Consider the following 41,267-nt stretch of genomic DNA (forward strand, 5'->3'; position numbering starts at 1 on the left):
ACGGGCGGCCCGTCGGGATCGTCACCGAGAACGATCTGACCGGCGTCGACCGCTTCACCCAGCTCTCGGAGGTCATGTCGACCGAGCTGATGGTGCTCGACGCCGACATCGACCCGCGTGACGCCTTCAACAGGCTCGACGCGGCCCACCGCAAGCTCGCGCCGGCCGTCGACGCCGACGGGAAGCTCGTCGGAATCCTCACGCGTAAGGGCGCGTTGCGCGCCACGCTCTACACTCCCGCCGTCGACGCCGACGGCGCCCTGCGGGTCGCCGCCGCCGTCGGTATCAACGGCGATGTGGCGTCCCGCGCCAAGGCGCTGCTGGCGGCGGGGGTCGACACTCTCGTCGTGGACACGGCGCACGGGCACCAGGAGCGCATGATCGAGGCGCTCAAGGCCGTACGCGCGATCGACCCGGGTGTGCCGCTCGTGGCGGGCAACATCGTTGCCGCCGAGGGCGTGCGCGACCTGATCGAGGCGGGAGCCGACATCATCAAGGTCGGCGTTGGCCCTGGTGCCATGTGCACCACGCGCATGATGACCGGCGTCGGCCGCCCCCAGTTCTCCGCCGTGCTCGAGTGCGCGACCGAGGCGCGAAAGTTCGGCAAGCACGTGTGGGCCGACGGCGGTGTGCGGCACCCGCGCGACGTCGCCATGGCGCTCGCTGCCGGTGCCTCCAACGTCATGATCGGCTCCTGGTTCGCCGGAACGTACGAGTCCCCCGGCGACCTCCAGCAGAGCGCCGACGGGCGGCTCTACAAGGAGTCCTTCGGTATGGCCTCGGCCCGCGCCGTGCGCAACCGCACCAGTGAGGAGTCCGCCTACGACCGCGCCCGCAAGGGCCTGTTCGAGGAGGGCATCTCCACCTCCCGGATGTTCCTGGACCCGGTCAGGCCCGGCGTCGAGGACCTGATCGACGCGATCATCGCGGGCGTCCGCTCCTCCTGCACCTACGCGGGTGCGGCAACCCTGGAGGAGTTCGCCGACAAGTCCGTCGTCGGTGTGCAGAGCGCTGCCGGATACGCCGAGGGCAAGCCGCTGCACGCCAGCTGGTGACCTCACGCGCTCCGGGCGCGGCTCCCCTCTGGGGGTGCCGCGCCCGGCCGCGTATGCGCTCCTTCCCGGCGCCCCCACGCCGCCCCTCCTTCAGGCATCCCCCTCCTTCAGGCGCCTCTTCCTCCAGGTGTCCGTTCCTCCAGGCGCCCCTTCCGGCGCCGTCCCCTCCACGCGCCCCCGGCCGCCCTCGTTCCCTTCCCTCTTCTGTGTCCCGTGTGCTGCGATGTCCGCATGGGCACTTACGCGCACGGCGCGAACACGGGTACGGGCTCGGGGGAGATCACGCCTGACGGCTGCGCCGTCGAGGTGTACGCGCGGCTTCCCGAGATGGGGGAGTCCGGGATCATCGCCTCCGCCGTCGCTGATCCTCAGGGGAGGACGCTGCTCGAACTCGGCTCAGGGGCAGGGCGGATGACCCGGCCCCTCACCCGGCGCGGCTTCCGCGTCACGGCCGTCGACGAGTCACAGGGCATGCTCGACCTGGTCGAGGGCGCCGAGACCGTGCGTTCCACCATCGAGGGGCTCGACCTCGGCCGGCGCTTCGACGTGGTCACGCTCACCTCGTTCCTCGTCAACACGGCGGACCCCGCGCAGCGCGAAGGACTTCTGGCCACCTGTGCACGGCATGTGGCCGACGACGGCTGCGTCGTCATCCAGCGCCAGCAGGACAGCAGGCACGAGGACGTGCGGCCGGGGCACGGCTGGTCGGGACAGGGGATGACCATCACGACGACGGAGGTCGAGGACGTCGGTGACGGTGTCACGCGCGCCCACGTCGAGTACACGTACCAGGACCCGGAGGCCGGCGGGGGCGGCGGGCACGCTCCCAAGTCCGCCTGGAGCCAGACGTATTACACCCGCCTGCTGAAGGAGCCCGCGTTCGCGCAGGCCCTCCTCGACGCGGGCCTCGTCCTCGACCGCTGGCTCACCGACACCCACGACTGGGTACGCGCAGCCCCCGCACCGCACTAGGTCCCCGCTCCCCGCCAGCCCCCGTTCCCCGCCAGTCCCCGCACTCCGCTAAGCCCCCGCGCTCGGCTGGGTCTCCTTCTGTTCGGGTCCTCGTACGAGTTGACTCCCGGACGGTTGCCCTCTCGTCATGAGCCGGTAACCGGGGTGCCTCCTGGGCCCCGTTCGTGGTCGTGATCATGCCATTGGGTGGCTGTGGCGAGGCGTGGTGCCGCCGTTGCCGCCCAACTCCCTTTGACCAGAAGGAGATGGATCGTGCGCACGTTCAGAAGGAGACGCTCAGGTGTGGTCGCGGTGGCTGCTTCCGTGGCCGTACTCGCGGGGATAGCGGCTGTGCCCATGGCGGGAGCGGCCGGGGCAACGGGAGCTGTCGGATCGGTCGGAGCTGCCGGACCGGTTGGATCGGTCGGAGCTGCCGGACCGGGCGACGGTGCCGGACTGCCCGTGGTCACGCCTCGTGCCGAGACCGCCGCGATGTTCGACGACGACGAGGGCGGTCACGCCAACGCCGACGATCCGGCGATCTGGCGCAACGCCGCTGACCCGGACGCCAGCCTCGTTGTCGCCACGGCCAAGCAAGGCGGCCTGCGGGTCTACGACTTGGACGCCAAGGAGGTGCAGTCGATCGCCGCACCCGAGGCACCCGGCCCCGACGACGCGCCGGGCCGCTTCAACAACGTCGATCTCGTACACGGGATGAAGGTGGGCAGGGCCTCCGCCGATCTGGCCGTCACCAGCGACCGTGGCAGCGACAAGCTCCGTGTCTACCGCGTCGACGGCGACAGGCCCGAGGCCCCGCTCACCGATGTCACGGCCCCTTCAGCGCCGTGGATCTTCTCCGGTTCGCAGGACGAGGTCAACGAGGAGAGCACCGCTTACGGCCTGGCCACCTTCACCGACGCCTCGACCGGTACGGCGTACGCGCTGGTCAGCCAGAACGCGACCACCAGCGTGGCGCTGCTGGAGCTGACCCCGACCCGCGACGGCAAGGTCTCGTACAAGAAGGTCCGCACCGTGGACCTGCCTGACACCTTCACGATGCCCGACGGCACCGGCTGGTCCCCCTGCGGAGATCCCGGTGAGGGACCGCAGGTCGAGGGCATGGCGGTCGATCCGGAGACGGGCACGCTCTTCGCGGGCCAGGAGGATGTCGGCGTCTGGCGCATGCCGGCGGACCTTAAGGGCAAGCCGGTGCTCCAGGACAAGGTCCGCGAGTACGGCGTTCCCGCCACGTACGACGAACCGTCCGACGAGTGTGTGCCGGGCGAGGACCCCGGTTTCGGCGGTGACCATGTGTCCGCCGACGTGGAGGGCCTGACGCTGCTGCGGCAGGACGGAGGGGACGGCTATCTGCTCGCCTCCAGCCAGGGCGACAACGGTTTCGTCGCGTTCGACCGCGAGGCATCCGACGACTACGAGCACGAGGGCGGCTTCCGGGTGGGCGCCGCCTCCGGGACGCTGGACGGTTCCGAGGAGTGCGACGGCGCCGATGTGCTCGCCGAGCCGCTGGGCGCCAAGTACCCGAACGGCCTGCTGGTCGTCCAGGACGGCCACATGACTCCGGAGGACGGCGAACGTGAGGCCACCGGCTTCAAGTTCGTCGACCTCACCAACGTCCTGGACGCCCTGGACGACTGACCCCTCCGACCGAGAGGACCGCCCCGCCGGCCGCCTACGCCGCAGCCGTCCCCACGAGTGCGCCCAGCGCGCGGGCCACCGCCGTCGCCATCAGCGCGTGGCCCGTGTCGTCCGGGTGCAGGCCGTCCGGGAGGTGCTCAGGGCCGAGCAGCGGGGCGCCGGGCAGCAGCGCGAGATGCGTGTCGCCCGCCGCGATCCGGTCGCCGACCGCGCTCTCCACGGCGGTACGCAGATCGCCGAGCGTGGCACCCAGAGCGTTCGGGGTCTCCTCGGCCCCGGGCCGCGGCACGGGGGAGACGACGAGCAGCGGCGTCCGCGGATGTCCGCACCGTACGAGGGCCAGGAAGGCGCGCGTCACCTCGTACAGCAGCGGGGCCGAATGGGCCACGCCCGTCCAGCAGTTGGTGCCGAAAGCCAACGTGACCGCGACGCACTCAAGGCGGGCGAGCTGTTCCGCCATCGCCAGCTCACCGCGTCCCGCGCCCGCGTAGCCGAGGTTGACCGGATCGAGGCCGAGCGCACGCCCCGCGACGGCGGGCCAGGCCAGCGCGGGGCGCGAGGCGGTCCAGCCCTCCGTGATGGAATCCCCGTACACCAGCCAGCGGGGCAGCGATGGTGCGGGCCTGGCACCCCGCACGCCCAGCAGGACGGGACCGTACCCCTCCGGCGGGTACAGCTCGCCCGCACCGCCGGGCCACTCCACCCGTATCGTGCGCTCGCCCTCCTCCGGCACCTCGGGTACCTCGCACACGGGGTCGCCGTCAGGACGCAGCGCCTGCCACCCGCGGGTGCCCGTGAGCAGTGCGTCCACCGTGCCGTGCGCCTCCGCGCGGTACCGCACCTCGAACGGTCCTTCCGCCTCGAACCCCAGCCGCACCCCGACAGGCATCCGCGCGCGCTCCCATGTGTCCAGCGGTAGCCGCGTGCCGTCCGCCGGATCGGCGCGCACACAGCGGTCTCCGTCGCGCCAGCCCACGCCGCGCAGAAACGGTCCCGCGCCCTGCCACCCGCCCCGCACATCCACCCTGCTCACCCTTCCTCATGGCCGTGTTCTACTGCTGCCGTGCCACTGAACGCTCTCGACGAACGCATCGTCCACGCCCTCGCAGCAGACGCCCGCCGTACCTACGCCGACATCGGAGCGGAGGTCGGCCTCTCCGCACCCGCCGTCAAACGGCGCGTCGACCGGCTGCGGGCCGACGGTGCGATCACGGGGTTCACCGTGCGCGTCGATCCGGCGGCGCTCGGCTGGCGGACCGAGGGGTTCATCGAGATGTACTGCAGGTCCAGGACCTCGCCGGAGGACATCCACAAGGCGCTCTCCCACTACGCGGAGGTGGCCGCGGCCTCGACGGTCACAGGGGAGGCCGACGCGCTGGTCCAGATCTTCGCCTCGGACATGCGGCACTTCGAGCGGGTGCTGGAACGGATCGCCGGTGAGCCCTTCGTCGAACGGACGAAGTCCGTCCTCGTCCTCTCCCCGCTGCTCCGCCGCTATACGGCGGGACCACCGCTGTGAGGAAGCGACGGTGAGGAAGCGACCGTGAGGAAGCGCCGGGGTCCCGCAGAGGCACGACGGCACGACGGCGTTCCGGCAGAGGCACGACGACGTTCCGTGGGGCGGCGCTCCGGGGGACGACGCTCCGGGGGACACCGACGCCGCTGCGTGCACAGGCGCAACAGATCGCCGCGCGCGTCGGCATCCGCGCAACAGACAGGGCACCGGTGCGCAAGAGGCACGGCTTGTGAGCGGTGCGAGGGGGACCGTAGCGTCGAACGTGTGCGTATCGCTCTTCTCCAGGAATCGACACCGGGCCCAGAGGCCCTGAACAGCGCGGCTCGCAGCGCGGCGGAACAAGGTGCGAAGCTGCTCGTGACGCCTGAGCTGTCGCTGACGGGATACGCCCTCGGTGACGAGACCGGGGAACGGGCCGAGCCCGCCGACGGTCCTGGCGCTGCGGCGGTGGCGGGGATCGCCGCGGCGCACGGGATCGCCGTTGTCTACGGCTACCCGGAGCGCGGCGAGGACGGCGCTGTGTACAACGCGGCCCAGCTCGTCGCGGCCGACGGCTCCCGCGCGGCCAACTACCGCAAGACGCACCTGTACGGCCCGTACGAGGCGAAGTACTTCACTCCGGGGGACCGGCTCACGGTGCAGGCGGACCTCGACGGGCTCCGGATCGGGCTGCTGATCTGCTACGACGTGGAGTTCCCCGAGGTAGTGCGCGCGCACGCGCTCGCCGGAACGGAGCTGCTGGCGGTGCCGACGGCCCTGATGCGCCCGTACGAGACGGTCGCCCACACCCTCGTCCCGGCACGCGCCTTCGAGAGCCAGCTGTACGTGGCGTACGCGAACCGCACGGGCCGTGAGGGCGATTTCGACTTCGCGGGGCTGAGCTGTCTGGCCTCGCCCGACGGCGCCGTGGCCGCGCGCGCGGGTACAGGCCCCGAGCTGCTGTTCGCCGAGGTCGACCCGGCGCTGCCGCACGCCTCGCGCGTGCTGAACCCGTATCTCGCCGACCGGCGCCCGGAGCTGTACGGGGCCTGAGCGCGCCGCATCCTGAGAGGGGCGGCCTGAGAGCCCGCGAGCCCTCTCCCCGGGGCTCACCCCCTCCTGACGCCCTTGCCTGACGCCTGATGCCTGACGCCGACGCCCTTCACCGCCCGATTCCGCGAGGAGCAGTGCCCGTATGACGTCCACCGTGCCCACCGCCGTTCACGACGAGCGCCCCGACCCGCGCCCGCTGACCATGTTCGGTCCCGACTTCCCCTTCGCGTACGACGACTACCTCGCGCACCCGGCCGGGCTCGGCGCCGTTCCGGCGACGGAGCACGGAACGGAGGTCGCCGTGATCGGCGGCGGTCTGTCCGGGCTGGTGACGGCGTACGAGCTGATGAGGATGGGGCTCAGGCCCGTTCTCTACGAGGCCGACCAGCTCGGCGGCAGGCTGCGCACCGAGACCTTCGACGGCGGCGACCCCTCGCTGCGCGCCGAGATGGGCGCGATGCGCTTCCCGCCGTCCTCAACGGCGCTCCGGCACTACATCGACCTGGCGGAACTGGAGACCCATCCGTTCCCCAACCCCCTTTCCCCCGACACCCCTTCGACCGTCGTTGACCTCAAGGGCGAGACGCACTACGCCCGTACGCTGGAGGACCTGCCGCCCGTCTACCACCGGGTGATGGAGGCGTGGAACGCCTGCCTTGAGGAGGGCGCCGACTTCTCCGCGATGCAGGACGCGATACGCGAGCGTGATGTGCCGCGCATCAGGGAGATCTGGTCGCGGCTGGTGGAGAAGCTCGACAACCAGACCTTCTACGGGTTCCTGTGCGACTCCCCGGCCTTCGCCTCCTTCCGGCACCGCGAGATCTTCGGGCAGGTCGGCTTCGGCACGGGCGGCTGGGACACGGACTTCCCCAACTCGATCCTGGAGATACTGCGCGTCGTCTACACGGGCGCCGACGACGAACACCGCGGCATCACGGGCGGCAGCCAGCAGCTGCCGCTGCGGCTGTGGGAGCACGAGCCCGGCAAGCTGGTGCACTGGCCGCAGGGCACCAGCCTCAAGTCGCTGCACGGGGGCGGCAGGCACCGTCCCGCGGTGACCCGGCTGCACCGTACGGCGGGCAACCGCGTGACCGTCACGGACGCGGACGGCGACATCCGTACGTACCGCGCGGCCGTGTTCACCGCGCAGTCGTGGATGCTGCTGTCCCGTATCGACTGCGACGACGCGCTGCTGCCCATCGACCACTGGACGGCCGTCGAGCGCACGCACTACATGGAGTCCTCGAAGCTGTTCGTGCCGGTGGACCGGCCGTTCTGGCTGGACACCGACCCGCGTACGGGGCGGGACACGATGAGCATGACGCTCACCGACCGGATGACGCGCGGCACCTATCTGCTGGACAACGGGCCCGATGAGCCGGCTGTCATCTGCCTCTCGTACACGTGGTGCGACGACAGTTCGAAGTGGCTGCCGCTGGACGCGCGGGAGCGGATGGAGGTGATGCTCAAGTCGCTCGGCGAGATCTACCCCGGTGTCGACATCCGGGGGCACATCACCGGCAATCCGCTCACCGTCTCGTGGGAGGACGAGCCGTACTTCATGGGCGCCTTCAAGGCGAACCTGCCGGGCCACTACCGCTACCAGCGGCGGCTGTTCACGCACTTCATGCAGGACACGCTGCCCGCGGACCGGCGCGGGCTCTTCCTCGCCGGTGACGACATCTCCTGGACGGCCGGCTGGGCCGAGGGCGCGGTCCAGACCGCGCTGAACGCCGTATGGGGCGTCATGCACCATCTCGGCGGCGCCACCGACCCCGTCAATCCGGGGCCGGGTGACGCCTTCGGCGAGATCGCCCCCGTACCGCTGCCCGAGGACTGACCGCCCCCGTACGGCTACGTCACACGCCTGCCTCCGTGGCGGTCTCGCGCAGGGCCCTGGCCCTCTCGATCAGTTCCTGGACGTCGCGGCACAGGAGCTGGGTGTCCAGGAGCACCTCGTCCGCGCCCGCCTTCGCGGTGTCGGCCAGGTCCTCCACGATCTGTTCCACGCTGCCCTGGAACGGCCTGCGGTTGTCGAGTGACTTGTCCGTGATGTCCAGGAAAGCCCGCAGGGTGGTGGACAGTTCGGCCGGGTCCCGGCCCTCCTCGGCGGCCAGTTCGGCGATCCGCGCCCGACCCGCGGCCACCTGCTCGGCGCCGCCGCCCCCCGAAGGCACCCAGCCGTCGGCGCGGCGCACCAGGCGGCGCAGTGCCTTGTCGTTGGACCCCGCGAGCAGGACGGGGATACGGCCGGCTACGGGCTTGGGGCCGATGTCCGAGGGGGTGAAGCGGGTGCGCTTGCCCTCGTACGCCGCGGGATTCTCGCCCCACACGGCCGCGCACACGTCGAGGAGTTCGTCCAGCGCGGCGCCGCGCGACTTGTAGTCCACGTTCGCCGCGGCGAATTCGTCACGGGACCAGCCGGTCCCGAACCCGGCGACGACCCGGCCGCCGCTCGCGGCATCCAGCGAACCCAGCGCACGGGCCAGCAGGAACGGCTGGTGCAGCGGGCCGATCAGCACGGCCGAGCCCAGCGTGACCCGCTCGGTGACGGCCGCCGCCAGGGAGAGCGTCACCAGCGGGTCAGCGACCGAGCTGAAGTACTGGGCCCATGGCTGGCCGGGTATCAAGTACATGTCGTCGAGAGGCTGTTCGGGCCGCATGACCCGTTCCAGCACCCACACGCTGTCGTATCCCAGCTCCTCAGCGGCGCGGGCCGCCGCCGTCACATCGGTGCTGAGGTCGTAGGTTCCGGTCTGTGGCAGCCCCAGACCCAGTCGCAGTGCCATCTTGCCTCCGTAGAGTGCTCTCCACGCGTCATCCCGCGCTGTTCCGACGTGCGTTGACGGAACGGAACATCCCTACGCGATGGAGCGCACTCCAGGCAATGACGCCTCCGTCAGCCCCCATCAGTCCCGGTCAGCCCCCGTAAGCCTGGTCGTTCCGTCGTCCCGCCGGCCCTCGTCGGCCCCGGAGCGGGGTGAGCAGGCAGCGGCCCGCGAGACCGACGGTCGCGTCCAGGCCCTCCGCCATCTCCTCCAGCAGGTCGCCGAAGGCGCGCAGCCCCCACAGCGCCCGGAACGCGGCCCAGGCGCCGCCGCGTGCCCGGTCGAGGCTCCACGAACCCACCAGGTGCGTCAGCGGATCGGCGATGTCCAGCAGATCGGGCCCCGGCAACAGGTCCTCCCTGATCCGCTCCTCCAGGCCGGTCAGCAGTTCGCCGATACGCTCGAAGTCGGCCTCCAGCTCCTCGGGTTCGGCGCCGCGCGCCCGGCATGTGTCGAGGAGCGCGAGCGGCAGGTCGTGTCCGATGTGCGCGTTGATACCGGCCAGCGCGAACTGGAGCGGGTGCACGGAGGGATGGCGGCGGAAGCGGAAGAGGGGCCGCCAGCACGCGGGCAGCTCGCCGCCGTGGCGCTCGGCCTCCACGGCGTCCGTGTAGCGCGCGGCGAAGCGTGCGCCCAGCTCGCCCGTCGCGCCACGGTCCTCGAAGTGACCGCGGCGCAGCCGCCGTTCCAGCTCCTCGGTCACCGAGAGGTACGCACCGTTGAACACCGCCACTCCGTCGTGCGGCGGAAGCGCGGCGCCGATCTCGCGCATCCGGGCCGTCACCCGGCCGATCCGTCCCCCCGGCACCGCACGCGGCGCGGGCATCTGCTCCACTGATGTCATGCACGCAGCGTGGCAGTTCTGGTCACCGAGAGTGGCGAGCCGGGCCGTTCAGCCCTCGGACGGAGGACGCGCGCGCCCCGTAAATCCAGTGCGGTCGCGCCGCGGCGCGTGATACGCCACTGGTCATGACGGATGTGAGGACCGCGCGGCTCGTACTGCACCCGATGACGCCCGCCGAGGCCGAGCGGGTCGTCGCGGCTGAACCCGCGGAGGGCGACCTGTGGGCGCCCGGGTACCCGGACCCCATGGATGCCGAGGGCGCCCGTGACTTCCTCAAGGCGTGCGCGACGACGGGTGATCCGCGCCCGTTCGGGAACTTCGAGATACGCCGCCGCGAGGATGGCTCCGCCATCGGTGGCCTGGGATTCAACAGGACGCCCGACACCGAGGGCACCGTCACCGTCGGTTACGCGCTCATTCCCGGGGCGCGGGGGAGGGGTTACGCGTCCGAGGCGCTGCGCGGCCTGCTCGACTTCGCCTGGTCGCACGGTGTCACCCTCGTCAAGGCCGATGCCGACCTGGACAACGTGGCCTCGCAGCGGGTGATGCTGGCCGCTGGTATGCGGGAGGTCGGTGAGGATCACCGAGTCAGGTACTTCGAGCTGGCCGCGCCTGTGCCCTCCCGGGCGGCCGTACTCTCCCGGACGCCTGTGCGCTAGACGGGGCCTCCGCCTCAGTCCTGCCCCCAGTTCCGCGCCCCCCTTCCGGGGCGCGGGCCCGCCCCTGGGCGCTCAGGTCTTGTCGTAGCCGCTCGTGCCCTCGTCCAACAGCGGGGGCTGTTCCTTGAGGTGGGGCGGGGCGAGGGCCTTGAGCACGTGGTAGCCGCTGAGGACGACGATCGTGCCGAGGGCGATGCCGCTCAGCTCGAAGGTGTCCGTGAACTTCAGGCTGACACCGCCGATGCCGATGATGATGCCCGCCGCGACGGGCACGAGGTTGAGCGGATTGCGCATGTCCACGCGGTTGTTGATCCAGATCTGCGCGCCGAGCAGCCCGATCATGCCGTAGAGGATGACGGTGATACCGCCCAGCACCCCGCCGGGGATCGCGGCGACGACGGCGCCGAACTTCGGGCACAGGCCGAAGAGGAGGGCGAAGCAGGCGGCTGCCCAGTAGGCGGCCGTCGAGTAGACGCGGGTGGCGGCCATGACGCCGATGTTCTCCGAGTACGTGGTCGTCGCCGGCCCTCCTACGGCCGTGGAGAGCACGCTTCCCGCGCCGTCGGCCGCGATCGCGGTGCCGAGCTTGTCGTCCAGCGGATCGCCCGTCATCTCGCCCACGGCCTTGACGTGCCCGGCGTTCTCGGCGACCAGGGCGATCACGACGGGCAGCGCGACCAGGATCGCGGACCACGAGAAGTCAGGACCGTGCACGGACGGCAGCCCGAACCAGTCGGCGTGCCCGACCCCCGACAGGTCGAGCCGCCAGTGGTCCACGGTCTTGCCTGTGCTGTCGGCCGAATGGATCCGGCCGAAGAGCCGGTCGAAGCCCCAGGACATCAGGTAGCCGGCGACGAGCCCGAGGAAGATCGCGATACGGGACCAGAAGCCGCGCAGACAGACCACGGCGAGGCCGGTCAGCAGCATGGTCAGCAGGGCCGTCCACTGGTCCTGCGGCCAGTACGTCTTGGCCGTGACGGGCGCGAGGTTGAAGCCGATCAGCATCACGACGGCACCGGTGACGACCGGCGGCATCGCCGCATGGATGATCCGCGCCCCGAACTTCCGCACGGCGAGGCCGACGAGGAAGAGCGCGACGCCCACCACGAGGATCGCGCCGGTCACCGTGGCACTGCTGCCGCCCTGACCACGGATGATCGCGGCGACTCCGACGAACGAGAGGCTGCACCCGAGGTAGCTCGGTACCCTGCCGCGCGTCGCGAGCAGGAAGAGCACCGTCGCGACGCCGGACATCATGATCGCGAGGTTCGGGTCAAGGCCCATGAGGACGGGCGCGACAAAGCTCGCGCCGAACATCGCCACCACGTGCTGGGCGCCGAGGCCCGCCGTACGGGGCCACGAGAGCCGTTCGTCCGGCCGTACGACGGCGCCGGGTTCCGGAACGCGTCCGTCGCCGTGCAGTTTCCAGCGCACGCCGAGGCCGCCGCCGCTCATGTTTGCTCCCGTGTTTTTATTTCTGGCTGATTCTGATCGCCCCACATGATAGTTCGCTGCACAACCGCTTCCGCCCGCGTCGTCGTGGGCCGGAACCGTGCTGCCTCGGGTCCCCGTCCCAGCGGCCGAACCGGCCTCGCTCAGGCGCCTGTTGGGTCCGTCGCCCTATGGATGCGCGGCCCTATGGGCGTCCGCCGCCCCAGGGGCGTTCGCGGCCCTATGGATGTTCACGGCTCCATGGGCGTCCGCCTCCCCATGGGCGTTCGCGGCCCTATGGACGTCCGCCGCCCCAGGGGCGTTCGCGGCCCTATGGGCGCCTGCCGCCCCATGGACGTCCGCCGTTTCCTCACTTGCGGAGCACACCGGCCCCGGCGATCAACCCGAGGAGCAGCACGGCGACCACACCGAAGGAAACCGACAGGCTCGTCGTCTCCGCGATCCACCCCACGATCGCGGGCGCTCCCAGCCCCGAGGCGTAGGCGAGGGTCGCGACGCCCGCGATGGCCTGCCCCGGAGCGGCCGACGCCGTACGTCCCGCCGCGGCGAAGCACAGCGGGACGACCACCGCGATCCCGACGCCGATGAGCGCGAACCCGCCCACCGCCGCGGGCGGCGTGCGCGCCGCGACGACGAGTGCGGCGCCCGCCGTGGCGAGCACACCGCAGGCCCGCACCGTGGTCACCGCTCCGACACGGCGCACCACCGCGTCGCCCGACAGCCGGGCGAGGGCCATGGTGCAGGCGAAAGCCGTGTAGGCGGAGGCGGCGAGCCCTGGCTCCGCGTCCGTCACATCGTGGAGGTAGATGCCGGACCAGTCCATCGAGGCGCCCTCGGCGAACACGGCGCAGAACCCCAGCAGCCCGATCGCCAGCACACCCCGCGAGGGCAGCGCGAACCGTGGCGGAGCCGCTACCGGCTCAGCCGCACCGCCGGGGGCCGAGGCCCCGTGCGTGCCGGAGCCCGCCTCCGCACCCGGCGTCCAGCGCGCCGCTGGCACGGCGATCACGGCCAACAGCGGTGCGGCGAGCGCCAGATGGACCCGCCCGTCGAGTCCCGAGTGCGCCGCGAGCGCGCCCCCGGCGCCACCGATCAGGGTGCCGACGCTCCACATGCCGTGCAGCCCTGACATCACCGAGCGCCCGTAGCGCTCCTCGACGCGTACGCCCTGCGCGTTCATCGCGACGTCCATCAGGCCGAGGCCGCAGCCGTACAGGAAGAGCGCAAGGCACAGCCACCCCAGCGCGGGTGCGAGCGGCGGCAGTACGAGGCCCGCGCAGCACACCACCGTCACCCCGGCGAGCGCCCCGCGCGCTCCGTACCGGTGCGCGAGCCGTGCCGAGAGCGGCATCGCGGCCGAGGCGCCCACGGTCATGAAGACCAGCGCCAGCCCCAGCCATCCGGGGCTCAGCCCGAGGTGCTCGCGCAGCCACGGGATACGGGTGGCGAACGTGCCGCTCGCCATCCCGTGCACAGCGAACACCACACCGACGGCTGCACGCCCCGCCCGCACCTCCGGCCCTGGCGGTCCAGCGGACAAGGTTCCCCCGCCGGTCACCGGCGCTTCCGCGTGCGCGCCCGCCGCCGAGGTGCCCGCTTCCGCGTGCGCGCCCGCCGCAGCCGAGGCACCCGCTTCCGCCCCTGTCGCCGCGGCGTCAGGTCGCGGTTCGCCGTCGCCCGTGCGCATCGCCGTCTCTCCGTACGGTCCTGTGGGTCCGCGGCGCCGCGAAGAACGCGGCGCCGCGTCAGCCCGCTCTGCCGGACGGACCGTGCGGTGATCGTGCCCAGGTCGGGGGCCGCTCGAACACGGGGACGCATGCGGGAAACGGGTCGCCTGCCGGGGCCCCTGTGAGCCAGCCCACAGAACCCGTCGGCATGGTCGTACGGCAGCCGTGGCAGACTGGAACCTGTACCAGTGACGTCAGCGCACTCCGGGGTCGGTGAAAGTCCGAACCGGCGGTTATAGTCCGCGACCCGTCCGCAGCCAGCGGCCGGTTGACCAGGTGAGATTCCTGGACCGACGGTTAAAGTCCGGATGGGAGGCAGTGCGCGGCGGGCCGAAAACGGTGCACCGCCCCTTTCGGCGGGCCGCCTCCGGTTTTCCGGAGTTGAGCCCCCCGTTTCCCGGTCGGTGAGCCGCCATTCCGTGCCCGTCACACATCCCGTACAGCCCCGGAGTCCGTGCCCGAAGAGGCAGGAGGACCCGGTGGCCACCCACCCCGAGACGCCGGAAGCGCCCCACGCCGAGCGCGCCGCCATGCGCCGCGCCATCGATCTCGCCGCACGCGGCCTCGGTTCCACCAGCCCCAACCCCATCGTCGGCTGCGTCGTCCTCGACAGCGCGGGACGTACGGTCGGCGAGGGCTGGCACCAGCGCGCTGGAGGGCCGCACGCCGAGGTCCACGCGCTCGCCGAGGCCGGTGACGACGCACGCGGCGGCACCGCCGTCGTCACCCTCGAACCCTGCGACCACACGGGCCGCACAGGTCCCTGCTCCCAGGCCCTCATCGACGCGGGTGTCGTCCGCGTCGTCTACGCCGTCGCCGATCCCAACCCCGGAGCCTCCGGCGGCGCCGGCACCCTGGCCGCCGCCGGGGTCGAGGTCGAGGGCGGGCTCCTCGCACCCGAGGCCGCCGCCGGCAACGCCGCATGGCTCACCTCCGTGCTCCACCACCGGCCCTACGTGACCTGGAAGTACGCCGCCACCCTCGACGGGCGCACGGCGGCGGCCGACGGCTCCAGCCGCTGGATCACCTCGCAGGAGTCACGCGCCGACGTGCACCGGCTGCGCGCCGAGTCCGACGCCGTACTCGTCGGCTCCGGCACGGCGCGCACCGACGACCCGCACCTCGCCGTGCGCGGGGTTCCGGGGGCCATACAGCCCCTGCGCGTGGTCCTCGACACCGAGGCCGCCACCGTCAAGCCCGGCGCCCGCGTACTGGACAGCGCCGCCCCCACCCTGATCGCCGTCGCCGAGGACGCCGACACCGGTGCGCTGGACGGCGTGGCCGACACGGTACGGGTGCCCCGGGCGGCCACCGGAAGCGCCGGGCTCGACCTGACGGCGCTGCTCGCCGCGCTGCACGAGCGCGACGTACGTTCCGTGCTCCTGGAAGGCGGCTCCACCCTCGCGGGGGCCTTCGTCGCGGCCGGTCTCGTCGACCGGGTGATCGGCTATCTCGCGCCCGTACTGCTCGGCGCCGGTCCCCCCGTGCTGGGCGAGGCCGGAATCAGCACGATCGCTCAGGCGTTGCGGCTGACCGTGAACGACACCGAGCGTCTCGGCCCCGACCTGCGCGTCACCGCCGTCGGCACCCCCGCGCACGAGGCCACCGTCACGCACACCGCGACCGAGGAGTCCTGAAGAGTGTTCACCGGAATCGTTGAAGAGCTGGGCGAGGTCGTCGCCGTCGAGGACCTGGGCAAAGCGGCGCGGCTGCGGCTGCGCGGACCGCTCGTCACGAAGGACGTACGGCACGGTGACTCCATCGCGGTCAACGGCGTGTGCCTCACCGTGGTCGAATCCGGCGACGGCGAGTTCACCGCCGATGTCATCGCCGAGACGCTCCACCGCTCCAGCCTCGGGGCGCTGGCTCCCGGAGCCCCCGTCAACCTCGAACGCCCCATGGCGCTCGGCGGACGCCTCGACGGACACCTCGTACAGGGCCATGTCGACGGCACCGGCACCATCGCTGCCCGTACGGAGACCGAGGGCGGAACCGACATCACGGTGACGCTCCCCGACGGCCTCGGCAGGTACCTCGTCGACAAGGGCTCCATCACGGTCGACGGCATCAGCCTCACCGTGGTCGAGGCCGCCGACGACCACTTCACCGTCTCTCTCATCCCGACCACACTCGCGCTGACCACCCTCGGCACCAAGCAGCCGGGCGACCCGGTCAACCTGGAGGTCGACGTCCTCGCGAAGTACGTCGAACGCCTCATGGGCCACAGGGGCGCGACACGGGAAGCACAGGAAGAAGCGACCCAGTGAACGTCTTCGCGTGGCTCAACAGCCAGGCTTTCACCGCGTTCGGACAGCATGTGATCTGGTCCGACATGCTCGGCAACACCATCGGTCTGATCGCGCTCGCGCTCGGCTGGCGGCGCTCCATGGTCACCTGGCCCGCACAGCTCGTCTCGGGCCTGGTACTCATCTCCGCCTTCGCCTGGGCCGGGCTGGCCGGCGGCGTGGGCAAGCAGTTGCTGGTGATCACCGTCGCCGTGTGGGGCTGGCTCCAGTGGCAGCGCGGCAGGCGCAAGGCGCAGGACGGTTCGATAGCCGTACGGTTCGCCACCTGGCGCGAGCGGGGCGCGCTCGTCGCCGGCACCCTCGCGGGTACGGCGCTCGTCGGCACGCTCTTCACCCTCGTGCCCACGCTCTCCTGGAGCCCGTGGGCCGACGCCTACATATTCGTCGGCACCCTCGCGGCGATGGTCGCGCAGGCGCGCGGGCTCGTGGAGTTCTGGTTCGCCTGGCTGCTGGTCGACATCGTCGGCGTACCGCTGGCCTTCAGCAGCGGACTGGCCTTCTCCGGGTTCGTCTACGTCGTCTATCTGGGCCTCGTCCTGTGGGGCATGCGCGCCTGGTGGCAGCGCTCCCGCGTGGACGCGGCACCCGCACGGGCCGCACAGCCCGACCCCGCACTGCACGGAGCCGCGCTGTGAGCCACGTAGCGAACGGAACGCCAAGCCGGCGGACACGGAGCGAACGGACACGTAGCGAACGGAATGGCGCCGTGGGCGGCGCCGAGAGGAAGGAGGGAGCACGCACATGACCGCACTTCCGAACTGGTACGAAGCACCCGCCAAGCCCGCCGTGCCCGCGCCGGACGTACCCGACGGGTCCCAGGCACTGTCACGCCCCGTGCCCGGTGCGGCTCCCGGCCCCGCGTCGGGCGACACCCCCGTCCTGGGCGACAGCCCCGCGCTGGGCGACGGCCTCGCGCTCGACCCCGTCGCCGACGCGATCCGCGACATCGCGGCGGGCCGCCCCGTCGTGGTCGTGGACGACGAGAGCCGGGAGAACGAGGGCGACCTCGTCGTCGCCGCCGAGCTGATCACGTCCGAGACCGTCGCCTTCATGATGAGCGAGTGCCGCGGACTCATCTGCACCCCCATGGAGCCCGCCGACCTGGACAGGCTGGCGCTGCCCCAGATGGTCGCCGAGAACACCGAGTCCATGGGCACGGCCTTCACCGTCTCCGTCGACGCGAACGCCGCGCACGGCGTCACCACCGGTATCTCAGCCGCCGACCGCGCCGCCACCATCCGGCTGCTCGCCGACCCCACCACCACGGCGGACGACTTCGTACGCCCCGGCCACGCCTTCCCCCTGCGCGCCAAGCCGGGCGGTGTCCTCGTCCGTGCGGGGCACACCGAGGCCGGTGTGGACCTGGCCCGGCTCGCAGGGCTGCGCCCGGCCGCCGCCATCGTGGAGATCGCGGGGGAGGACGGCGCCATGCTGCGGCTGCCCGAACTGGTCCCGTTCGCGCGCAAGCACGGCCTGTCCGTCATCTCCATCGAGGACCTGATCGCCTACCGCCGCTCGGCCGAGCCGACGGTGCGCCGCGAGGCGGAGACCCGGCTGCCCACCCGGCACGGTGACTTCCGCGCCTACGGCTACCGCTCCACCGTCGACGGTGTCGAACACATCGCGCTCGTCGCCGGCGACGTCGGCGGCCCCGGCGACATCGACGCCGGTGAGGACGTCCTCGTACGGGTGCACTCGGAGTGCCTCACGGGGGACATCTTCGGCTCGCTGCGCTGCGACTGCGGACCCCAGCTCGAAGCCTCCCTGGAGCGTGTCCAGGAGGAGGGCCGGGGCGTCGTGCTCTACCTGCGCGGACACGAGGGGCGGGGCATCGGGCTGCTGTCCAAACTGCGCGCCTACGAGCTTCAGGAGCGCGGCAGGGACACCCTCGACGCCAACCTCGAACTCGGCCTCCCCGCCGACGCGCGTGACTACGCCGCCGCTGCCCAGATCCTCTCCGACCTGGGCGTACGCTCCCTGCGACTGATGACGAACAACCCCGACAAGACGGCCGCCATGGTCCGCAACGGACTGCGCGTCACGGGACGCGAGCCGATGCCCGTACAGGCCGGCGAGCACAACCTGCGGTACCTGCGTACCAAGCGGGACCGCATGGGACACGACCTGCCCTGGCTGGACGCGGACCGCACGTCACCCTGCAGCACGCAGTGATCCCCCGCACCACACCGGGCAGCACTGTCACACCGAGCAGCATGGCAACGCCGACCAGCACCGCAACACCGAGCACCGCAGCACCGAGCACCGCAGCCATCCCATCCAGCACAGCCATCCCATCCAGAAGAGCGCGAGGAGCAACGTGAGCGGCAAGGGCGCACCCGAACTGACCGTCAAGAACTGCGGCGACCTGCGCGTGGCCGTCATCGCCGCGCAGTGGCACGAGCGGGTCATGGACGGCCTCGTCGACGGCTCCCTGCGCGCGCTGCGCGAGCTGGGCATCGACGAGCCGACCCTGCTGCGGGTGCCGGGCAGCTTCGAACTGCCCGTCGTCGCCAAGGTGCTCGCCGACCGCGGATACGACGCGATCGTGGCGCTCGGCGTCGTCGTACGCGGCGGAACCCCGCACTTCGACTACGTGTGCCAGGGCGTCACCCAGGGCCTCACGGATGTCTGCGTCACCACCGGGGTGCCCATCGGCTTCGGCGTGCTGACCTGCGACACCGAGGAGCAGGCACTCGACAGGGCCGGGCTCGCCGGGTCGACGGAAGACAAGGGGCACGAGGCGGTCACCGCCGCTGTGGCGACGGCGGCGACCCTGCGTACCGTGGCGGAACCCTGGCGCTAGCCGCCCCGGGCGAACACGTAGGCTGGCAGCACCATGGCGAACAAGACATTCGAGCAGCTCTTCGCCGAGTTGCAGCAGAAGGCCGCCACCGGCGACCCCCTCACCTCCCGTACCGCCGACCTCGTCTCGCAGGGCGTGCATTCCATCGGCAAGAAGGTCGTGGAGGAGGCCGCCGAGGTATGGATGGCCGCCGAGTACGAGGGCGAGGACGCCACGGCAGAGGAGATCTCGCAGCTTCTCTACCATCTGCAGGTGCTCATGGTCGCCCGGGGCATCTCCCTCGACGACGTATACGCTCACCTCTGAGCCCGCCGTGCGTCCCTGAGCGACCCGGGCGCCGCCGGGCGCCGAGCCGATCGGCCGCCCCGGCACCCCGCTCACCAGCACCGTCTTCACCAGCACTTTCACAGGCACACACCACACCCCGAGAAAGGCCGCCCCATGCTGCGCATCGCCGTTCCCAACAAGGGTTCCCTGTCCGGACCTGCGGGGGAGATGCTGCATGAGGCCGGCTATCAGCAGCGCAAGGCATCCAAGGAACTCGTCCTTGTCGACCCCGAGAACGAGGTCGAGTTCTTCTACCTCCGCCCCCGCGACATCGCGATCTACGTCAGCTCCGGCAAGCTCGACATCGGCATCACGGGCCGCGACCTCCTGCTCGACTCGGGCGCCAGCGCGGAGGAGCTGATGCCGCTCGGCTTCGCCCGCTCCACCTTCCGCTACGCCGCGAAGCCGGGCCAGGCCGGCGCCGTCGAGGACTTCGCCGGGCTCACCATCGCCACCTCCTACGAGGGCATCGTCGGCAAGCACCTGGCCGAAAAGGGCGTCGACGCGTCCGTCGTCCACCTCGACGGCGCCGTCGAGACCGCCATCGAACTGGGTGTCGCGCAGATCATCGCCGATGTCGTGGAGACCGGAACCTCCCTGCGCAACGCGGGACTTGAGATCACGGGCGAGCCGATCCTGGAGTCCGAGGCCGTCGTCATCCGCCGTACGGGGGCCGATTCGGACAGCCCCAAGGTCCAGCAGTTCCTGCGCCGCCTCCAGGGAGTACTGGTCGCACGCAGCTACGTGATGATGGACTACGACATCCGCGCCGAGCACCTGGAGCGCGCCGTCGCCCTCACCCCGGGGCTGGAGTCGCCCACCATCTCGCCGCTGCACGACCAGGGCTGGGTCGCCGTCCGCTCCATGGTCCTCACCAAGGAGGCCCAGCGCATCATGGACGACCTCTACGAACTCGGTGCCCGCGCCATCCTCACCACCGGCATCCACGCCTGCCGCCTGTAGGACGACGGCCAGGTCCTTACGGCCGGAAAGAGACTGTGATGTCCCAGCACTCCGCTTCGCCCCAACTCCCCGTCACGTTCCGGCCCACGCGTACGCGTGTGGTGCTGCTGACCGTCGGCGTACTCGTCTTCGTCGTCATCACCGGCGTCTCCTTCATGCTGGAGATCGGCGGAGGTGAGCGGGCGACCTTCGTGTTCACCGCCGTGCTCTTCCTCGGCGTGCTGATCCTGCTCAGCCGCCCCCGTGTCTCCGCCGACGAGCGTGGCCTGACCGTCGTCAACCTTACGACCAAACGCCGTCTCGATTGGGCGGAAGTCCTCGGCGTGCACCTGCGTCCCGGCGACCCGTGGGTCTCCCTCGACCTCGCCGACGGCACCAGCCTGAACGCCATGGGCATCCAGCCGGGAATCGCGAAGAAGCAGGCGCTCGCCGACGCGAAGGCACTCCGCGCCCTCGCCGAGCGGCACAGCACGGGAGAGCGCGCCGGGCACCGCCCGGAAGCAACGGAAGGCTGACCGCGCAGGCCCCGGGTGCGGCGCGCAGCGTCTTCGCGCCGCACCGCGTGGTGATTACTCTGGTCGACACCTCCCGCAACCCTCGCGGGTTCCTGCGACCCGAGGAGTGACCACTCCCAGCGATGGACGGAACGTCCTGTAGTACGTGCGCCGCGGCGCCCCGCATCCAGGGGGCCGTGGCATGAACCTCCCGCTGATCCTGCTGGCCGCCGCCTTTCTGCTGATCCTCGCCAACGGCTTCTTCGTCGCGGCGGAGTTCGGCCTCGTCACGGTGGAGCGACCGGAGGCCGAGCGCGTCGCCGCGCAGGGCGACCGGCGTGCCCGCGCCGTCGTACGCGCCCTGCGCGAGCTGTCCTTCCAGCTCTCCGGCACCCAACTGGGCATCACCCTCACCTCCCTGGTGACCGGCATGCTCGCCGAACCCGCGCTCGCCCAGCTCCTCCACGGGCCCCTCACGGCCGTGGGACTCCCGCCCGGCGGCGTCAGCGGAGCGGCCGTCGGCTGCGGCATGCTCGCCGCCTCGGCCGTCCAGATGGTCATCGGCGAACTCGTTCCCAAGAACTGGGCCGTCTCCAGGCCGCTGGCCGTCGCCCGCTTCGCCGCACGGCCGCAGCGGCTCTTCTCGTGCCTCTTCCGGCCCGTCATCGCGCTGCTCAACGCCGCGGCCAACCGTGTCGTGCGGCTCTTCGGCGTCCAGCCGGCGGAGGAACTGGCCTCGGCACGCACCCCCGGCGAACTCGTCTCGCTCGCGCGTCACTCGGCGCGCGCCGGAGCACTGGAACAGGACACGGCCGACCTGTTCGTCCGCACCCTGGGGCTGGGAGGGCTGACAGCGCAGCACGTGATGACGCCCCGTGTCCGGGTCAGCGCCCTCCAGGCGCTCGCCACGGCGGCCGACGTCCTCAACCTCACCCGCGCGACCGGCCTCTCGCGCTTCCCCGTGTACGACGGCAGCCTCGACGAGGTCACCGGCATCGTGCACCTCAAGCACGCGCTCGCCGTACCGGCACACCGCCGCCTGCACACCCCCGCTTCCCGCGTCGCCGTCCCGCCGCTCCTCGTACCCCAGACGCTCCCCGTCCAGCCCCTGCTGGAGCGGCTGCGCAGCGAGCAGCCGATGGCGGTCGTCGTGGACGAGTACGGGGGCACGGCCGGCGTCGTCACCCTGGAGGACATCGTGGAGGAGATCGTCGGCGAGGTGCGCGACGAGCACGACGGACAGCTGTACGACGAGCCGCCCACGCTCGCCCCCGCACCGCCGGAACCAGGAGGCGCCGCGGCTTGGGAGGCCGACGGCGGCTGCCGCGTCAGCGCACTGCGGCACATCGGCCTTGAGGTACCCGAGGGGCCCTACGAGACCCTGGCAGGGCTGGTCGCCGATCTGCTCGGGCGCATCCCCGCACCCGGCGACACCGCACAACTCCGACTGCCGGGCGGGCACCAACACCCCACGCGCGAATGGCAGTTGAAGGTGCGCCGCGTCGCACACCACCGCGCCGAGCGGGTTCGTATCGTCGCGGGAGGCCGTTCGCAGGGAGAGCCGGTACCGCTCGCCTGCGGTCGAAAACGGGCGGGGGCCGGCCTCCGATGAGTGTGCTCCAACTCCTGTTCGCCGGGCTGCTGGTGCTCGGCAACGGGTTCTTCGTCGGCGCCGAGTTCGCCCTCGTCTCCGTACGGCGCAGCCAGATCGAGCCCCTCGCCGCCGGCGGCTCCGCACGGGCGCGGCAGGTGCTGCGGGGGCTGGAGAGCCTGCCGCAGATGATGGCGGCGGCCCAGTTCGGGATCACCGTCTGCTCGCTCACCCTCGGCGCCGTCGCCGAGCCCACGCTCGCGCACCTGCTGGAGCCCCTCTTCCACGCGGTGCACCTGCCGGGGGCCCTCGTCCACCCGGCGGGCTACGTCTTCGCGCTGGCCGTCGTCGTCTTCTTCCACCTCGTCATCGGCGAGATGGTCCCCAAGAACCTCGCCATGGCGGCGCCCGAGCGCACCGCGCTGTGGCTCAGCCCCGGGCTGGTCGCCTTCGCGCGGGTCACACGGCCCGTCACGGCGGCGCTCGGCTCCTGCGCCAACCTCGTGCTGCGGGCCTTCAGGGTCGAGCCGAAGGACGAGGTCGAGGCCGTCTTCACCAGCGAACAGCTCAACCGTCTCGTCGACGACTCCCGGCAGGCGGGCCTCCTCGGCCACGCCGAACACGAGCGCCTCGCCGACGCGCTGGGCCTGGGCTCGCGGCCCGTCACCGATGTCCTCCTCGACCGCGGGGGCCTGGTGACCGTCCCGGCGGACGTCACCCCGCGCCAGGTCGAGGAACTGACCGTCGCGACCGGCTACTCCCGCTTCCCCGTCGTCGCAGCCGACGGCGGCCTCCTGGGCTACCTGCACGTCAAGGACGTCCTCGACCTGGAGGAACACGAGCGCGCCGTGCCCCAGCACCTGTGGCGCCCGATGCCCGTACTGCGGGCCGAACTGCCCCTGGACGACGCACTCGGCGTGCTGCGCGCGGGTGCCTCCCACCTCGCGGCCGTCGCCGACGCCTCGGGGAAGGTGCTGGGTCTCGCGGCGCTGGAGGACGTACTGGAGATGCTCGTCGGCGAGGTGCACGACCCCGCGCACGCGCAGCCACGGCCCCCGGCCGCTTCCCCGGGAACGCCCCGGCCCCGGCGCCCAGGCGCGGGGTACGGCGGGCACGGCTCCCCGGCACGCGCCGGGGCAGGACTCAGCCCAGCGGGGGAGGCTGGTCGGGACGAGGACCCTCCGGGCCGCGGCCGGACAGCACCTCGCCGTACGCCTGCATGAGGTCGGGCAGCCGCAGCGTCGCCAGGTCGTCCCGCGTCGGCGTGCCCGCGTAGCCGGACAGCCGCAGATCGCGGTAGGCGCAGCTCTTCTCGTACAGCGTGCGCAGGAACCTGCCGTTGCCCAGTTCGTCGATCCACCCCTGGTCGACGACATGGCCGCTGATGCTGCGCAGCTCCTCCAGGGACTCCTCGTCCCACACGTCGCCGTTGTCGGCGGCCAGCACCTCGCCTATGGAGGTCAGCTCCAGCGGGCGGTAGCTGGGGAAGTCGACGCGGGTGGTGAAGCGCGAGGAGAGACCGGGGTTCGCGGCCAGCAGCCTGTCCATGCCCTCCGGATAGCCGGCGAGGATCACCACGAGCTGGCCGCGGTTGTCCTCAGCGCGCTTCAGCAGCACCTGAAGTGCCTCGTCGCCGTACGCGTCGCCCTTGGTGTACCCGGTGTTGGACAGCGCGTACGCCTCGTCGACGAAGAGCACGCCGCCCAGCGCCGAGTCGATCAGCTCGTTCGCCTTCACCGCCGTCTGGCCCAGGAACTCGCCCACCAGGTCGGCCCGTTGGGCCTCGACCAGATGGTCACCGCCCAGCAGCCCGAGCGCGTAGAAGGCGCGGCCCAGGATGCGCGCCACCGTGGTCTTGCCCGTTCCCGACGGCCCCGAGAAGACGAAGTGCCGCTTCGGCGGCTGCACCGGCAGGCCCTGCCCGGCGCGCAGCCGCGCCATGTGCAACTGAGCGGAGAGCGCCCGCACCTGACGCTTCACCGGCTCCAGACCGACCATCCGCTCCAACTCGTCCAGGGCCTGCGCCAGCAGCACCGGGTCCGAAGGCCCGGCGGGCAGCCTGTTGTCCATGCCGGGCCTGCCCTTGCCGGTCATGGCACGCTCGCGCACCACGCCCCCGTCCACGCGTATGGGCTCGGCGGGATCGCCCGAGTCCTCCAGCCGCAGCGTCTCGGCCGCCGGGTCCAGATCGGGGTCGGCCGTCTCAGCGGCGTCCGGCAGACCGCCGGGCAGATCCTGGGTGTCCTCCGCGTCCCCCGCGTCCCCCGCGGTGTTCCCCGGACCGCCCGCACGCCCGGCGCCCCCGGGCTGCCCCGTGCCCCCGGCGCTCCCCTGGCCGCCCCCGGAACGGCCGAACGGGCCCGCGGGACCCGGGCCTTCGAAGTCCTCGCCCTGCTCGGCGGGATCGGCTGTGTCGGCCGCGTCGGCCTGCGGGTCCTGGCCGCGGTCGAACAGCTCCTGTGCGCCGCCGAGGCCACCGGAGAGCACCGCAGTCGTCAGGTCGTCCGAGGAGCCGCCCATGCTGTCGCCCTCGGCGATGGTCGTCAGGCGTGCCGCCGTGTCCATGAAGGCCGGGTCTATCCGGTGCACCGCGCGGTAGAGGGGAAGCGCGGCAGCGCTGCGGCCCGTGCCCTCACGGGCCCGGGCCAGCCAGTACCGCAGCTCCTTGCGCTGCGGCTGCTCGCTGCGGCACCGCATCAGCGCCGCGGCCAGCAGCGGCTCGGCCTGCCCGTACATCTCCAGCCGCACCCGTGCCATCCCGGCGAACAGCCCCGCCTCTATGCCCAGCAACTGGTCCTCCACCAGAGGCTCGGTGTGCGCGACCAGCCGCTCCCAGTCCTTGGCCAGGTAGGCACGGCAGGCGTGCAGGAACCGCACCTGCGGATCGGTCTCCACCGGCGGGCAGCTCGCCAACGCGCGGTCCAGCTCGGCCACATGGCGGCCGTCCAGCCAGTGCGAGGCGTGTGCGAGCAGCAGATCGCGTTCGTGCTCCAGCACGGGCTGCACCCACCAGCCCAGCCAATACCAGGAGTTGAGGGTGCGTCCATGGCGGGCGCGCTGCTCACCGAAGCGGTCCCTGTGGTGGTACATCCGCAGCAACGAGGTGGCGGTGTCGGCCCGCAGCGCGTGCAGGCCGAGCCAGCCGTCCGCCATGCCGGGGTCGAGCCGCACAGCGGTGCGGAACTCCTCCTCGGCCTGGGCGTATCCGCCGACGGTGTATGCGTCCACCCCGCGCAGCCAGGCGAGTTCGGCCGGGGCGTGCAGGCCCTGGGGGTCCTGCGTGCCGAAGTTCATCACGTCCCCCACGAAACGTCCCCCGTCATCTGCCGGTTATCACCCGGGGTTCCCACGCTGTTTCGCATCGTACCCGCGAGCCGCGCGCGGCCGAAGAGCGGAGTACGGGGCGGACTTCGAGCTTCGCGGACACCGGGAGGCCGCCGTGGCAGGGGAACTGGTGATCCCTGGGGGAGAGGTGACCACGAAGGGTGAGTAAAACGCGGCTGAGCGCTTCCACTTTCCCCTTCTGAGCGCAGAACGAAGCCCCCGGTCACGGGGGAACAACCGGGGGCTTCGTGTCTGCAGGCGGCCTGCGTAGACCGCTTGTTGGAAACGTAATCTGTCTCAGGCGCGCGGGTCAAGCCGGTCGGGGACCCCGAGCTCGGACGATCGCGCTCAACTGGCCCCAGATATACGGAGGGTGACATTCAGGGGTGTTCATGCCTGCCCCGCAGGGCCCTCCAGCACGGCGTACTCCTCCTGACCCGCGTACCTCACATGCGCCGCGTGGTACCCAGGCCCCCCGGCCGCCTTCCGCACCAGCCAGTGCGCGTATGGGCGCGAGGGGTCCCGCGCGAAGTGTGCGCGCTCCGCCGGAATCCAGCCCTCCCAGAACGCGCGCTGTGCCGGCCCGTCCCGCTCCTGCCCCCGCCGCCACGCTTCCCCGCACGGCACATCCATCCACAGCAGGCAGGCCAGATACGGGCGCAGCGCGGCACGCCCCGCGCCCACGCCCTCCACCAGCACCACCGGCGCCGGCGGCAGCACGGCCTCCGAGGTGCGGGCGCGCTCCACCCAGTCGTAGACCTCGTACCGCGCGCTCTCCCCGCGCCCCAGAGGCGCGAGCACCTGATCCGCGAGCCGGTCGGTCCAGTCGAAGAGCACGTCATGGGCGGCGAGGTCGTCCAGATGCAGCACCGGCACTCCGCCCAGCTCGGCCGAGAGCAGCGCGGCCAGCGTCGTCTTGCCCGAACCCGCGTGCCCGTCCACACCGACCAGCCGCACCGGCCCGCACGAGGGCGGGAGCGCTGTCAGGCGCGACGAGAGGGCTTCGGCGGAGAGGAGAGCGGGCATCCCCTCAGCGTACGTGCGGGGCTTGGCCAATGATCGACACCAGTGGCCCAGGCCAATGACGGCGGCGTGCCGTAGGGCCGAAGCCCTGGCACGCGCCTTCCGGAGCCGCGATAGTTGGCTTCCGCCACACCGCCCGGCGCCGCCCGGCACCGCACGGCTGATCCACGTACGGCTTCCGACGCACGCCGATCCACACAGAGCTTCCGACGCACGGCTGAGATCCAGTACGGCTTCCGATCCACGTACGGCCTCCGATCCCACGTAGGCACACACCGTTTCCGGGGTACGGCTTCCCGAGCGGCATGCCGCACGCACACGTCCCACGCACTACGTCCCACGGGCGGCGTCCCGCGCACCACACCGCACGCACCGCCTCGCACGTTCCGCTTCACGCACCGACCCACCGACTGGGGGCACACCGTATGACCAGCAGACCCGCCAACCGCCGCACCGTTCTGGCAGCCGCCGTCGCCGTTGCCGCATCGGCCGCCGCGGCACCCGTAGCCCTGGCAGCCGACAGCCGGTCGGGCGGTGCCACGGGCGCCGCGGGAACCGGCCGCCCGGGGAGCCCCGGCCGCCCTGGCAAGGCGGAGACACATGTGGACCTGCACACCTGGAGCTCGCGCAAGGACTGGTCGGCGGGCGAGGCCAAGGGCACGCGCGCCGAGGGAGGCGCACGCCCCGGCATCGTGCTGGCGACCCCCGCAGGCACCGTCGAGTACGCGGACCCGCATACCGGCAGGACCGCGACCTGGGAGTACGCCACCTGGACCTCACCGCGCCACAAGTCCGCCGTACCGGCAGGCGAGATCATCGCCTCCTGGAACGCGCACACACCCGGCGGCACCTGGATCAGGACGGAGGTGCAGGGTACGTACACGGACGGCAAGGACACCCCGTGGTACACGCTCGGCATCTGGACGGCGGGCGACGGCGACGACGTGCCGCGCCGCACCTCCATCGACGATCAGACCGACGGCAAGAGCACCGTCTACACCGACACCCTCTCCATCGACGACCTCGACACCGGGCTCCGGATCGCCTCCTACCGCCTGCGCCTCACCCTCTACCGGGCCCCCGGCGGCACGACCCCCAAGGTATGGCTGGCCGGAGCGATGGCCTCGGCCGTGCCCGACCGCTTCGAGGTCCCCGCGTCCGAGCCGGGGCTCGGCAAGGCCGTCGAGCTGAAGGTGCCGCGCTACTCGCAGGAGATCCACAAGGGCCAGTACCCCGAGTACGACAACGGGGGAGAGGCGTGGTGCAGCCCCACCTCCTCGCAGATGATCATCGAGTTCTGGGGCCGTAAGCCCACCCCCGAAGACCTCGCCTGGGTGAACCCCGACTACGCGGACCCCCAGGTGTGCCACGCGGCGCGCTACACGTTCGACTACCAGTACGAAGGCTGCGGCAACTGGCCCTTCAACGCGGCCTACGCCAGCACGTACAAGGACATGCGTGCCGTCGTCACCCGCCTCGACACCCTCACCCAGGCGGAGGAGTTCATCGCGGCCGGCATCCCCCTCATCACCTCCCAGTCCTTCATCAAGTCCGAACTCGACGGCGCCGGCTACGGCACGGCCGGCCACCTCATGACCGTCATCGGCTTCACCAAGTCCGGCGACGTCATCGCCAACGACCCCGCGTCCCCCGACAACCCCTCGGTCCGCCACGTCTACAAACGCCGCCAGTTCGAGAACATCTGGCTGCGGACGAAGCGGAAGGACGCCGACGGCAAGGTCAAGTCCGGTACGGGCGGTGTGTGTTACGTCTACTTTCCGGCTAAAATCTCCGCAGTTCAGAGGCGGGTTCTCAGGAAACACGGGGTCTGCTGACGAGGCGACGCCCCCGACGGGTGACTATCCGTCGGGGGCGTCAATGCGTTGATCCACATCCCGCAAGGGAGTTCTGAGGGAGAAGCGCTAGAGATCTTGAAACCAGTCATCCATGGCGGCCCGCCCTCGACCGTCCGCCTCAGGCATCATGTGCGCGTAGATCCGCAACGTGATCGCCGGGTCCTTGTGGCCTAGCCACTTCGATACTGCCACGATCGTCTCTCGGGCGTGAAGCTGCACGCTCGCGAACGTATGCCGCAGTACGTGGAATCCATCCTCCCGCGCCTCCGCGTACTTCTTGACCGGGCGCTGCCGCTTCCCTTGCCGCACGGTCTCCGGCGGCGGGATGACCCCTGCCGCGGCGAGCGCAGGCTTCCATTGCCGCAGGTTCCAACTGTCCCGGCGCAGGGCCGTACCGCTCGGGGTCGTGAACAACAGACGGTAAGTCTGCGGTGCGCGTTCCTTCGTGTCGCGCTCCGTCTGCGGAGGTGCCGAGTCCCCCCAGGGAAGGGTGATCTCTACCGGGGGAAACGCCGCTATGTGCTCACGCAGACGTCTCCGCACATGAGCGGACGCCGGGACCGTGCGCGTCTTTTGCCCTTTGGGGAGAGCGAACACGAGCTTCGCGCCGAGCTTCTTCACCTGCCGGCGCACGTGGATCACCTCGGCGGCATCGTCGATGTCGCCCTCGGCGAGTCCGAAGACCTCTCCCTGTCGCATGCCGACCCCGACGCCGACATCCACCGTGGCCCTGTACCGAGGAGCAAGCGAGGCCCGGACGAGACGGATGCGATCCCGAGCCCACGGTTGGACCCGTCGCTCGGGAACGACCGGCAACACGACCGTCTTGGTCTTGCACGGATTCTTCCGTATGCGCTCATCATCGACCGCGTGTTGAAGCACGGCGGAGAGATAGCCCCACACCTCGTGCGTAGTCGCCGGACCGAGCCGAGGCTCCAGATCCTTGATGAAGCCGCGCAGCTCTGGCGCCTTGAGCGCGGCGAGTCGCTGGTCACCCAGCAGGGTGTCGACATGGTCGAGTCGGCTGCGGACCGTTGCAGCGGTGCCCGGGTCGCCGCTCGGCCGGTTCGGCAGATACTCAGTCCGGATGTACGTTCGGAGCGTCATCGCCCCGCGGGCCGGGTCCAGAAAGTCGCCCGTGTTGGTCTCGTGTTCAGCCTTGGCCTTCCAGCGCTTCGCGGCGTCGATGGTCTCGAAGCTTTTCCTGCGGACGCCGGGTATCCCGCACACCCGGTAGCGCTTGGTATTGCTGCCGTACAGCGTGGTCCGCTCGCGCTTGCCGGTCTCCTTGTTCGGGCGCTTCTTCAGCCACCGATCTTCGATGTAGCCGGCCACGGCCACCCCTCCCCTTCGAGGTCGCGGAGGCGGATACGGAGCACGCGTTCGGTGACGCGCAGGTCGTGCGCAGCCAGGCGTATCTCGTCGGCCCACTGAGCGACCTCGCACAGGTCCGATATAGCCACCAACTTACGGGCCGCTTCGAGATCGGCGTCGCGTTCTTGCCGAACCGCCAAGACCCCCGTGGCGCACCCGTCATGACCGGCGAGCACATGCTCCACCTCGTGCGCCAGGACGCAACGTTCCTGGACCGTGCTGAGACCGGAAGCGATCACGATCTTCCGCCTGCTGTGTGACCAGACCCCCCACGTATCGCGCAGCCAGGTCCGGATCACGGTGACTCCGAGCAGGTCCAGCGCGTGATGTGGTGAGTAATGCCTGCCTGTCTCAATGAGGAACGGCTCGGCCGCAGACATGGAAACGCCCCCTCGTGATGCATGGTGCACGTGCGGCGCTGGGGAGGCGTGAACGTACATGTGTACCTGATGTGCCGTAAGCAAAGGAAGGAAAGAACAGGAAAACGTTCAACTTTCTTCCTAAACCTGCGCGTTGGTGGATCAAGCGGCCACACCAACATCACCCACCGCCTGGCCAGGGCGACACCTGGAGTACGAGACGAGACTCGGCACGGGGTAGAGGGTTGTACGGCTACTCGCCGTCGAGGGCCCGTGCGATGCGATGAGCGTCGTCCACGGCCGCGCCCTCACCCTCGGCGTGCGGGCGGTACGCGGCGAGCCCGTAACTCCGCGCCGACGGCAGCGATGCGACGAGCTGGTCGGCGAGCCGGTCGAACTCGTCGCGCAGGTGGGGGTCCCCGCCTAGCGCAACGACACCGCGGGAGAACGCATACACCGCGGGGAGCATCTCCAGCAGGCCGGCGCGTGTGAGGCGGGCAGTCGTTGATCCGAGGTCCGCACTCTTGGCAGAGGTCAGGACGGCGGCGGGGTCTTCACCGGCAAGGATGCGGTCGACCCAGCCGGGCTTCCAGCCGAGTGCGGCCACGATGAGTTCGGTCGAGGGGAACTTGTCATCCAGTTCGGGGACATCTCCACGCTCGATCGCGCCGATGGTCCGAGCCGAGACCTTGTGTCCGTTCTCCCTGATGCGCTGAGACAGCTTCTCCATGCTGGAGAAGCCTTTCTTGATGCGGTCGTCACGGATGGCTCTGCCGAGGGCGGCGTATGCCTGGGCTCGGTCCATGTGACGGTCCACCGTCCGGTTGGGCAACAGGAAGCAACGACAGGCACAACCTATCAAGATCGTTTCACTTGGGGCAGTCAGGTTCCAGTCGTTGACCTGCACGCTTCCCACTTTTGCCAACTACTGCCGATGAAACTCTTGCGCACCTTCCTATACCTGCCTACTCTTGCCATATGCAAGCGCGAGGATGCGAGATCCGGCGCCAGCGCGAGGAGAGCGGCTATGGCCTGACGGCCTTCGCCGGGCGGATCGGCATCTCACCCTCGTGGCTCTCCCGGGTCGAACGAGACCAAGCCAACCCAAGCCCTGACCTGCTCAGACGCATCGCACTTGAGCTGGATGGCGAGCAGCAGGCCAGGGTCGCGATCTCCCGGATCGCCCACACCCACGAGGGACGTGATGGAGACAACCCAGCGGACTGAAGAGTCCCCCCACCTCACGGTTGCCGAGCTGGCAGCCCGCTGGCACACGACCGAGAACGCCATCTACCACCTTCGGCATCGGCGGAAGTTGCCACCGGCAATTTCAGGTGGCCGAAAGCTCCTGTGGCCGCGCACGGCGATCGAGGAATACGAGGCCGGCGAGATAGCGACCGACCCGCAGAGCCCGCTCAACGACCCGGTCGACGCGCCGGTCGAGCGGAAGCGCGGGCAGCGCCGAGTGCGCCGCACCGCGGCCTGACCCGCATGAAGCGGGGCCGTCCGCCCTGCCAGGCGTGACGACCCCTGACCTCACCACACCACCATCAGAAAGAGAGGTAAGGCCGTGATCGCACAGCCTACCGACGCCCACCGCGACGCACTGACGACCACGTTCGACACCGCCAAACAGATCGTCCAGGACTCGCCGGACCTCCCGGACGACGTCAGGCTCAAGTGGAACTTCCGGGGCGACTACACCCTGGACCTGTACTTCCACCACGCGCCGGACAGGGTGGCCAGCTTCGCCGCCGCGTTCGACGCGGAGGTGAGCACCACCCCGCACATGACCGATGAGGCCATGGTCATGACCGAGGCCAACACCATTGTCGCCGGGGTCCCGGTCCACGCCTGGTCCCTGAACGACGGTGTGGTCAAGACCGAGCAGGTGGCGGCGTGAGCAGCCGTGGGGACGAGAACACACCCGATGACGTGACCGTCGCGGCGGGGTTCCGGGAGCTGGCGCAGGACTTGCTGAGCGAGCCGGACCCGGAGCCCGCGCCTGAGCACGGCGCGGTTGAGGACGGCGAGTCGTGACCCGGCCTCAGTACGACGCTGACGTCGTGGTCGTGGATGACCAGCTGATCGCGGATTCGCAGGAGAGCCAGACCGCCTCGGAGTCGCAGCCGGAGTGTCCCGTCGATGAGGCGGGTGCGGAGTGACCGGCATGGCCATTCTCTGCCTGTCGACCTCCGTGTACTCGGCGGGGTTCATCCCGACGTTGCTGGTGGGCACGGAGCCCCCGGCCTGGCTGCTGTCCGCCGTGGCTCGTACGGCTGACACCGCAGCGCATACGCGCCAGCGGGTCGCGCTCGATGTCTGTGCGCTCGCGCTTCTCCTCTCTCTTGATCCCGCGAAGGGGGTCACCCATGCCTGACCGGAAGAAACGGCCGTTGCCTGAGACCACGCGCCCCGAGCTGTCGGTGACGCTCGCGGCTGACTGGATGTCGGCACGACTGCGCGCCGACGACATCATCAAGAACCTCCTGATCTCGCTGGCCGAGGCGTGGACCGCCTCGGACGGCGCGGTGATGGACGCCCTCGACGCTCTGGCGGAGGCCCTCCAGGGGGACCCGTCGCCGAAGGAGTTGGACGCGTTGGTGCAGGCGTTGGAGGGCGTGACCGACGGCGAGGAGTACGCGCGTCTCGACCTGGCAGACGCTGAGCGCCTGCGGGCCGAACTGGACAAGGCGATCCCGAAGCTCGCCCGCTTCGGCCCGAGCCCGAGTCCGGCCTTCGTTCGCCCGGCGTTGAAGGTCGTGACCACGTGAAGGCCCGCGACGCACACGAGGTGCTGTACGACGCGCTCGTCGCGTTCCAGGAGACGGCGCACCTTTCGTCTCTTCAGCACGCGCAGGTCAGGCAGCACCTCGCCGAGCACCTGGCGGAGGCGCTGCACGCCGCAGGGTTCGCTCAGGCGGCGGTGGTTCGGCGGGAGTCGGCGGCCGAGATCGAGCGGCTGACCACGCTGGCCCACCGGCTCACGGAGCGGCTCGCCGAGGCGCAGGACGCGTCTGAGGGCCGGGACCGGGACGACCAGGCGCGTACGGGTGGGGCCCGGCTGGACAAGCTGCGTCCCTACGGGCGGTTGACGGCGCGGTGTTTCCCGGATCCGGCGAGGCGCGCTGCGTGGCGGCTGCTTCAGGACGACGCCGTGATGGGCGGTGAGTCGGCATGACCGGCACACCGATGACGCCCGAGCGGGAGCAGGCGGTCCGCGACGAGGTGCTGGGCGAGGCAGAGAAGGACACCCGCCAGGGCGAGTCCACTCCCGACTTCTTCCAGCCCGGCCACACCTACGCCGAGGACGACGGCATCACCGACTGGCGATTCCGCTGCGACTCCGTCACTACCCACCCCGAGGACGGTGAGCGAACAGCCCTCGGCTGGCGTCACTTCCGTGGCGAGTGGGAGCCGTATGCCTACGGCGTGGACGACTGGGAGATCCACCAGTACGTCGGTCACACCGACGTCGCCGAGGTGGGTGAGCGTCGTGGTTGAGACACCGATGACGCCCGAGCGGTGGGCGGAGATCCGGTCGCTGGATCTGCTGGCGCTGATGCCGGAGCGTGCCGCAGCGGTGATGGGCGTCGCGCTGAGGGACCTCATCGACGAGGTCGAGCGCTCGCGCGCCGAGGTGGAGGACCTGGAGCAGGAGCGGGACAAGCTGATCCGCTGGCACGCCGAGGACGAGCGGACCGCCGCCGCGAGGCGCGCAACGATCACGCACCTGCGTGCCGAGTTGGCGGCCCGCCCCACCCGCGAGGCGGTCCTGCGCGAGGCGAAGAACGTGCTCATGGCGCACGCGGACCGGGTGGACGGAAGTGGACTGCGGCGGGAGTGGCGTAAGGCCGCCAGCGTTCTGGGCGAGCGCGCCGACGCCGCCGGGCGGGGTGCGTCGTGAGCGCCCGCGAGGAGATCGCCGCCCGGCTCTGGCAGGTCATACCGAGCAGCGACGACGCCGAAGCCCACGCGGCGGCGGGCCGGATGCTCGACGCCTACCGCGCCGAGGTGCTCCGCGAGGCCGAGGCTGGGCCGTGTGACTGCGCTGGGCGAGCAGCAGCAAAGCTCCGCGCCATCCTCGCCCCCACCAAGGACGGTGGACAGTGACCGCCCTCCTGTGGGCCCTGACCATCTGGACAGCCGCCGCACTCGCCGCCGCCCCCCTATGGACCCGCACCCAACACCGCCGCCGCCAGGCACAACAGGCCCTGCACGACGCGGACGTCCATGCATCCATGCCTGAACTGCTGGACGAGATCCACCGGTTGCAGGTGCCGCGCGCCGACGACGGGAGCCCGCGATGAGCCGCCCCGTCAAACGCCCTCGCGCCGACCACGCCGCCGCCGTACGCCACCTGCGAGCCCACCCCGGCATGTGGTCCGAGCTGTCCACACACCGCGTGGGCTACGCCGCACGACAGCTCGCACACCGCATCCACACCGCCTACCGGCTGCCGCACTACGAGCCCGCCGGCGCGTACGAGGCACAGGTCGCCGACCGCGACGACACCTCGATCGTCATCGTCCGCTGGCTCGGGCCGCACCGTGAGGCCGCTCTGCGTAAGGCCGCTGCGCTGGCCGCCGTCCGTGCCGGAGCGCCGCTGCCCTCCCGCAACTCGTCCCACCGCGCCGCGCCGGGAGTCCCCGGCGTGCAGCGCAACACCCGTACCGGAGGACCCCGATGAACGGGCCCGAGCACTACCTCGAAGCCGACGCCTGCGAGGGCGAGTTCTCCGAACTCAACCCGCACTCCGGAGCCAAGCGACCCGTCCACGAGACCAGCGCCGATGTCTCCCGCACCTGCCCCGTGTGCCACTGGCACACCTCCGTCTGGCACACCGCCGACGGCTCCGCCGACGCCGAGCTGCACGACCACGTCACCCGCCTGCACAGCGGGAGCTACGAGAAGGCGAGTACGCCCCGATGACGACCACCGCGCAGGCCGGGGCTCAGGCCCCGGCCGCCAGCCGCAAGGCCCGCACGAAGAAGCCCACCCCCACCGGCGCCGACCGCATCCCCAAGCCCTCCCAAGGCTGGTACCGCGACCCCATCACCGGCGACAAACTCCGCCGCGTCACCACCATCCTCGAACAGGGCTGCACCAAGGGCGACGCCCTCACCACCTGGGCCGGGAACATCACCGCCGAGACCGCCATGGAGCACCTGCCCCGCCTCGTCGCCGCCTCCCGCGTGCCCGAGGAACGCGCCGAGATCACCACGTGGCTCAAGCGCGCCCACCACCGCAAGAAGGACGAACGCAAGGACGTCGGCACCGCCGTCCACACACTCATCGAGGCACACGTGCTCGGCACGCCGGTCCCCGAAGAGCTGCTCAACGATGACGAACTGGCCCCTTTCCTGCGGCACTTCGAGCGGTTCGTCGAGGAGTGGCAGGTCGACTTCGAGGCATCCGAGATGGTCGTCGGCCACCGAGAGCACGGCTACGCCGGAACACTCGACTACCTGCTGCGCTCTCCGCTGGTTGCTGCCGCGCTGGCCGCGCGCTTCGAGACCGACATACCACCGCGGTCGACCTTCATGGGCGACACCAAGACCGGCGGCGAGCTGGACATCAAGGGCGTCTATCCAGAGGCCAGCCTCCAGATGTCCGCGTACCGCAAGGCCGAGATCGCGTGGCTGCGGGACGGCTCGACCGTTCCGATGCCCGACACCTCCTGGGCCGGGGTGGTGCTGCACCTGCGGCCGGAGGGCTACCGGCTGATCCCGGCCGTCGCCGACGACGCCGTCTTCGAAGCGTTCCTGACGGTCAAGCGGAACGCCGAGTGGACATCCGGCCTGTCCAAGAAGGTCATCGGCTCCGCCCTCACCCTCCCCACCGCGACTGAAGAGAGGGCTGCCTGATGCCCATCATCCATCTCCAACGCCGCATGCGGCAGCTCGGCGAGATCCGCATCGGACACGTCGTCGCCGGAACGACCAAGGACGGTAAGGCGTACACCCGCCCCGCCAAGCTCGACACGTTCCGCTTCACCAGCCCCTCCCACGAAATCCTCACCTCCGTCGCCGAGCTGTACGGCGGAGAGGTACAGCCCTGGACCCCAGCGAACGGCGGCCCCAGCGAGTTCGAGGTGTACTCCACCACGAAACGGCTGCCTGTCCTGATCCCCCCGAACGACTCCGTATCCCAGTGGTACGAGCTGTACGCCGGATCCAAGTGCCAGCGCCGATGCGACGGCGTCACCGAGCACAAGAAAGACCGGCCGTGCATGTGCAACCCGGACAAGCGAGAGTGCTCCATCACCACCCGCGTCAACGTCATGCTCCGAGACGTACCCGCGCTCGGCCAGTGGCTGCTGATCACCAAGGGCTACTACGCCGCAACGGAGTTGCCACCCGCCGCCGAGCTGCTCGCGCAGTCCGGCGGATACGTCGCCGGGTGGCTCGGCATGGAGGAGAAACTCGTCCAACGCGACGAGGGCCCCGCCCGCTTCATGGTCCCCACCCTCGACGTGGAGATCACCCCAGCTGCGCTGATGGCCGGACAGACCGTCGGCGCCCCGCCGGCAGTAGCTGCGGGCCCGGAGCGCGTCGCCATCACCGGTGGACGGCCTGACTACGCGGCGCTGTTGGCCGAGGCATCCACGCGGGAAGAGGTCGGCGCGCTGTGGAAGCACGCGAAGAGGGCCGGTCACATGGACGACGCGCTCGCGGCAGCGATCACGGCACGGGCTGAGGCGCTCGGCGCGACCGTCAAGAAGTCCGCCCCGGAACAGGCTGAGGCCGGGCCGCCTCCGGTCGACGTCGAGCCCGTCCCGGATGAGGACGGTGCGGTCGACGTCGAGGTCATCGAGGACGACGGCGACGTGGCCGAGATCTGGTTCCAGATCATCGCCACCGCCGGAACGCACGGCATGACGACCGCCCAGGTCGAGGAGGAGTTCGCCAGCCAGCACGAGGGCCTGCACCCCTCGACCGCCAGCGTGGACAAGCTGCGCGCGTTCCTCGCCGTCCTCAAGGGGGCGAAGGCATGAGCTGGCACCTCGGCCGCCTGTGCGGCTTTGATCTGGAGACCACCGGGGTCGACGTCGAGTCGGACCGCATCGTCACCGCCTGCGTTGTGCAGTGCGGCGGCAAGCACCCCACCCAGTCCGCAACCTGGATTGCGAACCCCGGCGTGGAGATCCCCGCCGAGGCCACCGCCGTGCACGGCATAACCACCGAGCAGGCACGCGCCGAGGGGCAGCCTGCGGGGCAGGTCGTCGAACAGGTCGTCGCGGCGCTCACCCACGCCATAGGGGCTGGGCTGCCCGTTGTGGCGATGAACGCTGGCTTCGACTTGACCATGCTCGATCGGGAGGCCCGCAGACACCGCGTGTACCCCCTCGCCGACACTTCCGTCGGCGACGAGCTGCGCGTCGTTGACCCGCGTGTTCTGGACAAGGCCGCCGACCGGTACCGGCGGGGCGGCCGGAAGCTCGAAGACCTCTGCCGCCACTACTCCGTGGCCCTGGACGGCGCGCACAGCGCGGACGCCGACGCCCTCGCCGCGTGCCGCGTCGCCTGGCGGCTGGGGTCGACCCGGCCGGAGCTGGCCGCGATGGACATCGAGGCCCTGCACCACGCACAGATCGCGTGGGCCGCCGAGCAGGCGGCCGGGCTGCGCGCGTACTTCGAGAAGACCCCCGGCAAGGAACACCTCGCCGCCGGCGTCCGCCCGGAGTGGCCGCTGATTCCCGCGCAGGGGGTGAGCGAGACGTGACCGCCGATCAGATCGAGGGCGTGGCCACGCTGTCCGCCCTGCCTGCACTGGCACTGCTGGCCTACCTCATCGAGCGGGCCCGGCTGGCGCTGAGGCCCGGCGCCGGGACCCACCGCGCCCTGTACGCCACGGCGCCCGAGGAGGTGCCGGAGGGGTGGCAGCCGACCGAGTGGCGCGACTGCATCAACCCGGCATGCGGCTGCCTGCACGCACCTCACTTCGCACATCTCGACGGCACCCACACCTGCGCCGAGTGCCACCACACGAGCGGAGGCCGGGATGCCTGAGCTGTGCTCCGAGAACCTCGGCCGCGTGGGCCTGGAGCGCGAACAGCGCCGCGACGCATCCCGGTACGTACTGCGTCACGCACGCTCCCGGGCCGACCTGCGGCACCTACTGGACGCCCTCGGCCTCACCACGAGCGAGCCCGAGACCCACAGCGAGGACGACGCGTCATGACTCTCTTCAGGCTCGCCCTCGACCACCCGCTGCTGGTCAGCCTGCTCCTCCTCACCGGCGTCGTGTTCTGGATCGTCGGCGCGGTCGCTATCACCACCGGCCTGATCCGGGCCGGGATCTGGGCATGGCGTGCCGCCACCGGACGCCAGCGTCGCGGGCGTCACCGCGTCCTCGCGACCGCCGACGTCCCCGAAGAGCCCCACGTCAAGGAGCAAGTGTGAACGCGCTCTTCCCTGCCCCGCCGCCCGCCGCTCCCGAGCGGGCGGCGGCCCCCGGGCCCGGCCCGCTCGTCATCGGCATCGACCCCTCCCTCACCTCCACCGGCATCGCCGGATCCGACTGGGCCGACGCACTCCGGCCCACGAAGCTGACCGGCCACGCGCGCTTCGACTGGCTCATACGCGAGGTCACCGACCGCACCAAGCACGCGGACCTCGTCGTCATCGAAGGCCCGGCGTATGGGCAGCAGTTGCAGGCCGGACACCACGAACGGGCCGGGCTCTGGTGGGCGATCACCCACGCCATGTGGCGCCGCGACATCCCGTACGCCGTGGTCAACCCCCACAACCGCACCATCTACGCCACCGGCGCCGCCAACCCCGCCAAGGACGAACCCAAGGACAAGCGAGCCCGGATCGCGAAGGGCATGGTGCACACCTTCGTCGTCGAGCAGCTCGGCATCTGGTGCGAGGGCCCCGGCCGGTACGACGCCGCCGACGCCGCCACGCTCGCCGCGATGGGCGCCGACTGGCTCGGCTACCCGCCGCTTCTCCTGCCTGAACGCCAGCACCGGGCACTCGCCGGCGTCCGCTGGCCCAACACCACCCCGGCGGTGGCCGAGTGACCCGAGCCGAACTCGCCGACCACACCCGCTCTCTCTACCGCGCAGGACTCCACGACCACGAGATCGCCGCCCGCCTCGGCACCTCACAGCGCACCGTGCTCCGCCTCCGTCACACTCCGCCGCCCACCAGCGAGGTGGCCATGCACATCGAAAAACCCCGCGCCGCCTCCGGCTGGCACCGGCACAGCGCCTGCACCCGCCCCACCCCCGTGGTCGCGGACTGGTCCGGCGACGGCGACACCACCGAAAGCATCGCCGCCCAGAACATCTGCCATCTGCGCTGCCCCGTCCGAGCGCTGTGCCTGGCCGAAGCGATGCACGTCGAGGGCGCCGCGCGCACCCGGGACCGCGGCAGCATCGCAGGCGGTCTCAACCCCCAGCAGCGCAACGCGCTCTACCGCACACTGCGCGACCGCCAGCACAGGGCGGCCGACGACCCCGGCGCGCGCGGCCAGGCGGCGGCATGAGCGCCCCGGCACGGGCCCGCTACCTCGACGCGATCCTCCGCATCGTCGCCGAGCCACGCCCAGCCGCCCACTACCAGTGCCTGCGCTGCCCCTACACCGCCAGCGCCCGCGGCAAAGAGAAGGCCACCGCGCTCGCCGCCACCATCCGCACCACCCACCGAGCCCACTGCCCGGCCAACCAGAAGGAGAGCACGACACCGTGACCGACCAGCCCACTCAACAGCCCGCCGAGCGCGCGGACATCGCCGCGTTCCTCGCCAGCCACCTCAACGGCCGCACCGACGAGGAACTCTCCACCGAGTTCCACCAGCTGCTCGACGCCGTCCGTACCCACGGCAAGAAAGGCGAGCTGCGCATCACCGTCATCGTCGAACCGCCGGCGAACGGCGTGGAGTCCGCGCCGCTGCCCATCGGCGTCGAGTCCGCGGTAAAGGCGCCCAAGCCGACGCCTGTGAAGTCCCTGTACTTCCTCGACGAGGAGGGCCTCCCCGTACGCGAGGACCCCCGCCAGATGGCCATCGAGTTCCGCACCGCCCACGCCACCGACACCTTCAAGGACGCCTGATCCCCGTGACCGACAACCTTCAGCCCGTCATCGACACCGCGCTGCGTACCGCCCCGCCCGCCGAGCTGGAGCCCGGCAAGGTGTACGCCTTCCACACCCCCACCGGCATCCACAAGGTCGACCTCACCGGGCCCGAATACCGCGACTTCCCCGCCCGCAAGACCGGCACCACCACCGTCCGGGACGTCGACTCCTTCCGCGCCTACTGGGACAAGCACCACGGCGAGCACAGCGAGGTCTACGCCGACACCGAACGACTCACCGTCACCGCCGTCCTCGACGCCCACGAACCCGACGCACCCCGCTGGGGCGCGCACCGCCTCGCCCTCGCCCTGCGCACCACCGACGCGTGGAAACAGTGGATGACCTCCGACGGGCAGCTCCTCGGACAGGAAGACTTCGCCGAGTTCCTGGAGGACCACCTCCCCGAACTCCTGGAGCCCTCCGCCGCGGACATGCTGGAGATCGCCCAGTCTCTCCAGGCCGCCACCAAGGTCGATTTCCAGTCCGGCGTCCGCCTCGCCTCCGGACAGCGGCAGTTCCAGTACGTCGAGACCACCACGACCAAGGCCGGGCAGAAGGGCCAGCTCACCGTCCCCGAGACCTTCGTCGTCGGTCTCGTGCCGTTCGAGGGCTCCGAGGGCTACCGACTCACCGCGCGCCTGCGCTACCGCATCACCGACCGCGGCCTGCGCATGGGCTACAAGCTGGAGCGGCCCACCGACATCCTGCACACCGCCTTCACGGACGTCGTCACCGCGATCGGCGCGCAGATCAAGCAACCCGTCATGAACGGCCAGCCCACCTGATGTCCGGGCGACCCCGCAGGACGGGCGGCGCCGACTCCCGCTGCCCGTCCTGCGGGGCGCCCACCCTCACCCAATGGGTCGGCCGCGTGGCCGCGCTGAAAGTCACCGTCGACCTCACCCCGCTCACCCCACAGCAGCAGGCCGAGACCCGCGCCCCCAACCACCTCATCTGGTGCCTCCACCACCAGACCACCGGCCCACCCGAACTCCGCTGGATCGACACCCCCCCCCCCCACAGGCCCCCCCCCCCCCCCCCCC

Annotated in this window: 53 protein-coding genes and 1 riboswitch (1 of these 54 only partly in view); of the genes, 43 read left to right on the plus strand and 10 right to left on the minus strand. The window is 71.0% G+C overall.

Annotation, left to right across the window (positions count from 1 at the left end; translation table 11 throughout):
• The 3 genes from NMN56_RS10685 to NMN56_RS10695 all read left to right on the plus strand — a co-directional run.
• Positions 1-1,055 carry the 3' portion of a GuaB1 family IMP dehydrogenase-related protein gene (locus NMN56_RS10685; RefSeq protein ID WP_274038941.1) on the plus strand. 382 nt of this gene lie to the left of the window's left edge, so the window shows 1,055 of its 1,437 coding nt (coding positions 383-1,437); its start codon lies off the left edge, out of view; its stop codon occupies positions 1,053-1,055.
• Between the two features lie 231 nt (positions 1,056-1,286).
• Complete coding sequence (locus tag NMN56_RS10690) at positions 1,287-2,027, plus strand: class I SAM-dependent methyltransferase (RefSeq protein WP_274038942.1); 741 nt, start codon at positions 1,287-1,289, stop codon at positions 2,025-2,027.
• A gap of 252 nt (positions 2,028-2,279) precedes the next feature.
• Entirely contained in the window at positions 2,280-3,662 is a 1,383-nt protein-coding gene (locus NMN56_RS10695) for a phytase (protein WP_274038943.1), read from the plus strand.
• A gap of 34 nt (positions 3,663-3,696) precedes the next feature.
• On the opposite strand, the gene NMN56_RS10700 is transcribed toward NMN56_RS10695, so the two are convergent.
• Positions 3,697-4,695, minus strand: coding sequence for an SGNH/GDSL hydrolase family protein (locus NMN56_RS10700; protein WP_274038944.1), 999 nt, complete (start codon positions 4,693-4,695; stop codon positions 3,697-3,699).
• A 30-nt stretch (positions 4,696-4,725) separates the two neighbouring features.
• On the opposite strand from NMN56_RS10700, the gene NMN56_RS10705 reads away from it, so the two are divergent.
• From NMN56_RS10705 to NMN56_RS10715, 3 genes are all read left to right on the plus strand, one after another.
• Positions 4,726-5,181, plus strand: coding sequence for an Lrp/AsnC family transcriptional regulator (locus NMN56_RS10705; protein ID WP_274038945.1), 456 nt, complete (start codon positions 4,726-4,728; stop codon positions 5,179-5,181).
• 261 nt (positions 5,182-5,442) lie between these two features.
• Positions 5,443-6,210, plus strand: coding sequence for a carbon-nitrogen hydrolase family protein (locus tag NMN56_RS10710; RefSeq protein ID WP_274038946.1), 768 nt, complete (start codon positions 5,443-5,445; stop codon positions 6,208-6,210).
• 142 nt (positions 6,211-6,352) lie between these two features.
• The gene (locus tag NMN56_RS10715; protein ID WP_274038947.1) at positions 6,353-8,050 is read left to right on the plus strand and encodes a flavin monoamine oxidase family protein; all 1,698 of its coding nucleotides are present in this window, start codon (positions 6,353-6,355) and stop codon (positions 8,048-8,050) included.
• Positions 8,051-8,069: 19 nt separating this feature from the next.
• Here the strand turns inward: NMN56_RS10715 and NMN56_RS10720 are convergent, their stop codons facing one another.
• A complete protein-coding gene (locus NMN56_RS10720) occupies positions 8,070-8,999 on the minus strand; it encodes an LLM class F420-dependent oxidoreductase (protein WP_274038948.1) in 930 nt (309 codons plus the stop codon).
• A gap of 130 nt (positions 9,000-9,129) precedes the next feature.
• Positions 9,130-9,882: a DUF5995 family protein gene (locus NMN56_RS10725; RefSeq protein ID WP_274038949.1), complete on the minus strand. Its 753-nt coding sequence runs from the start codon at positions 9,880-9,882 to the stop codon at positions 9,130-9,132.
• A gap of 125 nt (positions 9,883-10,007) precedes the next feature.
• Between NMN56_RS10725 and NMN56_RS10730 the strand changes: the two genes are divergently transcribed.
• Complete coding sequence (locus tag NMN56_RS10730; protein ID WP_274038950.1) at positions 10,008-10,541, plus strand: GNAT family N-acetyltransferase; 534 nt, start codon at positions 10,008-10,010, stop codon at positions 10,539-10,541.
• Positions 10,542-10,613: 72 nt separating this feature from the next.
• Here NMN56_RS10730 and NMN56_RS10735 read toward each other — a convergent pair whose 3' ends face one another.
• Complete coding sequence (locus NMN56_RS10735; RefSeq protein WP_274038951.1) at positions 10,614-11,996, minus strand: uracil-xanthine permease family protein; 1,383 nt, start codon at positions 11,994-11,996, stop codon at positions 10,614-10,616.
• Between the two features lie 346 nt (positions 11,997-12,342).
• The gene (locus NMN56_RS10740; RefSeq protein WP_274038952.1) at positions 12,343-13,680 is read right to left on the minus strand and encodes an MFS transporter; all 1,338 of its coding nucleotides are present in this window, start codon (positions 13,678-13,680) and stop codon (positions 12,343-12,345) included.
• A gap of 235 nt (positions 13,681-13,915) precedes the next feature.
• A riboswitch (FMN riboswitch) is annotated at positions 13,916-14,046 on the plus strand.
• A 204-nt stretch (positions 14,047-14,250) separates the two neighbouring features.
• Here NMN56_RS10740 and ribD point away from each other — a divergent pair.
• The 10 genes from ribD to NMN56_RS10790 all read left to right on the plus strand — a co-directional run bounded on the left by ribD (position 14,251) and on the right by NMN56_RS10790 (position 23,427).
• The gene (ribD, locus tag NMN56_RS10745) at positions 14,251-15,357 is read left to right on the plus strand and encodes a bifunctional diaminohydroxyphosphoribosylaminopyrimidine deaminase/5-amino-6-(5-phosphoribosylamino)uracil reductase RibD (RefSeq protein WP_274039361.1); all 1,107 of its coding nucleotides are present in this window, start codon (positions 14,251-14,253) and stop codon (positions 15,355-15,357) included.
• A gap of 3 nt (positions 15,358-15,360) precedes the next feature.
• Positions 15,361-15,987 (plus strand): riboflavin synthase, encoded by a 627-nt coding sequence (locus tag NMN56_RS10750; RefSeq protein ID WP_274038953.1) that lies wholly within the window; start codon positions 15,361-15,363, stop codon positions 15,985-15,987.
• Entirely contained in the window at positions 15,984-16,661 is a 678-nt protein-coding gene (locus NMN56_RS10755) for a nicotinamide mononucleotide transporter family protein (RefSeq protein WP_274038954.1), read from the plus strand. Before NMN56_RS10750 ends, NMN56_RS10755 begins: the two co-directional genes overlap by 4 nt.
• A gap of 106 nt (positions 16,662-16,767) precedes the next feature.
• The gene (locus NMN56_RS10760) at positions 16,768-18,198 is read left to right on the plus strand and encodes a bifunctional 3,4-dihydroxy-2-butanone-4-phosphate synthase/GTP cyclohydrolase II (RefSeq protein WP_274038955.1); all 1,431 of its coding nucleotides are present in this window, start codon (positions 16,768-16,770) and stop codon (positions 18,196-18,198) included.
• A 145-nt stretch (positions 18,199-18,343) separates the two neighbouring features.
• Positions 18,344-18,829 carry a 6,7-dimethyl-8-ribityllumazine synthase gene (ribH, locus tag NMN56_RS10765; protein ID WP_274038956.1) on the plus strand — a complete coding sequence of 162 codons (486 nt, stop codon included), beginning with the start codon at positions 18,344-18,346 and terminating at the stop codon, positions 18,827-18,829.
• A 33-nt stretch (positions 18,830-18,862) separates the two neighbouring features.
• A complete protein-coding gene (locus tag NMN56_RS10770) occupies positions 18,863-19,135 on the plus strand; it encodes a phosphoribosyl-ATP diphosphatase (RefSeq protein WP_274038957.1) in 273 nt (90 codons plus the stop codon).
• A gap of 135 nt (positions 19,136-19,270) precedes the next feature.
• Positions 19,271-20,119: an ATP phosphoribosyltransferase gene (gene hisG, locus NMN56_RS10775; protein WP_274038958.1), complete on the plus strand. Its 849-nt coding sequence runs from the start codon at positions 19,271-19,273 to the stop codon at positions 20,117-20,119.
• Positions 20,120-20,157: 38 nt separating this feature from the next.
• Entirely contained in the window at positions 20,158-20,634 is a 477-nt protein-coding gene (locus NMN56_RS10780) for a PH domain-containing protein (protein WP_274038959.1), read from the plus strand.
• A gap of 181 nt (positions 20,635-20,815) precedes the next feature.
• Positions 20,816-22,225 carry a hemolysin family protein gene (locus NMN56_RS10785; RefSeq protein ID WP_274038960.1) on the plus strand — a complete coding sequence of 470 codons (1,410 nt, stop codon included), beginning with the start codon at positions 20,816-20,818 and terminating at the stop codon, positions 22,223-22,225.
• Entirely contained in the window at positions 22,222-23,427 is a 1,206-nt protein-coding gene (locus NMN56_RS10790; protein ID WP_274038961.1) for a hemolysin family protein, read from the plus strand. Before NMN56_RS10785 ends, NMN56_RS10790 begins: the two co-directional genes overlap by 4 nt.
• Here the strand turns inward: NMN56_RS10790 and NMN56_RS10795 are convergent.
• Together NMN56_RS10795 and NMN56_RS10800 are read right to left on the minus strand one after the other, a co-directional pair.
• Positions 23,348-25,498 (minus strand): AAA family ATPase, encoded by a 2,151-nt coding sequence (locus NMN56_RS10795; protein ID WP_430542527.1) that lies wholly within the window; start codon positions 25,496-25,498, stop codon positions 23,348-23,350. The genes NMN56_RS10790 and NMN56_RS10795 overlap by 80 nt on opposite strands.
• Positions 25,499-25,918: 420 nt before the next feature.
• A complete protein-coding gene (locus NMN56_RS10800) occupies positions 25,919-26,554 on the minus strand; it encodes a uridine kinase family protein (RefSeq protein ID WP_274038963.1) in 636 nt (211 codons plus the stop codon).
• A gap of 422 nt (positions 26,555-26,976) precedes the next feature.
• Here NMN56_RS10800 and NMN56_RS10805 point away from each other — a divergent pair, with 422 nt between their 5' ends.
• Positions 26,977-28,386: a C39 family peptidase gene (locus tag NMN56_RS10805; RefSeq protein WP_274038964.1), complete on the plus strand. Its 1,410-nt coding sequence runs from the start codon at positions 26,977-26,979 to the stop codon at positions 28,384-28,386.
• Between the two features lie 87 nt (positions 28,387-28,473).
• On the opposite strand, the gene NMN56_RS10810 is transcribed toward NMN56_RS10805, so the two are convergent.
• The 3 genes from NMN56_RS10810 to NMN56_RS10820 all read right to left on the minus strand — a co-directional run bounded on the left by NMN56_RS10810 (position 28,474) and on the right by NMN56_RS10820 (position 30,945).
• A complete protein-coding gene (locus NMN56_RS10810) occupies positions 28,474-29,742 on the minus strand; it encodes a tyrosine-type recombinase/integrase (protein WP_274038965.1) in 1,269 nt (422 codons plus the stop codon).
• Complete coding sequence (locus tag NMN56_RS10815; protein WP_274038966.1) at positions 29,712-30,161, minus strand: ImmA/IrrE family metallo-endopeptidase; 450 nt, start codon at positions 30,159-30,161, stop codon at positions 29,712-29,714. Before NMN56_RS10815 ends, NMN56_RS10810 begins: the two co-directional genes overlap by 31 nt.
• Before the next feature lie 232 nt (positions 30,162-30,393).
• Complete coding sequence (locus NMN56_RS10820) at positions 30,394-30,945, minus strand: hypothetical protein (RefSeq protein WP_274038967.1); 552 nt, start codon at positions 30,943-30,945, stop codon at positions 30,394-30,396.
• Positions 30,946-31,118: 173 nt separating this feature from the next.
• On the opposite strand from NMN56_RS10820, the gene NMN56_RS10825 reads away from it, so the two are divergent.
• The 25 genes from NMN56_RS10825 (at position 31,119) to NMN56_RS10945 (ending at position 41,009) form a co-directional block, all read left to right on the plus strand.
• A complete protein-coding gene (locus tag NMN56_RS10825; protein ID WP_274038968.1) occupies positions 31,119-31,367 on the plus strand; it encodes a helix-turn-helix domain-containing protein in 249 nt (82 codons plus the stop codon).
• Positions 31,345-31,626, plus strand: coding sequence for a helix-turn-helix domain-containing protein (locus tag NMN56_RS10830; protein WP_274039362.1), 282 nt, complete (start codon positions 31,345-31,347; stop codon positions 31,624-31,626). The genes NMN56_RS10825 and NMN56_RS10830 overlap by 23 nt, the downstream gene beginning before the upstream one ends.
• A gap of 84 nt (positions 31,627-31,710) precedes the next feature.
• The gene (locus NMN56_RS10835) at positions 31,711-32,043 is read left to right on the plus strand and encodes a hypothetical protein (protein ID WP_274038969.1); all 333 of its coding nucleotides are present in this window, start codon (positions 31,711-31,713) and stop codon (positions 32,041-32,043) included.
• Positions 32,040-32,180: a hypothetical protein gene (locus tag NMN56_RS10840; protein ID WP_274038970.1), complete on the plus strand. Its 141-nt coding sequence runs from the start codon at positions 32,040-32,042 to the stop codon at positions 32,178-32,180. The genes NMN56_RS10835 and NMN56_RS10840 overlap by 4 nt, the downstream gene beginning before the upstream one ends.
• Positions 32,177-32,305 (plus strand): hypothetical protein, encoded by a 129-nt coding sequence (locus NMN56_RS10845; RefSeq protein WP_274038971.1) that lies wholly within the window; start codon positions 32,177-32,179, stop codon positions 32,303-32,305. Before NMN56_RS10840 ends, NMN56_RS10845 begins: the two co-directional genes overlap by 4 nt.
• Before the next feature lie 5 nt (positions 32,306-32,310).
• Complete coding sequence (locus tag NMN56_RS10850; protein ID WP_280842587.1) at positions 32,311-32,520, plus strand: hypothetical protein; 210 nt, start codon at positions 32,311-32,313, stop codon at positions 32,518-32,520.
• A 16-nt stretch (positions 32,521-32,536) separates the two neighbouring features.
• Positions 32,537-32,914 carry a hypothetical protein gene (locus tag NMN56_RS10855; protein ID WP_280842588.1) on the plus strand — a complete coding sequence of 126 codons (378 nt, stop codon included), beginning with the start codon at positions 32,537-32,539 and terminating at the stop codon, positions 32,912-32,914.
• Entirely contained in the window at positions 32,911-33,321 is a 411-nt protein-coding gene (locus NMN56_RS10860) for a hypothetical protein (protein ID WP_274038974.1), read from the plus strand. The genes NMN56_RS10855 and NMN56_RS10860 overlap by 4 nt, the downstream gene beginning before the upstream one ends.
• Positions 33,318-33,644: a hypothetical protein gene (locus tag NMN56_RS10865; RefSeq protein ID WP_274038975.1), complete on the plus strand. Its 327-nt coding sequence runs from the start codon at positions 33,318-33,320 to the stop codon at positions 33,642-33,644. Before NMN56_RS10860 ends, NMN56_RS10865 begins: the two co-directional genes overlap by 4 nt.
• Complete coding sequence (locus NMN56_RS10870; RefSeq protein ID WP_274038976.1) at positions 33,637-34,047, plus strand: hypothetical protein; 411 nt, start codon at positions 33,637-33,639, stop codon at positions 34,045-34,047. The genes NMN56_RS10865 and NMN56_RS10870 overlap by 8 nt, the downstream gene beginning before the upstream one ends.
• A complete protein-coding gene (locus tag NMN56_RS10875; RefSeq protein ID WP_274038977.1) occupies positions 34,044-34,253 on the plus strand; it encodes a hypothetical protein in 210 nt (69 codons plus the stop codon). The genes NMN56_RS10870 and NMN56_RS10875 overlap by 4 nt, the downstream gene beginning before the upstream one ends.
• Positions 34,250-34,450, plus strand: a complete 201-nt coding sequence (locus tag NMN56_RS10880) for a hypothetical protein (RefSeq protein WP_274038978.1) — start codon at positions 34,250-34,252, stop codon at positions 34,448-34,450. The genes NMN56_RS10875 and NMN56_RS10880 overlap by 4 nt, the downstream gene beginning before the upstream one ends.
• A complete protein-coding gene (locus NMN56_RS10885; RefSeq protein ID WP_274038979.1) occupies positions 34,447-34,830 on the plus strand; it encodes a hypothetical protein in 384 nt (127 codons plus the stop codon). The genes NMN56_RS10880 and NMN56_RS10885 overlap by 4 nt, the downstream gene beginning before the upstream one ends.
• On the plus strand, positions 34,827-35,072 hold the full coding sequence (locus tag NMN56_RS10890) for a hypothetical protein (protein WP_274038980.1): 246 nt from the start codon (positions 34,827-34,829) through the stop codon (positions 35,070-35,072). The genes NMN56_RS10885 and NMN56_RS10890 overlap by 4 nt, the downstream gene beginning before the upstream one ends.
• Positions 35,069-36,007, plus strand: a complete 939-nt coding sequence (locus NMN56_RS10895; RefSeq protein ID WP_274038981.1) for a hypothetical protein — start codon at positions 35,069-35,071, stop codon at positions 36,005-36,007. Before NMN56_RS10890 ends, NMN56_RS10895 begins: the two co-directional genes overlap by 4 nt.
• Positions 36,007-37,137, plus strand: a complete 1,131-nt coding sequence (locus NMN56_RS10900) for a recombination directionality factor (RefSeq protein WP_274038982.1) — start codon at positions 36,007-36,009, stop codon at positions 37,135-37,137. The genes NMN56_RS10895 and NMN56_RS10900 overlap by 1 nt, the downstream gene beginning before the upstream one ends.
• Positions 37,134-37,865 (plus strand): exonuclease domain-containing protein, encoded by a 732-nt coding sequence (locus tag NMN56_RS10905; protein WP_274038983.1) that lies wholly within the window; start codon positions 37,134-37,136, stop codon positions 37,863-37,865. Before NMN56_RS10900 ends, NMN56_RS10905 begins: the two co-directional genes overlap by 4 nt.
• The gene (locus tag NMN56_RS10910; protein WP_274038984.1) at positions 37,862-38,152 is read left to right on the plus strand and encodes a hypothetical protein; all 291 of its coding nucleotides are present in this window, start codon (positions 37,862-37,864) and stop codon (positions 38,150-38,152) included. Before NMN56_RS10905 ends, NMN56_RS10910 begins: the two co-directional genes overlap by 4 nt.
• Positions 38,145-38,324, plus strand: a complete 180-nt coding sequence (locus NMN56_RS10915) for a hypothetical protein (RefSeq protein WP_274038985.1) — start codon at positions 38,145-38,147, stop codon at positions 38,322-38,324. The genes NMN56_RS10910 and NMN56_RS10915 overlap by 8 nt, the downstream gene beginning before the upstream one ends.
• A complete protein-coding gene (locus NMN56_RS10920; RefSeq protein ID WP_274038986.1) occupies positions 38,321-38,545 on the plus strand; it encodes a hypothetical protein in 225 nt (74 codons plus the stop codon). Before NMN56_RS10915 ends, NMN56_RS10920 begins: the two co-directional genes overlap by 4 nt.
• Complete coding sequence (locus tag NMN56_RS10925; protein ID WP_274038987.1) at positions 38,542-39,168, plus strand: hypothetical protein; 627 nt, start codon at positions 38,542-38,544, stop codon at positions 39,166-39,168. Before NMN56_RS10920 ends, NMN56_RS10925 begins: the two co-directional genes overlap by 4 nt.
• Positions 39,165-39,635 (plus strand): WhiB family transcriptional regulator, encoded by a 471-nt coding sequence (locus tag NMN56_RS10930; RefSeq protein WP_274038988.1) that lies wholly within the window; start codon positions 39,165-39,167, stop codon positions 39,633-39,635. Before NMN56_RS10925 ends, NMN56_RS10930 begins: the two co-directional genes overlap by 4 nt.
• A complete protein-coding gene (locus NMN56_RS10935) occupies positions 39,632-39,838 on the plus strand; it encodes a hypothetical protein (protein ID WP_274038989.1) in 207 nt (68 codons plus the stop codon). Before NMN56_RS10930 ends, NMN56_RS10935 begins: the two co-directional genes overlap by 4 nt.
• Positions 39,835-40,200 carry a hypothetical protein gene (locus tag NMN56_RS10940; protein WP_274038990.1) on the plus strand — a complete coding sequence of 122 codons (366 nt, stop codon included), beginning with the start codon at positions 39,835-39,837 and terminating at the stop codon, positions 40,198-40,200. The genes NMN56_RS10935 and NMN56_RS10940 overlap by 4 nt, the downstream gene beginning before the upstream one ends.
• A gap of 5 nt (positions 40,201-40,205) precedes the next feature.
• The gene (locus tag NMN56_RS10945; protein ID WP_274038991.1) at positions 40,206-41,009 is read left to right on the plus strand and encodes a DUF2303 family protein; all 804 of its coding nucleotides are present in this window, start codon (positions 40,206-40,208) and stop codon (positions 41,007-41,009) included.
• Positions 41,010-41,267: the final 258 nt, after the last annotated feature.

Source organism: Streptomyces iconiensis, from assembly GCF_028657195.3.
Classification (GTDB): Bacteria; Actinomycetota; Actinomycetes; order Streptomycetales; family Streptomycetaceae; genus Streptomyces; species Streptomyces iconiensis.

Bases quoted from the DNA above. Each gene is read 5' to 3' on its own strand.
- NMN56_RS10690 (WP_274038942.1), top strand. From the start codon at position 1,287: ATGGGCACTTACGCGCACGGCGCGAACACGGGTACGGGCTCGGGGGAG.
- NMN56_RS10715 (WP_274038947.1), top strand. From the start codon at position 6,353: ATGACGTCCACCGTGCCCACCGCCGTTCACGACGAGCGCCCCGACCCG.
- NMN56_RS10720 (WP_274038948.1), bottom strand. From the start codon at position 8,999: ATGGCACTGCGACTGGGTCTGGGGCTGCCACAGACCGGAACCTACGAC.
- NMN56_RS10725 (WP_274038949.1), bottom strand. From the start codon at position 9,882: ATGACATCAGTGGAGCAGATGCCCGCGCCGCGTGCGGTGCCGGGGGGA.
- NMN56_RS10730 (WP_274038950.1), top strand. From the start codon at position 10,008: ATGACGGATGTGAGGACCGCGCGGCTCGTACTGCACCCGATGACGCCC.
- NMN56_RS10735 (WP_274038951.1), bottom strand. From the start codon at position 11,996: ATGAGCGGCGGCGGCCTCGGCGTGCGCTGGAAACTGCACGGCGACGGA.
- NMN56_RS10740 (WP_274038952.1), bottom strand. From the start codon at position 13,680: ATGCGCACGGGCGACGGCGAACCGCGACCTGACGCCGCGGCGACAGGG.
- ribD (WP_274039361.1), top strand. From the start codon at position 14,251: ATGCGCCGCGCCATCGATCTCGCCGCACGCGGCCTCGGTTCCACCAGC.
- NMN56_RS10760 (WP_274038955.1), top strand. From the start codon at position 16,768: ATGACCGCACTTCCGAACTGGTACGAAGCACCCGCCAAGCCCGCCGTG.
- NMN56_RS10770 (WP_274038957.1), top strand. From the start codon at position 18,863: ATGGCGAACAAGACATTCGAGCAGCTCTTCGCCGAGTTGCAGCAGAAG.
- hisG (WP_274038958.1), top strand. From the start codon at position 19,271: ATGCTGCGCATCGCCGTTCCCAACAAGGGTTCCCTGTCCGGACCTGCG.
- NMN56_RS10780 (WP_274038959.1), top strand. From the start codon at position 20,158: ATGTCCCAGCACTCCGCTTCGCCCCAACTCCCCGTCACGTTCCGGCCC.
- NMN56_RS10785 (WP_274038960.1), top strand. From the start codon at position 20,816: ATGAACCTCCCGCTGATCCTGCTGGCCGCCGCCTTTCTGCTGATCCTC.
- NMN56_RS10790 (WP_274038961.1), top strand. From the start codon at position 22,222: ATGAGTGTGCTCCAACTCCTGTTCGCCGGGCTGCTGGTGCTCGGCAAC.
- NMN56_RS10795 (WP_430542527.1), bottom strand. From the start codon at position 25,498: ATGAACTTCGGCACGCAGGACCCCCAGGGCCTGCACGCCCCGGCCGAA.
- NMN56_RS10800 (WP_274038963.1), bottom strand. From the start codon at position 26,554: ATGCCCGCTCTCCTCTCCGCCGAAGCCCTCTCGTCGCGCCTGACAGCG.
- NMN56_RS10805 (WP_274038964.1), top strand. From the start codon at position 26,977: ATGACCAGCAGACCCGCCAACCGCCGCACCGTTCTGGCAGCCGCCGTC.
- NMN56_RS10815 (WP_274038966.1), bottom strand. From the start codon at position 30,161: ATGTCTGCGGCCGAGCCGTTCCTCATTGAGACAGGCAGGCATTACTCA.
- NMN56_RS10820 (WP_274038967.1), bottom strand. From the start codon at position 30,945: ATGGACCGAGCCCAGGCATACGCCGCCCTCGGCAGAGCCATCCGTGAC.
- NMN56_RS10825 (WP_274038968.1), top strand. From the start codon at position 31,119: ATGCAAGCGCGAGGATGCGAGATCCGGCGCCAGCGCGAGGAGAGCGGC.
- NMN56_RS10830 (WP_274039362.1), top strand. From the start codon at position 31,345: ATGGAGACAACCCAGCGGACTGAAGAGTCCCCCCACCTCACGGTTGCC.
- NMN56_RS10850 (WP_280842587.1), top strand. From the start codon at position 32,311: ATGGCCATTCTCTGCCTGTCGACCTCCGTGTACTCGGCGGGGTTCATC.
- NMN56_RS10865 (WP_274038975.1), top strand. From the start codon at position 33,318: ATGACCGGCACACCGATGACGCCCGAGCGGGAGCAGGCGGTCCGCGAC.
- NMN56_RS10885 (WP_274038979.1), top strand. From the start codon at position 34,447: ATGAGCCGCCCCGTCAAACGCCCTCGCGCCGACCACGCCGCCGCCGTA.
- NMN56_RS10890 (WP_274038980.1), top strand. From the start codon at position 34,827: ATGAACGGGCCCGAGCACTACCTCGAAGCCGACGCCTGCGAGGGCGAG.
- NMN56_RS10895 (WP_274038981.1), top strand. From the start codon at position 35,069: ATGACGACCACCGCGCAGGCCGGGGCTCAGGCCCCGGCCGCCAGCCGC.
- NMN56_RS10900 (WP_274038982.1), top strand. From the start codon at position 36,007: ATGCCCATCATCCATCTCCAACGCCGCATGCGGCAGCTCGGCGAGATC.
- NMN56_RS10905 (WP_274038983.1), top strand. From the start codon at position 37,134: ATGAGCTGGCACCTCGGCCGCCTGTGCGGCTTTGATCTGGAGACCACC.
- NMN56_RS10915 (WP_274038985.1), top strand. From the start codon at position 38,145: ATGCCTGAGCTGTGCTCCGAGAACCTCGGCCGCGTGGGCCTGGAGCGC.
- NMN56_RS10920 (WP_274038986.1), top strand. From the start codon at position 38,321: ATGACTCTCTTCAGGCTCGCCCTCGACCACCCGCTGCTGGTCAGCCTG.
- NMN56_RS10935 (WP_274038989.1), top strand. From the start codon at position 39,632: ATGAGCGCCCCGGCACGGGCCCGCTACCTCGACGCGATCCTCCGCATC.